45 protein-coding genes and 1 pseudogene are annotated in these 57671 nt (G+C 43.5%); 20 read left to right on the plus strand and 26 right to left on the minus strand.

Translation table 11 applies throughout. The annotated features are described in order from the left end of the window. Window positions 1-708: 708 nt before the first annotated feature. Together KIO97_RS05330 and KIO97_RS05335 are read right to left on the minus strand one after the other, a co-directional pair. Complete coding sequence (locus KIO97_RS05330; protein WP_285381378.1) at window positions 709-1179, minus strand: DUF2726 domain-containing protein; 471 nt, start codon at window positions 1177-1179, stop codon at window positions 709-711. A gap of 668 nt (window positions 1180-1847) precedes the next feature. Further along, window positions 1848-2144, minus strand: a complete 297-nt coding sequence (locus tag KIO97_RS05335; RefSeq protein WP_285381380.1) for a hypothetical protein — start codon at window positions 2142-2144, stop codon at window positions 1848-1850. A 179-nt stretch (window positions 2145-2323) separates the two neighbouring features. Here KIO97_RS05335 and KIO97_RS05340 point away from each other — a divergent pair, with 179 nt between their 5' ends. Together KIO97_RS05340 and KIO97_RS05345 are read left to right on the plus strand one after the other, a co-directional pair. Continuing rightward, the gene (locus KIO97_RS05340; RefSeq protein WP_285381382.1) at window positions 2324-3364 is read left to right on the plus strand and encodes a hypothetical protein; all 1041 of its coding nucleotides are present in this window, start codon (window positions 2324-2326) and stop codon (window positions 3362-3364) included. 118 nt (window positions 3365-3482) lie between these two features. Beyond that, a complete protein-coding gene (locus KIO97_RS05345; RefSeq protein WP_373417314.1) occupies window positions 3483-3860 on the plus strand; it encodes a hypothetical protein in 378 nt (125 codons plus the stop codon). A 27-nt stretch (window positions 3861-3887) separates the two neighbouring features. Here KIO97_RS05345 and KIO97_RS05350 read toward each other — a convergent pair whose 3' ends face one another. Then, window positions 3888-4253 (minus strand): regulator, encoded by a 366-nt coding sequence (locus KIO97_RS05350; RefSeq protein ID WP_285381386.1) that lies wholly within the window; start codon window positions 4251-4253, stop codon window positions 3888-3890. A gap of 192 nt (window positions 4254-4445) precedes the next feature. Between KIO97_RS05350 and KIO97_RS05355 the strand changes: the two are divergent. After that, window positions 4446-5486: pseudogene (locus tag KIO97_RS05355) on the plus strand (ISNCY family transposase); the annotation flags it as partial. 513 nt (window positions 5487-5999) lie between these two features. Here the strand turns inward: KIO97_RS05355 and KIO97_RS05365 are convergent. The 5 genes from KIO97_RS05365 to matP form a co-directional block, all read right to left on the minus strand. Further along, window positions 6000-7769, minus strand: a complete 1770-nt coding sequence (locus tag KIO97_RS05365) for a hypothetical protein (RefSeq protein WP_285381388.1) — start codon at window positions 7767-7769, stop codon at window positions 6000-6002. 111 nt (window positions 7770-7880) lie between these two features. Further along, window positions 7881-9095, minus strand: a complete 1215-nt coding sequence (locus KIO97_RS05370) for an HDOD domain-containing protein (protein WP_285381389.1) — start codon at window positions 9093-9095, stop codon at window positions 7881-7883. A 129-nt stretch (window positions 9096-9224) separates the two neighbouring features. After that, window positions 9225-9548: a hypothetical protein gene (locus KIO97_RS05375; protein ID WP_285381390.1), complete on the minus strand. Its 324-nt coding sequence runs from the start codon at window positions 9546-9548 to the stop codon at window positions 9225-9227. Between the two features lie 115 nt (window positions 9549-9663). Next, window positions 9664-9975, minus strand: coding sequence for a DUF3634 family protein (locus tag KIO97_RS05380; RefSeq protein ID WP_005429845.1), 312 nt, complete (start codon window positions 9973-9975; stop codon window positions 9664-9666). Between the two features lie 10 nt (window positions 9976-9985). After that, window positions 9986-10435: a macrodomain Ter protein MatP gene (gene matP / locus KIO97_RS05385; RefSeq protein WP_005429851.1), complete on the minus strand. Its 450-nt coding sequence runs from the start codon at window positions 10433-10435 to the stop codon at window positions 9986-9988. 210 nt (window positions 10436-10645) lie between these two features. Here matP and KIO97_RS05390 point away from each other — a divergent pair, with 210 nt between their 5' ends. Together KIO97_RS05390 and fabA are read left to right on the plus strand one after the other, a co-directional pair. After that, on the plus strand, window positions 10646-12286 hold the full coding sequence (locus KIO97_RS05390) for a Lon protease family protein (protein WP_047479524.1): 1641 nt from the start codon (window positions 10646-10648) through the stop codon (window positions 12284-12286). Window positions 12287-12356: 70 nt separating this feature from the next. Then, complete coding sequence (fabA, locus tag KIO97_RS05395) at window positions 12357-12872, plus strand: bifunctional 3-hydroxydecanoyl-ACP dehydratase/trans-2-decenoyl-ACP isomerase (protein WP_285381394.1); 516 nt, start codon at window positions 12357-12359, stop codon at window positions 12870-12872. A gap of 395 nt (window positions 12873-13267) precedes the next feature. Here the strand turns inward: fabA and rmf are convergent, their stop codons facing one another. The 14 genes from rmf to KIO97_RS05465 form a co-directional block, all read right to left on the minus strand. Next, window positions 13268-13441 (minus strand): ribosome modulation factor, encoded by a 174-nt coding sequence (gene rmf, locus KIO97_RS05400; RefSeq protein ID WP_005532367.1) that lies wholly within the window; start codon window positions 13439-13441, stop codon window positions 13268-13270. Window positions 13442-13612: 171 nt separating this feature from the next. Further along, window positions 13613-15346, minus strand: coding sequence for a DUF3466 family protein (locus KIO97_RS05405; protein WP_285381396.1), 1734 nt, complete (start codon window positions 15344-15346; stop codon window positions 13613-13615). A 7-nt stretch (window positions 15347-15353) separates the two neighbouring features. Continuing rightward, window positions 15354-17273 (minus strand): ABC transporter ATP-binding protein, encoded by a 1920-nt coding sequence (locus KIO97_RS05410; RefSeq protein WP_285381398.1) that lies wholly within the window; start codon window positions 17271-17273, stop codon window positions 15354-15356. After that, window positions 17251-17502: a glutaredoxin family protein gene (locus tag KIO97_RS05415; protein WP_012128011.1), complete on the minus strand. Its 252-nt coding sequence runs from the start codon at window positions 17500-17502 to the stop codon at window positions 17251-17253. Before KIO97_RS05415 ends, KIO97_RS05410 begins: the two co-directional genes overlap by 23 nt. Before the next feature lie 18 nt (window positions 17503-17520). Beyond that, on the minus strand, window positions 17521-19644 hold the full coding sequence (gene rlmKL / locus KIO97_RS05420; RefSeq protein ID WP_285381400.1) for a bifunctional 23S rRNA (guanine(2069)-N(7))-methyltransferase RlmK/23S rRNA (guanine(2445)-N(2))-methyltransferase RlmL: 2124 nt from the start codon (window positions 19642-19644) through the stop codon (window positions 17521-17523). 512 nt (window positions 19645-20156) lie between these two features. Continuing rightward, window positions 20157-20699 carry a cell division protein ZapC gene (locus tag KIO97_RS05425; protein ID WP_005426674.1) on the minus strand — a complete coding sequence of 181 codons (543 nt, stop codon included), beginning with the start codon at window positions 20697-20699 and terminating at the stop codon, window positions 20157-20159. A gap of 165 nt (window positions 20700-20864) precedes the next feature. After that, entirely contained in the window at window positions 20865-21875 is a 1011-nt protein-coding gene (gene pyrD, locus KIO97_RS05430) for a quinone-dependent dihydroorotate dehydrogenase (RefSeq protein ID WP_285381402.1), read from the minus strand. Window positions 21876-22179: 304 nt separating this feature from the next. Continuing rightward, window positions 22180-27021, minus strand: coding sequence for an NAD-glutamate dehydrogenase (locus KIO97_RS05435; RefSeq protein ID WP_285381404.1), 4842 nt, complete (start codon window positions 27019-27021; stop codon window positions 22180-22182). Between the two features lie 199 nt (window positions 27022-27220). After that, window positions 27221-27439: a DUF2835 domain-containing protein gene (locus KIO97_RS05440; protein ID WP_005532375.1), complete on the minus strand. Its 219-nt coding sequence runs from the start codon at window positions 27437-27439 to the stop codon at window positions 27221-27223. A 66-nt stretch (window positions 27440-27505) separates the two neighbouring features. Then, on the minus strand, window positions 27506-30112 hold the full coding sequence (pepN, locus tag KIO97_RS05445) for an aminopeptidase N (RefSeq protein ID WP_285381406.1): 2607 nt from the start codon (window positions 30110-30112) through the stop codon (window positions 27506-27508). Window positions 30113-30344: 232 nt separating this feature from the next. After that, window positions 30345-31010 (minus strand): hypothetical protein, encoded by a 666-nt coding sequence (locus KIO97_RS05450; RefSeq protein ID WP_005426672.1) that lies wholly within the window; start codon window positions 31008-31010, stop codon window positions 30345-30347. 209 nt (window positions 31011-31219) lie between these two features. Then, window positions 31220-33214 (minus strand): carboxy terminal-processing peptidase, encoded by a 1995-nt coding sequence (prc, locus tag KIO97_RS05455; protein ID WP_045380547.1) that lies wholly within the window; start codon window positions 33212-33214, stop codon window positions 31220-31222. Window positions 33215-33231: 17 nt separating this feature from the next. Next, window positions 33232-33858 carry an RNA chaperone ProQ gene (proQ, locus tag KIO97_RS05460; protein WP_005446802.1) on the minus strand — a complete coding sequence of 209 codons (627 nt, stop codon included), beginning with the start codon at window positions 33856-33858 and terminating at the stop codon, window positions 33232-33234. A gap of 98 nt (window positions 33859-33956) precedes the next feature. Next, on the minus strand, window positions 33957-34430 hold the full coding sequence (locus KIO97_RS05465) for a GAF domain-containing protein (RefSeq protein WP_047479542.1): 474 nt from the start codon (window positions 34428-34430) through the stop codon (window positions 33957-33959). A 92-nt stretch (window positions 34431-34522) separates the two neighbouring features. Here KIO97_RS05465 and KIO97_RS05470 point away from each other — a divergent pair, with 92 nt between their 5' ends. The 4 genes from KIO97_RS05470 (at window position 34523) to rsmF (ending at window position 41809) form a co-directional block, all read left to right on the plus strand. Then, window positions 34523-36319, plus strand: coding sequence for an ABC transporter ATP-binding protein (locus KIO97_RS05470; RefSeq protein ID WP_228173946.1), 1797 nt, complete (start codon window positions 34523-34525; stop codon window positions 36317-36319). Window positions 36320-36343: 24 nt separating this feature from the next. Continuing rightward, window positions 36344-37591: a PqiA/YebS family transporter subunit gene (locus tag KIO97_RS05475; protein WP_228173945.1), complete on the plus strand. Its 1248-nt coding sequence runs from the start codon at window positions 36344-36346 to the stop codon at window positions 37589-37591. Further along, on the plus strand, window positions 37584-40238 hold the full coding sequence (locus tag KIO97_RS05480; protein WP_285381412.1) for an MlaD family protein: 2655 nt from the start codon (window positions 37584-37586) through the stop codon (window positions 40236-40238). Before KIO97_RS05475 ends, KIO97_RS05480 begins: the two co-directional genes overlap by 8 nt. A gap of 134 nt (window positions 40239-40372) precedes the next feature. Beyond that, the gene (gene rsmF, locus KIO97_RS05485; RefSeq protein ID WP_041853343.1) at window positions 40373-41809 is read left to right on the plus strand and encodes a 16S rRNA (cytosine(1407)-C(5))-methyltransferase RsmF; all 1437 of its coding nucleotides are present in this window, start codon (window positions 40373-40375) and stop codon (window positions 41807-41809) included. A 346-nt stretch (window positions 41810-42155) separates the two neighbouring features. Here the strand turns inward: rsmF and KIO97_RS05490 are convergent, their stop codons facing one another. Beyond that, window positions 42156-42989 carry a S1 RNA-binding domain-containing protein gene (locus KIO97_RS05490; protein WP_285381415.1) on the minus strand — a complete coding sequence of 278 codons (834 nt, stop codon included), beginning with the start codon at window positions 42987-42989 and terminating at the stop codon, window positions 42156-42158. A gap of 183 nt (window positions 42990-43172) precedes the next feature. Between KIO97_RS05490 and KIO97_RS05495 the strand changes: the two genes are divergently transcribed. After that, window positions 43173-44525 (plus strand): hypothetical protein, encoded by a 1353-nt coding sequence (locus KIO97_RS05495; protein ID WP_285381417.1) that lies wholly within the window; start codon window positions 43173-43175, stop codon window positions 44523-44525. A gap of 22 nt (window positions 44526-44547) precedes the next feature. On the opposite strand, the gene KIO97_RS05500 is transcribed toward KIO97_RS05495, so the two are convergent. Next, the gene (locus tag KIO97_RS05500) at window positions 44548-45039 is read right to left on the minus strand and encodes a DUF4442 domain-containing protein (RefSeq protein WP_005430975.1); all 492 of its coding nucleotides are present in this window, start codon (window positions 45037-45039) and stop codon (window positions 44548-44550) included. 396 nt (window positions 45040-45435) lie between these two features. Between KIO97_RS05500 and KIO97_RS05505 the strand changes: the two genes are divergently transcribed. After that, on the plus strand, window positions 45436-46488 hold the full coding sequence (locus KIO97_RS05505; protein ID WP_005430973.1) for a 3-deoxy-7-phosphoheptulonate synthase: 1053 nt from the start codon (window positions 45436-45438) through the stop codon (window positions 46486-46488). Window positions 46489-46520: 32 nt separating this feature from the next. Then, window positions 46521-47003 (plus strand): YajQ family cyclic di-GMP-binding protein, encoded by a 483-nt coding sequence (locus tag KIO97_RS05510; RefSeq protein WP_005430971.1) that lies wholly within the window; start codon window positions 46521-46523, stop codon window positions 47001-47003. A gap of 110 nt (window positions 47004-47113) precedes the next feature. On the opposite strand, the gene KIO97_RS05515 is transcribed toward KIO97_RS05510, so the two are convergent. Further along, window positions 47114-48034 (minus strand): siroheme synthase, encoded by a 921-nt coding sequence (locus KIO97_RS05515; RefSeq protein ID WP_045380553.1) that lies wholly within the window; start codon window positions 48032-48034, stop codon window positions 47114-47116. Between the two features lie 460 nt (window positions 48035-48494). On the opposite strand from KIO97_RS05515, the gene KIO97_RS05520 reads away from it, so the two are divergent. The 6 genes from KIO97_RS05520 (at window position 48495) to KIO97_RS05545 (ending at window position 54393) form a co-directional block, all read left to right on the plus strand. Beyond that, window positions 48495-49523, plus strand: a complete 1029-nt coding sequence (locus tag KIO97_RS05520; RefSeq protein ID WP_005430967.1) for an amino acid ABC transporter substrate-binding protein — start codon at window positions 48495-48497, stop codon at window positions 49521-49523. Window positions 49524-49603: 80 nt separating this feature from the next. Continuing rightward, window positions 49604-50809, plus strand: coding sequence for an amino acid ABC transporter permease (locus KIO97_RS05525; RefSeq protein ID WP_005532389.1), 1206 nt, complete (start codon window positions 49604-49606; stop codon window positions 50807-50809). Window position 50810: 1 nt separating this feature from the next. Next, window positions 50811-51908: an amino acid ABC transporter permease gene (locus KIO97_RS05530; protein ID WP_134976972.1), complete on the plus strand. Its 1098-nt coding sequence runs from the start codon at window positions 50811-50813 to the stop codon at window positions 51906-51908. A gap of 23 nt (window positions 51909-51931) precedes the next feature. After that, the gene (locus KIO97_RS05535; RefSeq protein WP_005532391.1) at window positions 51932-52681 is read left to right on the plus strand and encodes an amino acid ABC transporter ATP-binding protein; all 750 of its coding nucleotides are present in this window, start codon (window positions 51932-51934) and stop codon (window positions 52679-52681) included. Window positions 52682-53047: 366 nt separating this feature from the next. Beyond that, the gene (locus KIO97_RS05540; protein ID WP_005532392.1) at window positions 53048-53710 is read left to right on the plus strand and encodes a Bax inhibitor-1/YccA family protein; all 663 of its coding nucleotides are present in this window, start codon (window positions 53048-53050) and stop codon (window positions 53708-53710) included. A 353-nt stretch (window positions 53711-54063) separates the two neighbouring features. Next, window positions 54064-54393: a TusE/DsrC/DsvC family sulfur relay protein gene (locus KIO97_RS05545; RefSeq protein ID WP_285381420.1), complete on the plus strand. Its 330-nt coding sequence runs from the start codon at window positions 54064-54066 to the stop codon at window positions 54391-54393. 47 nt (window positions 54394-54440) lie between these two features. Here the strand turns inward: KIO97_RS05545 and yccX are convergent, their stop codons facing one another. Next, entirely contained in the window at window positions 54441-54713 is a 273-nt protein-coding gene (gene yccX / locus KIO97_RS05550) for an acylphosphatase (RefSeq protein ID WP_010448072.1), read from the minus strand. A gap of 90 nt (window positions 54714-54803) precedes the next feature. Here yccX and KIO97_RS05555 point away from each other — a divergent pair, with 90 nt between their 5' ends. Then, window positions 54804-56207, plus strand: a complete 1404-nt coding sequence (locus tag KIO97_RS05555; protein ID WP_228173941.1) for a methyl-accepting chemotaxis protein — start codon at window positions 54804-54806, stop codon at window positions 56205-56207. Window positions 56208-56426: 219 nt separating this feature from the next. Continuing rightward, window positions 56427-57620 carry a class I SAM-dependent methyltransferase gene (locus KIO97_RS05560; RefSeq protein WP_045373320.1) on the plus strand — a complete coding sequence of 398 codons (1194 nt, stop codon included), beginning with the start codon at window positions 56427-56429 and terminating at the stop codon, window positions 57618-57620. Window positions 57621-57671 lie beyond the last annotated feature (51 nt).

Genomic DNA, 57671 nt, shown 5'->3' on the forward strand with positions numbered 1-57671 from the left:
GCGATCATCAGTATCATTGTTTACGATCTCTTTCGCAGCGGTGTTCGAATGCTGTCTGATTATCTGAATAAGGAAAAAGGACAATGAACATATCACCAGAAGGATTTAAGCGTGCGGTCTACAACTCACCGTTTGGGGCGTTCGTTCTAGTTGGACCGCCGACATTCGAGCAGCTTCAAGAACGTAGGCTATTTGTTTTGCGGTTCGAGATAGCAATGAGCAAAGTCATATATGGTTAGAATGGATTGGGCATCGCCCCGACCGAAGGGAGTCACCGAGATATAAGGAGTTGCGAAGCGACGACGAGGCACCAAGCCGCCCACACAATTCAAGATAGCGTAACAACCAAATCGGCGCGGTTAGCAATCCAATCCTACTTGGGAGCCGCCGCCCTACTTTCCTGCTAAGCCTGCCTTGCAGAGCCTCACCACAACAGAGGCGCGCAAACCCACTGGAACACATCTGAACTATCAACGCCAAAGCTTTGCGAGTGCCGAGCAAGGCTTTCCCCTATTTATATTGATTTGGTTTGACTGCCGACCAGAGCGCGGAGCAAGTGAGGACGGGCTAGGACGATTGCGCGACGTGCGGCGGGAGGTCAAAACCCCCGTATCTGTATTACGGGGGTAAATTCCCCCACAACACGTTCTTTGGCTTACTACTGCCACAAAAAACGAGCTATCAAAGCTCGCTTATTTTTCAGTTTTCTTATGCGGCGGATTCAATCGCCCTGCACTTTATGTCAGTCCCTTGCTCTAGCTTTCGAGCAATAGCGATTGGGTCGTAGTTGTTCAGCGCTTCGAATCTTAGCAGTGGATGTAAATTCTTAAATGCGTTGTTCACGTAAATGTCACGCTCTTGGCGCTTTTGTTGACGATGTGAAGAATCATCTAACTCGATAACGGCCATGATCTTCGTGTTTTTATCCGTGATCACAAAGTCCATTCGTTTAGCCCAAGTCTTAGAGTTATCCTTGAAGTTAACAGGTTGGACTAATGCCATCATCGAAACTTGGCTATGAACTATATACTCAGGTGGCAACACATCTAGTAGAACCTGATAGAAGTTATTCTCAGTCTTAGTGCACAGGTAGTTTCTCTTCTTGTGTGGCACCATTTTTTTCTTACTTTCTTGGTCACCTAATTGTGCTCCTGGGCTCGAACCAACAAACGGTTCCACGTTACTTTTGCTAGTCTTCTTTTTTGTTTTTGTGAATAGGTAAACAATACAACCTATTGATAATACGATAATAAGTTCAAACACTTTTTAGTCCATTCTTGACGTTGATGATGAAGTGCGCATAGTAGCATATGTCCAGTTTCTAGAAGTGAGAACGCTGTATCGAAAATGCTATATTTTCTTAATCAGGAGATTATTGCTAATATATGTATATATATACAGTATTGGTAATTTTATGCTGATTAGATACGTAAAGAGCCACGTTGGCCACCTACTAGACTCTGACGGTTTGGACATATACGGGAAGCGCATCGACGTCCCCGCTTTACTTCGTGATGGTGAACATAAGTACAGTAAATTTCGAGGTATGATTAACGCTTTTGAGTGTGGATCTTTTCAGCGTGTTAAGTTGGTTGGTTTCACCGAATACAGTTTTGATGAAGGGAAAAATTGGATAAAGATTCCAGAGAATAACTATCTGATTGGTATACGGAAATTTGGTGAGTTCTATATAGTTCTTTTCAATGGAAAGCCTCGAGCTTTGCCTTATAGCCCACTGGCGCCAATCCGTTACTACAACAATATTTATCAGATTAGGTAGACTAGGCTCTTTAGCGCTGTAATTTTAGATAAAACAAAAAACCCGTATTTCTACGGGTTGATAGATTCTAAGGATTACGCACTCCCCATGCGTAGCCATCACCCACTGAAACGAAAATCTTACCCGTTAAGCCTCTGCGAATGAACGCTGATTCTATTTTACGCGCAAAATGATCTCTTACATCAGCAACTGAACTGCCATTGTGCAAACCTGCCACCGTTGTATTGGGGAGTTTCACGTCATTACCTCTGCTGCCTTTAATAGTTGTCGATAGCCCGAATGCGTCTAGTTCCGCATACGCAGCTTCATAGTCTTCCGAACTTGCATTCTTTAGATCAAATGAACATAGAACAAAATAACTCATTTACATCTCCAAAATAATGAGGACCCATAGTCCATACACTTAATGGGGGTATTTGGCCTGTATTCAAGGTGTTGAACATAAAATAATGGAATATTATTAGTATAAAAACGTTTGCAGTTCACCATACTGCAGATGTATATTCGATGGACTTGTATAATTAAGGAAAGGCTGATGAGAGTATGCTTTCTTACTATGAACGAAATTTTGACTATCTTGAACTAAAACTTGGTTGCATCCCTGCAACTCACAAGATCAATTTCTCTCTAGAAGAGCACATCGTCGAAAAGTTAGAAAAAGGTGCTGCGGAAAAAACAGCAGTTTATAAACTAAGAAATGACACTGCTGCGTTGCACCTGCACAAAGTCAAAGTTGATAAGAAAAGGCGCCTTTTGACTTGTTTGCTGCATTACACAGACAAGAATATCTCAGACCCCGCTTTCAAACACCTCCGTTCTGGTGCTGTACGTACAGCTAAAAAGGAAACGGGAGAAGGAATTGCAGTTTCGGCCCATTTGATTATTTTGCTAGAACCAATATTGACATCTAAAGACAACGCCCATTTATGTGTACTTGAGACAGTACCAGGCATTCCAAAATCACTATTGGAAAAGGCATTCAATGCCTACTTTAATGGTCTAATAAAAGGTAATGGTTGGGTTAAAAAGGGAACAAATAAAGCTGTACGACCAAGTTTTTCTTTTTCACATTTAGCTTGTGATAGTTTAACGAGTGGTCTTAAAACACGACGCTTAACAGGCGTTACCCTATTATCTAAATCACTAGATCAGAATGACGATTTCGATGAGGACGGCCTTTCTATTAAGGAAAGCCAAGTGAGTTTTGCAGTGGGTGAAAGTCTTACTCAAGAGCTTACAAAAACCATGTTACATAGTATTTCTAAGAAAGCTCGCGCTCGCGGCTATACGACTCTCAAGGTGCGCTATTACGATACCTATCAAGGAACTAAAACAGGAACATTTCACTCCTTGGATGAAGATACTATTGAAAGAGCAGCAGGGGTTTTTTCTAAACGTGGGCGTGTTTATGTTGAAGATAAAATAGAACAATGCCAAGACTTAATACACCATGAACTTAGTGTTAAGATGCAAAGATATTTATTAAAAGAAGGAGGTTTAGGCGATGCTGAAAGCGATACTGAAGAAGCTGTTGAAGCCTCTAAACTACCTGCGTATCAAACAGACACAGAAAACTTGTATTGATATCCATCTACCCGCCTTTGTGGGAGCTTTATTGTTAGGGTGTATTTATTGGAGCCCTGTCCCGATTAAGATTTTGGGTAGTGATGGACTAGTAACCTTGATTAATGGTTTGCTCCAGATGTTAGTTGGTTTTTTTGTAGCTTCTCTGGCAGCAGTTGCAACATTTAATCGAGAAGGCATGGATGAAATCATGGTTGGGAAAGCTCCAACCCTTAAAGGAGTTTCCGTTACCAGACGTCAATTTGTGTGTTACATGTTTGGCTATTTGGCGTTCATGAGTATTCTTGCCTATTTTTCTGGGGGAATTGTAAATTTAAGCATTGATGCAATAAGAGCCATAGTAGGAACCCAATTTCCGACATTTAGAGTTATTGGCTTGTATCTCTATTTAGTTGTCATTTGTAATATTGTATTTACTACGTTGCTTTCACTTTATTTTTTAACAGATAGAGTCGTTAGGGAAGACAACGAAAAACCTGTCCCGAAAGAGTTTTAAGTTAAAAGGGTCATTTAGACCCTTTTTTTACATCATCTTTTTAAGTGCTCGCGCGTACCTAAGGACTTGTCCAGCTGCTTCTAAGTCCGTTAACGCACCGATTTCCAGTAAGGCTATACCAGTAATTACTTGTTGTGCTGTAACAAGTTGCCCTGTAGGTAACTCCAACCTGTCATGGTGCATCTTAAAGTGTTCCCACTGCTCAGATGAACTAAGCTCCCTGCCCTTAGTCATTCTCATTAAGCGTTTGCACTCAGGTGGAATGGTTTTCCCCTTATCCCACTCTTTGACCGTCCTCACAGTTTTTAAACAAAGTTCAGCCGCTTGCTCGACGGTTAAACCGCATTCAAATTCACGAAAAATATAGTTTTTGGTCATTTCGTGATACTTCATTGAATTGCACCTCAAAAGAGGTGCATTTTATAAATAGTTGATATGCAACTGCATTAAACATAAGCAGATATAATGCGCACCAAGGGTGTAAGCCCAAAGCGATAATGTCCTAATATTTCCAAGTGAATATGTCCTATGTTTGCTTGGAGGTATTTAGGATGCTAGTTACGATGAACGACCATGAATTACAACGTTTCTCCATGGATGATCGCTGATGGTCTTTGGGTTCCACACTCTAAAAGCAAGCCCCGAGTTTACCAACCTCGTTACCGACGTGATTGTTTAGGCGAACTCATTCAAATTGATGGCTCTCACCATGATTGGTTTGAAGGACGCGCTAACAAATGTTGTTTACTGGTCTTCATTGATGATGCGACTGGCCGCCTGATGAACTTAAGGTTCAGCGAAACCGAATCGGCCTTTGATTACATGCTAACAACGAGAGAATATCTTAATGAACACGGCAAACCCGTGGCGTTCTACAGCGATAAGCATTCAATTTTTCGGGTGAATCAGGAAAAGCAAAAACAAGTCGGTCAAACTCAGTATGCCCGAGTATTAAAAGAGTTAGGTATTGAACTGATATGTGCGAACAGCTCTCAAGCTAAAGGTCGTGTTGAGCGAGTAAACTTGACGCTTCAAGACCGACTCATCAAAGAGATGCGCTTACAAGGAATCAACACTATCGAAGAAGCGAATGCTTGGCTTCCCTACTTCATTGCCGATTTCAATCGACGCTTTGCTAAGCCGGCAATGTATCCGAAAAACATGCATCGAAAAGTGCGCGAAACCCAACAGGAACTCGATGATATTTTCAGTTGGCAGGAAATACGTAAACTCTCTAAATCGCTGACATTTCAATATGACAAAGTGGTTTATCTCATTGAACCAAATGAAGAAAATACTCGCTTAGTCCACGAGCATATCAAAGTCTTAGACTATCCCAACGGAGACATTGCGATTGTGTATGGCCACAGAAAGTTGGCATTCAAAATTTTCGATAAGCTTGAGCATGTTCAACAAACCCAAATTGTCGACAACAAGCGATTAGGCCAAGTCCTAAAGTTTGCTCAACAGCAGCAAGAAGAATTCGAGCGACGACAGAAACGCACCAGGAGCAAAAAAGCCCCGAAACGCAGAGCGCAACAAAGAGCGCTTGAGGAACAACTAAGGGCAATAAACCCGGTTCTCATCACACCAGAAACCTTCAAAGCTTCTAACAGTAAAACCTAACTCACCTACTCTATTTATCTCATAAAGGGACATTTCTACTTGGGAGAAAAGAGGACATTTTAAAATGGGATTGACAAAAGGTGTAGGCGAAAAGTTGTGATGTCACTATTTACCAAAGTTAAAATGTCTCTTTAGTTTGTAGTCACTAAGCTTACAACCAGCTAATGATGCGTTTAAGATGCTAGTGACTATGAATGATTTTGATATCAATCGTTTTAAAGTAATCTGAGATGTTTACGATCGTAGGATCCGACGAGTCGACGCGGCAGACATCCTTGATTTGAGTGCTCGCCAAGTTCATAGGCTTATGAATCGCCTGAGAGAATTCGGTGTTGTAGGATTGATTCACCAAGCTCGAGGTAAGCCAAGAAATAACCGCTATCCCAATGACTATCGAGGGACTTTCACTTGGTCTTTTCAGATCATTTTCTTCCGCTTTTGATGCGCGCTTCAGGGGTATGAATGTCATCAGCAATAAGCCAACAGATCGACTGTTGGCTCGAGTTCTTGTGATTATTGACGTTTGGCCATGCTCGTAAAATATACAAACTTAGACAGCTTTCTTAAATCAGTGCTTTCGAACATCTTATTTGGTACCAAAGTTTTGTACATAGGCTCATTTGGATAAATATTATATAATGAACTCTTAATTCTATTATTCAAATCATTCTTTTCTTTTCTGTTTTTTTTGAGATTCTTGAAATAATTAAACTTAATGTTGCGCAATCCTAATTTAGCCAGTGAGTCTCTGAGGTTTTTTTTGAAGCTTCTAGATTTAGGAGCCTGAATGGTAAGACTTTTACTACAGAGCCTAAAATTCTTTCCGTGCGAATAAACAGGAATGTTCAATAAAGCTGGTGCAAGGTTTTTAATAACTTTCAATAGTAGTTTTGAGTCTCTTTTTACTATGCTTGGAATGCACTTTACTCTGTTTTCTATTTCAGGAAGTGAGAGTAAGTTAATTGAATAGCAGTAATAGTTCATCAGGTTTACTAAAGCAGTATCGGCACTTTTTCTATATTCGTTGTGGATCTTACAAAAATCATCCTTACTCAAGCTTTCAGTATCTAAGCCAAATCTGATACAGATAATTTCTGCTTTTTTGTATAGCCGATTACGAAAATCAACGTAATCATTAGGAGGTAAATAACTCTTAACCTCTTCTTTTATATACATCTTATCTAAAAAATCAGACAGGGAGTAATTGTCTTTTTCAAATTCCATTAATACTTCAATATCTCTAAATGGTTCTCCAAAATAGCCAAAGTCTACTAATGTATTACCATCTATATTTTCAAGCTCATTATGCACATTCGGAATACCAGAGTAAATCCATCCTAGATACCCGATCTTTCGAGTTAGAGGTTCCCAGTGTTTTATGAACCACTCGTTAGTGGACCAATCCATTTTATCGAGCTTAAGGCCAAGTTTACTCTCAATAATCTCTACTATCTCTAAATCCTTCTTCTTCGTGTTTGTTAAACCACTGTTACCCTCTCCATAAAGTAGTGATGGGGAGCAACCTGAAGATAAATAAGAGGACAATACTACTCTAGAATCCAATCCACCGGTCATACAGAGTGAGATATTGCTAAACTTTGAACTGATAATTTTTGCACTTTCCTTGCATAACTCAGAAACAGAATCTGCATATTCATCTATATGATTTGTGTTTAATGCATATAGTTTTTCTTCATGTACTATTATCTGTGGTTTTTTCATTCCTTTTTTAAAGTATAGATATTCAAATCCCTTTAACCTTAGAACAGAATTAAAAATTGTTTCATTATCTAGAATTCCGAATTGAAACACTGTCTCAATTAGAGCAAATTTGTTTATTTCAAGATTGTTGGAATATAAATTATTGACATCATTAAGGTTGTTGGATATTGCCCACGCTTCATCCGAGATGTTATAATAAACATCAAAGATATCATTCTTATCACAGAAGCAATATAACTCATTATTAAAGTCTATTGTTATGGAGTAATTACCTAGCAAACTTTCTTTTATCTTATTTATGTCTCTGTTATTTTTAAAATCGTGAAAAATTTTCTCTAATGCATTATTTTCATATTTCTTATGCACATAGCTACCAACTAAAAATATCACACCATCATCACACTTATAATAGTCATTGGTTTTAATATTCAACTTGTCATAAGAAATATAGTTGTAACCGTCTCTATAATTTTCCACATTAGAGGTAAAACCTGCTTTCTTAGAACTTTTGATGTTTTCTTTGAAATTATCATAGATATTGCTTATTAAAAACTTTGACATTTGTATAACCTATGTAAATAATGGATTTTCATCAGGCGAATGAATAATACCCATCCGATATTGGCATTTTATCTTTTGCTACCGTTTATGTCTAAACATATTAGTAAGAGCTTACATCAAAAGAGTCATCTTTCCAGGGGCGCTCATTCTAATGGATGATAACGCTTCTCCAGATATTTGAACGTTAGCAAACCAAAATGGTTTGTGCTTTTCCGCAAACACTTCACTTCTTGATAAGTTATCGTAGATTGCATACGCCCTAGCCTGTGCCAATGCGGCTCCATAGATGCTGCGTTCTAAGATCGGTTTGTTTTCTATGTCTTCTAGAATGGCAACTTTAATATGCTCTGCACTTTTCGGCCAGTTAAAGCTTTCCATAAGTCGTTTAGTGACCGCTGCTTCCATATCAACAATAACTTTAGGTAAGAACGCTGAATTAGGTCGAACGTCGGCACAAGCATAATACTCATCTTTTCTGTTCGTCTTTCTATAGTTCAGCATGACTTCAATAAGGGCATCTTCGAAAGTGTCTGTGAAATGATTAATCAGCACTATGCTTCCTAGGCTACGAAGTGTTCCAATTAGAACACCACAATCAGCATCTTGAACACCTGCCGATTCCAATCGCATTTTGGTAACGTTGGCAGTCAAGACCAGTTGTTGCCAAAACTTGGGAGTCAGGATCTTAGTATTACTGTCTGACCACCTCATTATTGTTCGTGCCATTAAGACTGGGAATAGCTTGCGGCAATTTTCAATTCCAAGACGACTAATCGCAACTCTTACATCTGAGCTGGTTTTAGCTGCACTTCCTCGCTCACTCAGTCTAGAGTTTTCAATCAGATCAATAATCGTTGAGTTTAGTTGGTGACTATCGCCGGCCAAGCCTGTCAGTTTTGAAAAGCTGAGTGATGGAGAATATGCAAACGATGCGAACAGTTCAAATGGGGGTATATTGCTCGATAATTTTTCAATTGGAAGTGTTTCAAGCTTCTTCATTAACATTCGATCGGCGACTTTCGATACATCGCTGATGACTTTATGAAGTGTTTTCTGTTTGTCTTCCACGATTTGGCGTTTTTCTTTTACTCGCTCTTGTTCACATATGAGAAGTATTCTTTGGTTGCGCGTGATTCTGTCTTCTTCACTAAAGATCACGTCGTCACAGTAACGCCCCTGTAAACTGAGGAGTTTATCCACTTGCGACTGATCCACTTGGTGGTTCATACTAGCTAGCCATTTTGCATGTCTAAGTTCGACTTCTTTCGATACTTTGGCTGCGATGTCCATTGCTTCTTGTGTATATTTTTTTTGCGTGAGCAACAAACTAATATTCCTAACGTTATTTTACTTTTCCGTCAGCAGTGTATCTATAAACACCAAAGCAGTAAATGGAATGTGATATTAATTCCACTTATAAATATATTCAAATTATCGAAATATGATTAGTGAATACTAGTTGCCCGTTGTTATGTGTAGTCGTATGTACTTTTCAGAGAATTTATAGCGATAACGTTTGCCAATTTTCACATTTGATTTGGTGAACTGGCATACGCGTTTATCACCACTGCTTTTTACCCTCTTGATCTTTGCACTTTTACCTTTGTGTTCCATTTCAATCATCAGGTCACAATACCCATGGTAACCATCAAATTCTCTATCAGTTTTCTTCTGTAACTCCGCTTTAATTTTTTTCGCCACGAGATTCGTCTCAGAATCATCAGCTGTAGCAACAGAAATCCCAAATAATAAATACAAAAACGTGACAGTGTATCGCATGAAGTTCCCTTTCGATTTCGTAAAAGTGAAACTCTAAAACACTGACTTTATTGAAATAAAAACGGGACGCAATTAATGCGTCCCGTCTAACACGAATAAGTAATTGATAGTTTGCTTAAGCGCGTTTTTTGCCTTTGGTTGACTTAAAACCTTGATGAGGAAAAACGTTCCTAATGCGTTGTTGAACTTTTTTCGGCACTTCTTTGGAGAAAGCTAAACGCATCCCAGTACGTTGATTGTAGACTTTCATCTCACCATCGAAAGGAGCATGCTCGGCGATGTCTTGCAGGTTGTGTTTAAAAGAAGGTGGTATATGACCTTTCACTTTCGATATGTGCCCTTTTTCGAACTTAACTTTTAGGACCGGTCTATCTACAGCGATAAGCCAAAAAATGACAACAGCAGCAATCAATATTACGTAAAGCATATGATTCTCCTTAGCTGGACAACAATTTACTCAAGTCTTCTTTCAACGATGATACCTTCATGCTCGCCTTCTCGCTTCGAGACGCTTCTGACAGCAAATACTCAATGGCATCGGATAGTGTGCAACCTAGCTCGTTTGCTCTGTTAGAGAGCTTTTCCCACACTCGATAGTCAAGATCTATGGATTTTTTCTTTGTGTGGACTTGCTCCGCATTGAAGTGACGTTTACGTTTTGCACGGATCGCTTGTTTCAGCTTGTTATCAAGCTCTTCTGACATGTGATTCTCAATCCAAGCAAGAACTTGAGTAGGTTCATGCTCGAGTTTACGAAGTTCAGCAATCGCAGCATCGGCTTCACTTGTATCGATGTATCGAGTAACGGCTTCACCATCTTTCCACTTTTTAATGAGATACTTCCATTTCCAACCACATTCTAAATTTTCAAGCTGCTGATATTTCATCCTTCTACCCTCAATGCACGTATGGTGACAGCGTAACCCAACTGTGCAGGTTCGGCAATTAAAACTCCTAAAAGTATCGATGTTGATCACTCATTTGTCGAAGGTTTAATCAACTGAATTTGCAGAATTTTTGGATTGGTCAAATTGTCGCTAGGGAGTTGATCGCCGTTTCGCTATAATGCCCCTAAGACTAAATTAAGATGAATTTGAATGAACCAAGTTAACTGGCAAGATGTCACCCCTTCTTTTGAACAGTACGAAGAGATTTTACGCAACGCCACTTCTCTCCCAGCAAAGCCTTTCATTGACCTTCAACCGAGGCTTGAAGCAACCACTGAGCGATTTACGCGTGTACAAGGATTAACTCGCATTTTATTGGTGAATTGCACTGATAATGCGATTTACCGAGGTTTCATTAGCGAAGTGTTGGAGGCTAAAACCTCAGCACCTGTTGTTGCAACAGAGTCACTCGATGCGAAAGAGCTGTTTGATCGCTACAGTGTGAACCAAGATGGTCAAGCGACGTTTGAATCTGGCTTACTTTCCAAAGCACATGGCGGCTATCTTGTTATTCCTGCGAACTTGGTGCTTGCGAATGCTGCACGCTGGCCAAACATCAAAGCTGCGGTTCAAGGTGGAAGCTTTGCTCCAATTAATCTTACTCCAAATCGAATTGCTTCATCGCCTTTTGCGCCGCAAGAATACAATGTAAAACTGATTATTACCGGTGACCGAAACCAGTTGGCTGAAATCGAGTATGTCGATGAAGACTTCTCTGCAGGTCTGACGATGTATACAGAGGTTGAAGAAGATATCCACCTATCTCAAGAAAACCTGAGGAATTACATTAGTTTGGTAAACTGGATTTGCCAGGAGTACCAGCATCCTGCATTGAGCAATGAAGCGTTCAGAAGATTAATTCTTGCAGGGATGCGTTACACAGAAGATCAACACTATCTACCGCTCGGTGTCATGTGGCACAACCAGCTATTAGGCCTTGCTAGCCAATATTCAAACTCATCGGTTATCGAATTCGACGATATTGATCAGGCTATTGATGATAAATATTACCGCGAGTCGTACCTACCACAGCGTGCAGTTGATGACATTCTTGATGGACAAGTGATCATTGAAACGACCGGCGAACAAGTAGGCCAAATTAACGGTCTTACTGTTATTGACATGGCTGGACATCCAGTCTCTTATGGTGAACCTGCGCGTATTTCTTGTGTCATTCACTTCGGTGATGGTGATATCTCAGATGTTGAGCGTAAAGCGGAGCTTGGTGGCAACCTGCACGCTAAAGGTATGATGATCATGCAAGCGTTTGTAAGCTCTGCTCTGAACCTGGATGAGCCTCTACCTTACTCTGCGTCAATTGTTTTTGAGCAATCATACAGTGAAGTAGATGGAGATAGCGCCTCTTTAGCGGAGCTTTGCTGTTTGGTAAGTGCCCTGTCTGAATCTCCCGTTAATCAGCAGATCGCAGTGACAGGCGCTGTAGACCAATTTGGTCGTGTGCAAGCCGTCGGTGGCTTGAATGAAAAGATCGAAGGTTTTTACCAAGTGTGTAAGCATCAAGGTTTCACAGGTGAGCAAGGCGTGATTATGCCGAAAACTAACCTAAAGCACCTTGCATTACATAAAGATGTCATAGAAAGCATTAAGAATGGTGAGTTCCACATTTGGTCTGTTTCTACTGTTGATGAAGCGATTCCTCTTCTGATGTCCAAACCATTCCGAGGTGAAGACGACAGCATTATCGGTAAGATAGCCGAACGTATTGAAAACTTTGAAAGACACGAGCATCCAGAAGGAATTGTGGAGCGCATCAAAAACTGGTTTGTCTAGTACTGATCGGAGTTGTTTAGCGTACACGTGTTCACTAAGATGCAGCTATCAAAAATTGGAGTAATTGATAATGCAAAACAAACGTGATTCATACACCCGTGAAGATCTTCTAGCTTCTAGCCAAGGCGAACTATGGCCACAAGGCCCTCAGCTACCAGCACCAAACATGTTGATGATGGACCGCATCACAAAAATGTCTGAGACTGAAGGTGATTTCGGTAAAGGTTTGATCCTAGCAGAATTGGACATTACTCCAGATCTTTGGTTCTTTGATTGTCACTTCCCTGGTGACCCAGTAATGCCTGGCTGTCTTGGCCTTGATGCAATGTGGCAACTTGTTGGCTTCTTCCTAGGCTGGGTTGGCGGTAAAGGCAAAGGACGCGCTCTAGGTGTTGGCGAAGTGAAGTTTACGGGGCAAATCCTACCAACAGCTAAAAAAGTGACTTACGAGATCCACATGAAGCGTGTTGTTAACCGTAAATTGGTAATGGGTCTAGCTGATGGCCGTGTATTTGTAGACGGCAAAGAAATCTACGTAGCAAAAGATCTAAAAGTAGGCTTGTTCCAAGACACCTCAAGCTTCTAATCTCCTACTCTGAAGTATTCAAGAAGGCTCCTTTCAAAGGGGCCTTTTTTAGTTTTGTATATACCCAAGTAACCTCGAGATGCTAGGTTCAGCGAGAATGACTTGGTTTGTAGACGCGGCGGCGATTTAAAGATCTAGTGGGTCTAAATCAAGAATCGACAACAAAGTATACAAGCCAAGACAGCTCGCCCTTTGGGAGCGTGTCATTGACTCGACTTCTGCGTCAAACAACTTGGAAAGAGCTGGCTATTACGCTGCGTTGTTTTTCCTTGACCTCGAATCAATGACAACGCTCTGAATCCTGCATCTTGAAGTCACTTGGGTATAGCTACTTACAAATGCAGAAAAGGCTCTTAACGAGCCTTTTCAAATCCTTCTGTTTGTATGTGGAGAGTTTATTTGTAGAGACCAGATTGTTTTTCATCTCTGGCATCACGCCAACCACCTAACCAATACGACCGAGCGTCAATCTGTTGATACGGACAAGCCTCTTGAGACCTTCCATTCAACCCAGCTTTGTAGCCTTGAGATTGAGCTCGTTCTAGGCGATCACGCTTTTGTCTCTTCATAGTTAATTCCTCATACAGGTCCATTTACAAACGTACTACTGTTTTTGTGAAACTTTAGTGGAGTTTTTATGACTCCACTTACAAGAATCGATCAAATTACGCATTTTCTCAAGGCATAAAAAAAGCAGAGGCTCATTTCTGTGAGCCTCTGCTTGATTTAAAAATTACTGACTATTTTCTACGGAACCCGAAGAAGCCCAGCATGGTCAAAGCCAACCAACCAAGACCGGCACCTTGACGTTCGGCAGATTCCTCTTCAACGCTTCGCTTCTGAATATCTGCAGAAGTCGCACCAGCGATAGGCATAAGCTTAACTGCAACGATTTTTTCTGTCCCATCACACGACGCGTTATGTTGCGTACTCTTATAGCCGCCTTCACACTTCATCGCGGTTGCCGAGATAACGCCAGCATCATTGATGTCTGTAGCATTGATGATACGGAATGCGTTGTTGTCCGCTGAATAATCACCACCGTTCGTTAGGTTATCCAAGAACCATGGTTTACCTTCAAACAAGTCTGTCGCACGCTGGCTCACCTCTTCACCTGTTTTAGTATAAGGGTAAATAAAGCCGCGTTTGCGACGAGGCTTACCTTCTTCTTCACGGGTAGTCTCGGCATCTAGTTGACCAACAATCTCATTGTAAGAGTTAATAGCGCCCATATGACCGCCTGCACCACTAAAGAAGATGTCGGTTGTTGGGTAGAACGCACTAACAGAATCTGCAGTGACATCGTCTACGATAAACAAACGGTTTGGCGCAGAACCTGTTGGCATTAGGTAAGCGCCAGAGCGCTTCGCTTCACCGATTGCAACAAAGTTAGAGTTCACATCCGTTAAACGAGAGTTACTATGAACAGTGTCGCCATCGATGCGTTGTTGTGCACCATTAACTTGTTTATTTTCCCAAGTAACTCCTGCGACTGAACCTTCCGTCTTCAAGCTACCAACAAAAACTGTCGCATTCATGTAATTGTCATCTTTATAGGTGTTGTAACCAACACCATAGACGGTTGTCCCATCTTCAACGACACCACGCATGCTACCTTGGGCTAAACGCTCACCATCTTTTGCCGCGCCGCTCTGCCAATCAACCTGACTTACCGTGCCAGTTGCATCCCAAATCGCAGCTTTTGAAGTGTGGTGTGTGCCGTTATCGTTTGATGCTTTTTCAGAAATACTGCCTACCGTAAATGTCCCATCGGTGCGCCATGCTCTGCTCCCGACAACGACCGCCTCTTCATCGCTTGGAATAATCGTTGGAAGCACCGGAGCAACAACCGTATTTCTTGTTTCTAATTCAGCAGAATCTGTATCGCTTACGACACTTTGATTACCAACTGGTTGGCCGTCTTCAGTTAGGCTATTGATAATATTGTTGTACTTGTTTTCATAAGCACTTGGGTCATTCTCGACAAATGCGAGTGCGTTTGTTGTAAAGTCTTTACCTAGCTCTTTACCCCAAGGTTGCCAATGAATAGATGCCCAAGATTCACATGTTGAGTAACGACGCTCGTTGTAACAGTAGCGCTCAAAATCGTCGTACTCTTGCACATAATAAAAACCGGAGTCCATTGCAAAAGGCACTTCTTCACGGTAACTCACACCATCTACAGCTTCGCCTGCTGAAATTGGGGTTGTACGAGTTTCCAGTGCCAATTTGAATTGTTCGGTTGTACACCCTGCTGCTGAATCAAAACAACCATGGACAAATGGTGAACCAGTACCAACATTCTGGACATCACCTTGCTGGATAGCAACGCCGTAGGCAGTTTCGTAATTAACGATGTCACCATTTGATTCTGGCTCTACTTCAACCACTTGATACAATGCTGCATTGGCATTCATTGCTGTACCAACCATCATCGCGACGGCGGTTAGTTTGAATTTATTACTACAATTCATGGAATTCTTAACTGTCCTGTTGCATTGCTTCGAGTTCTTCCCATCTCTCGAACGCGATTTCCAACTCCTGCTCTACAGCAGCGAGCTGTTCCAATACCGGTTGAGTCTGTTCTACAGATTTAGTGAAAAACTCTGGGTCATTCACTTGTTCTTGCAGAGTCTCAATATCCGACTCTAATTGTTCTAGTTTAGCTGGAAGAGCCTCTAATTCTCTTTGCAGCTTATACGATAACTTCTTCGAATTGTTCTTAGGTTGCGTAGTTTTGGGAGTTTCCTCAACCACTTTCTCTTTCTTCGCTGCTTTTTCAACCTGACCACGCGAAGCAAGAACTTGATCACGCTGCTGTTTTGCATCGTGATAACCACCAACGAACTCTTCGATTACGCCGTTACCTTCAAAAATCCAACTGGTCGTTACTGTGTTATCTACAAACTCACGGTCGTGGCTCACTAACAGTAACGTACCCTGATAATTGGCAAGCATTTCTTCTAAAAGTTCCAACGTTTCGATGTCCAAATCGTTGGTTGGTTCGTCCAGAATAAGCAAGTTGTTAGGTTTCAATAAGATACGAGCCAACAACAAACGGTTTTTTTCACCGCCTGATAACGCTTTAACTGGCGTACGAGCACGTTTTGGTGCGAACAAGAAATCTTGCAGGTAGCTCAATGCATGACGCTGACGACCGCCAACCATCACTTCTTGCTTACCATCCGCTAAGTTATCGATAACCGTTTTTTCAGGATCGAGGATTTCACGGTACTGGTCGAAGTAAGCCACTTCAAGTTTTGTACCGCAATGTAGACGACCACCTTGTGTCTCTAACTGGCCTAGTAGCAACTTGAGAACCGTACTTTTACCACAGCCATTAGGGCCAATAAGTGCGATTCGATCACCGCGCATGATGTTGAAGCTGAAGTCATCCACGATCTTTTTGCCTTCAAAAGCAAAAGAGACGTTCTCTGCTTCAAAGACGATCTTGCCTGAACGGGATGCATCATCGATATTAAGTTTAACTTTACCTTGAACTTCACGGCGGTCACGACGTTCTTCACGCAGCTTTTTAAGAGCACGAACGCGACCTTCGTTACGTGTACGACGCGCTTTAATACCCTGACGAATCCATACTTCTTCCTGAGCTAGCTTTTTGTCGAACTCTGCATTTTGCATCTCTTCAACACGAAGCATCTCTTCTTTGTCATTCAAGTATTGGTCATAGTTGCCAGGGAAAGAAGCCAATTGACCGCGATCTAAGTCAACGATACGTGTTGCCATCGACTTGATGAACGCACGATCGTGAGAAATAAAGATGATGGAACCTTTGAAATCTTTTAGGAAGTTCTCTAGCCATTCGATGGTGGTCACATCAAGGTGGTTAGTCGGTTCATCGAGAAGCAATACATCGGGGTCACAAACAAGTGCACGAGCCAGAGCTGCCTTACGTTGCCAACCACCAGATAAGTCCGTCAGTTTGGTTTCTGGGTCTAGCTTTAACGCCCCAAGTACGTTCTTAACGCGGTCATCAAAGCGCCAAGCATTAAGGTGATCCAGCTGTTCTTGAATCTTAGCAAGTCGGTTGATGTTCTTTTCACTTGGGTCTTGAGCTACAAGATCGAGAAGATCATGATAGATCTTTAACTGTTCGCCGATTTCAGCCAAACCACCAGATACGTATTCGTAAACCGTACCCTCTTGATTGCGCGGTGGATCTTGTTCAAGTCGAGAAACAACTACGTCTTGAGTGATTTGAATCTTGCCATCGTCCAACAAAATGTCGCCGGCAAGCACTTTCATTAACGTGGACTTACCTGCACCGTTACGACCAACTAAACAAACGCGTTCGTTTTCTTGAAGAGCGAACTCCGCTTTATCTAGCAATGGGTGATCACCAAATGCAAGTTGCGCGTTATGAATGGTAAGTAATGCCATTATTATCCAACCAATGTGTGAGTTGTTCTAAGTCAAACGGCCAGTTCAACTCAGAGTCTTGATATTTTAATACGGGGATCGTGACGCCGTAACGAGAAAAGAGAACATCGTCGAACGCTATGTCGACGATGTGAGTTTGTTCGGCGAGACCAATCTGACCAACGAGGTCAAACGCCATCTCGCAGAGATGGCATCCTTCTGTGCTGTAAAGTGTTAGCACGTTCAACATCCTTTTACTGTTCCGTCTCTATTCTGCGTGCGTAACCAGCCAGCAGTTGTGAATCTGTTTGTTACGAGAGAAATCCAATGGCAGAGTTTGAGAAGAAATGTTCTGCGCTTTTAAGCCCAGTTCTGCAAGCCCTGCTTCGTCCATCTTGAAGTGACGTTTGTTGTTCGAGAAAACAATCGTACCGCCAGCACGCAACAGGCGCTTAAGGTTTGTCATTAGCTTAATGTGGTCGCGTTGCACGTCGAACGACGTTTCCATTCGCTTAGAGTTAGAGAATGTCGGTGGATCAATAAAGATAAGATCGTATTCACCTTTTGCGTTCTCAAGCCACTGTAGACAGTCAGCTTGCTCAAAACGATGCTGGCGACCCACGCAGCCATTTAGCTGCATGTTGTCTTTCGCCCAGTTCAGGTAAGTGTTAGACATGTCTACCGTGGTTGTAGAACGCGCACCACCAACTGCAGCGTGCACTGTCGCACTACCAGTGTAAGCAAACAAGTTAAGGAAATCTTTACCCTGAGCCATTTCACCAAGGCGACGACGAGTGATCTTATGATCCAAGAACAAGCCCGTGTCTAGGTAGTCATGCAGGTTTACGATCAGTTTCACGCCATACTCGTTCACTTCAAGCGTCTCTGAAACTTGACCTAGTTTTTGGTACTGACTACGGCCTTTCTGCTTCTCACGAACTTTAAGTACAACTTTGTTCGCTTCTACGCCCGTTACCTGAATCGTTGCACGGATAATGTCCGTCAAACGACGCTTAGCTTTTTCTTCAGGAATATTCTTAGGTGCCGCGTATTCCTGAATCACGATTTGATCGCCATAAACGTCGATAGCCACGTTGTATTCTGGAAGGTCCGCATCGTAGATACGGTAACAGTCTAGCTTCTCTTTACGCGCCCACTTGCCAATCTTGCCGATATTTTTCTTCAAACGGTTTGAGAAGTCAGGTGCGATCTGAACATTAGTGTCCGCGCCTTTCACTTCATCAGCGCTGCGCTCTGCAATGCTGTAGTTCTTTTGGTGACACGGTAACGCACCGTTATTCAATTTAAACTGTTTGTCTGCACGCATACGAAGACAGCTTAGTAGCTCGTCTGAACTAGAGAAGATAGACGCTTTACAACCGCCAAACTCAGCTTTTAGCTGGCCACCAAATGCTGTGTATAGCGCAATCAAACCAGGCTCAGTACCAAGACGCTCACCATAAGGAGGGTTAGAAACGATAACGCCTGCTTCGAAGCCAGCCGGACGAGTGATGGTTGCCGCGTCACCTTGTGCAAAAGTAATCAACTCTTCAACACCAGCTCTACGAGCATTGTCTTGAGCAACCTTCAGTACTTTCGGGTCGTTGTCGAAGCCGAAAAACTTAGCGTCAACTTTTTTGACGCCGCGTCGAGCCTGTACATTTGCTTCTGATTTAATCTCAGCCCAAAGCTCAGGTTCAAAATCTTCTAGCGCTTCAAAGCCCCACTGTTTGCGCTTAACGCCAGGTGCCATGTTCGCTGCCATCATTACTGCTTCAATCAGCAACGTACCAGAACCACACATTGGGTCTAGAAGTGGTTGAGAGCCATCCCAGCCACAACGCATGATAATAGCGGCTGCGAGTGTTTCACGTAGTGGAGCTCGACCAGATTCTGGGCGGTAGCCACGTTGATGAAGACCACTACCCACCATGTCCACACCAAGAATTGCTTTATCTTTGTGTAGACGGACGTGAACACGGATATCGGGACGCTCTTTGCTGATATTTGGACGAGGAAGTCCCTTCTTCTCAAAGCAGTCTACGATGCCATCTTTTACTTTCATTGCACCATATTGGCTGTTGCGGATTTCGCGGTTAGTACCGTTAAAGTCAACAACAAAGCGCTTTGAGCTATGGAATTGGTTTACCCAGTTGATTGCAGACGTTGACAGGTAAAGGTCCATGTCGTCGTTACAGGTAAACTCCGATAAAACACGTACAAATCGAGACGCCAAACGGCTCCACAAACAGCAACGGTAAATTTGTTCATTCGTCGCCTTAAATTTAACGCCTGCCTGTACTGGCTTGGCGTTTTCAATGCCTAGTTTAGTCAGCTCTTCTGCAAGCAAGTTTTCCATGCCGTTTGAAGTTACCGCGAGATATTGATTCATAGTGTTCTTTCGTCGATAAAAAATGGCTTTGATTATACCTGACTTTACGATCAATGCCTCGTTTTTAAAGGCTTTTTCGCTTTATTAGCGCAAACAGTCACCAATCTCACCAACTGAAAGTCAGATCACATCACCTTCATAAACAGAATACGTCTCCTTATCACCTTCTCGTAAAAATGCGGCCTGTGGTGAAAGTAAATACTTATTCACCGTTAAATTGGTATATACCAAGCGTGCTTTTGGTGTGTAATTTACTTACAAAAACTACATATAGGGGAATAAAAGATGAAATATCAAGCGTCTCGTTGCCTAATTTAAGGAAAAGCTAAATTGAAAAAATTGGAATAAAAGTGAGCTGCTTCATATATGAGATACGAAATCCCCTCACCTAGGGGTGAGTTTTGGGTGCGTACTAGGAGAGATTTGGAACAATTTTAGGCAAAAAAAATCGACCTAATGCGGTCGATTAATGCAAACAAAGGAACGAAAATAAAGAAAAAATCAAAATGAAACTAACCCACCATCGCCATCGGTGCCATCATGAATAAGTGATTAGCACACACCATGCGATCATGCATTACTTTAATCGGTTGTCCAAACTGGAGCGTTTTGTTGCCGTCTAGCAGGAATTCTTCCTGTCCAACATAAGCACACAGGCTTGATGTTTCACCAGGCTCTAGGACGACGAACACACCCTCTGAATATCGGTTTGTTAGGAAGACCATGTCCCCTTCTTCTGGCTCGTGCCCATCACATTGGGCATCGAAGAACCAGCTCTTAGGCTGGACGGGCTTATGAAAGCGTTTCGCGGCTACGCAATAAAGCGTAAGTTCGGCTTGACGGTATTCGTTGATGTCGAGACAACGGATTCGTTCGTTGTACGTTTGGAACGCGCTTGCGTCATCAACGGTGAATTCATTGTCTGAGAAGGCACAATTGACCAACAGCTTACGGCATAGATTGGTTTGGAAAATCATCTCCTCCCCTAAATCCAGCATTAGGCAAGCTTTCTGCTCGTCAAAATACCAATTCCATTTGTCGCTGGGTTTAAGCATTATTCCGTTCTCTTGTGACTAGTTAAACAGTAATAAGAGGTAAGACGCTTAATTACCTACTCATGATTTTTAAATTTTACAAACGAACGGACAAAAAAAAAGAGGAAACGAATTCCTCTTTTTTTAGTAACAAGCGTCGATTTCTCAACGATTTAGCGATTGTTCTTATAGATTTTTAACAATATCGCGTACGAGACCTGGGCCGTGGTAGATGAAACCTGTATAAACTTGAACAAGTTGAGCGCCAGCCATCATTTTCTCTTTCGCAGCAACGTAAGAGTCAACACCACCGACACCAATGATCGGAAGCTTATCGCCAAGTTCATGGTGAAGTTTACGAACAACCTCTGTTGAACGAGATTGAACCGGACGTCCACTTAGACCACCCGCTTCATTTGCATGTTTCATACCTTCAACGACTGTACGATCCAACGTTGTGTTTGTCGCAATTACGCCGTCGATATTGTTCTTAATTAGAGACTCACAAATCTGGCTGATTTCGTCATCGCTCAAATCCGGTGCAATTTTTAGCGCAAGTGGTACGTACTTACCGTGTTTCTCTGCAAGTTCAGCTTGTTTCGCTTTGAGTTCAGATAGCAGTTCATCTAGCGCTTCACCGTACTGAAGCGAACGAAGTCCTGGTGTATTTGGTGACGAAATGTTCACGGCGATGTAACCGGCGTACTCGTACACCTTTTCCATACAAATCAGGTAGTCCTCTGCCCCGTTCTCAATTGGTGTGTCTTTATTCTTACCAATATTGATACCAAGAACGCAGTTGTATTTTGCCTTTTTCACATTCTCAACCAGATGATCCACACCTAGGTTGTTAAAGCCCATACGGTTGATGATACCTTCCGCTTCAACTAGGCGAAACAAGCGAGGCTTGTCGTTACCAGCCTGTGGACGAGGTGTAACAGTACCAACTTCGACAAAACCAAAGCCCATAGCGTCAAACGCTTCGATACATTCGCCGTTTTTGTCCAAACCTGCAGCAAGACCCACTGGGTTACGGAATGTAAGTCCCATGCATTCTACTGGACGATTTGGCAATTGTTGACGATAGAAAAGATCGAGAGGAGTGCCGTTAAAGCGTTGGAAGTTTTTGATTGCAAGATCATGTGCCTTTTCGGCATCAAGTTGGAAAAAGCCAGTTCTGGCTAGACGGTAAAGCATTGTGCCTCCGAAAGAAAAAAGCCCCGTGTAAACGGGTCAATATTATTTACTGTTTTTCAATGCAATTCAATGAAAATGAGTGAATTCAGCAAAATAGTACGTCTCATTTTAGTTTTGCTCATAAAAACAGTCGATTAGCGAACTATTCTCTGTACAAAATTGCTAGCTTTTTCTTTAAAAGCAAACGATTTCATGCCATAAAAACTTAAATGCTGAGTTACAGCGTCACTATTTGTGGGTAGTTATAATGATTTGAACATAAAAAAGCCCCGCGATTGCGAGGCTTTTGCTAAAGTGATTTACCCTATTCGTTTGAAGAACAGTTTAAGTTGAGTAGAACCAACTCTCGAAGCGCTACAGAGAACTTAGCGAACTCATGAACTGAGCCGACTTTGAACTCGTTCAAGATGCTTTCCCAACGATGGAGTGACAGCTCATTCGTTGTCATCCAATCTTCTAGCGCTTGCATCACATCTAGATCTTCTGTTGAGCAACCACAAGTTAGAACTTGAGCTGTCAATTGACGTTGTTGCCAATCAAGATCTTCACGGAACGCCGCACGAGCAAGAGCTTGCCAGTTGTTGTCTACCGCTTGACCATTGATTTGTTTCAAGAACCAGTGAAGTGATAGACGGTCACCTAAGTTGAAGTAAAGCTTCGAAGCTTGCTCAACGGTTTTACCTGTTTCACTTGCCACTGCTGAGATATCCAGTGCTGACTGCAGGCTAGAAAGACGAGCCACATGATGAGCCAGCTTTTCTTCTACTCCACGCTCAATCCATTTCTGAGCAAGTTCGTTATGCTCTTCGACTTCTGATGCAACTAGCATGGTGTCCAGCGTTTCAGTAATAGTGTGAACATCGTCTTTATATAGTGCAACGAGCTCAGTTACTGTGCTCTTACCGCTACGGTTACGTAATAACCAGCGAGAAATACGGCGTAATGCGCGACGTACGTAGAACATAATCTCATATTGAGATTCTGCGGTTGCAACATTATCTAGTGCACGAGTTTGCTTGAGAATACCCTCCAGTTCAAAGATTTCACGGGTTGCACTATAAGCATTTGCGATATCAACCACGCTCGCGCCCGTTTCTTCTTGAAGACGAGTCACGAAGTTACAGCCCATTTCATTAACCATTTGGTTTGCCAGCGCTGTTGCGATGATTTCAGCACGCAGTGGATGGTTTACCATTTGATCTTTGTAGTTACGGCGTAACTCACTTGGGAAGTAAGCAACTAATTGTTTTCCATGGAATTCGTCATTTGCAATTTCGTCAGCGACCAATTGCTCTTTCAGAACCATCTTACCGTACGCTACCAGAACCGAAAGCTCAGGACGTGTAAGGCCAAGACCTTGTTTTTCGCGCTCAATGAGCGTTTCGTCATCTGGAATGTACTCAAGAGCACGATCCAAGTACCCTGCCTTCTCCATTGTATGGATAAAGCGGATTTGCTCTTTAACGATGCCAACGCCTTGTTGTTCAGTCACAGAAATCGACTCAGACTGGCGATATGCATCGTCCAATACGATCTCACCCACTTCGTCTTCCATCGATTCAAGAATTTGGTTGCGTTGTTTAACCGTTAGATCGCCATTCGATACAAGACCGTTCAAGAAGATCTTGATGTTTACTTCATTGTCCGAGCAATCTACGCCACCAACATTATCTACAAAGTCCGTATTTACACGACCGCCTGTGGTTGCGTATTCGATACGACCCAACTGAGTCATACCCAAGTTACCGCCTTCACCAACGACTTTCGCTTTTAAGTCACGTCCATCGATACGGAGTACGTCGTTTGCACGGTCGCCAACGTCAGTGTGTGTCTCGCTAGAAGCTTTAACATACGTACCGATACCACCATTCCAAAGTAGATCCACTTCCATTTGCAGGATCATCTTAATCAGATCATTTGGTGCTAAAGACGCTTTCTTCGTGCCCAACATTTTTTGGATTTCTGGCGTAAGTTGGATCGATTTAGAGCGACGAGAGAAGATACCACCACCCTGTGAGATCAACTCCGCATTGTAATCTTCCCAGCTTGATCGTGGCAGATTGAATAAGCGATTACGCTCTACCCAGCTGGTGGCTGAATCTGGATTTGGATCAATGAAGATGTGCATGTGGTTAAACGCAGCTTGCAGACGAATATGCTTAGATAGCAGCATACCGTTACCAAATACGTCGCCTGCCATATCACCAACACCAATTGCCGTGAAGTCAGTGGTTTGACAGTTGATGCCCATTTCACGGAAGTGGCGCTTCACCGATTCCCAACCACCTTTCGCTGTGATACCCATTGCTTTGTGGTCGTAACCGTTAGAACCGCCTGACGCAAACGCATCACCTAGCCAGAAGTTGTACTCGTCCGATACAGAGTTCGCCAAATCAGAGAACGTCGCTGTACCTTTATCGGCTGCAACAACCAAGTATGGGTCGTCTTCATCGTGACGTACGACACTCTTCGGTGGAATAACTTCACCTTCGATGATGTTATCGGAAACATCAAGAAGCGCGCGAATGAAGCGTTTGTAACAACGCTGACCTTCAGCAAAGATGTCATCACGGTTAGTTAGAGTGTGCTGACGTTTACATACGAAGCCACCTTTTGCACCCACAGGGACAATAACCGTGTTCTTAACTTGCTGTGCTTTAACCAGTCCAAGAATCTCCGTACGGAAGTCTTCTTGACGGTCTGACCAACGCAAACCACCACGTGCGACTTTACCGCCTCGTAGATGCACACCTTCGATATCCGGTGCGTACACGAAGATTTCAAATGCAGGTACAGGTTGAGGAATATCTGGGATTTCGCTTGGCTTCATCTTCAATGATAACCAAGGTTTTGGCTGCTTATCTTCGTCCAACTGGTAGTAGTTAGTACGAAGCGTTGCTGTGATCATTTCCATGTAGCGACGGATAATACGATCATCATCCAAGCTTTCCACACGATCCAATTCTTCAGTAATCTTCTTAATGAGATCGTTCTGACCTTTCTCACTGCCCTTATGTTTTGGATCGAATCGCTTAGCAAACAGGTTAACGAGACCCGTAGCTAAATCCGGGTAATGGCTCAGGGTATCTTCGATATATTGTTGACTGAATGGGAAGCCAACTTGGCGCATGTAACGCGCGTATGCACGAAGGATTGAGATTTCACGACCAGATAGTGAAGCGCCTAGTACCAAACGGTTGAAGCCATCACTTTCTAAGTTACCTGCCCAAATCGCTGCAAATGCTTGTTGGAAACGATCTCGAGCTTCACGAAGATCAACGGTCTTGTCGCTCTTATGCAGCATTGAGAAGTCCAAGATCCAAAACGTTTGGCCGTTGTTCGTTTCGATCTCATATGGTGATTCGCCGATCACGCGTAAGCCTAGGTTTTCCAACATTGGCATCACGTCAGATAGGTGAATTGGCTCGTCGCGGTGGTATAGTTTTAAACGGACCGCTTTCGATTCTGCCGCTTCTTCTTGTGGACGGTAGAACAACATTCCAAGCTTGTTATCATCGCTTAACGCTTCTAAGCGTTCGATGTCTGCAACCGCAGAACCTGGCATCATGTCTTCTTTATATGAACGTGGGAATGCGCTCATGTACTCTTTAGAAAGTGGAAGACCTTTACTCTCACCAAAGTTTGCAATGATGGATTCTTTTAGGCGGTCATCCCATGAAGTCGATACTTCCATTAAGTTCTGCTCAATCTTTTTCACGTCTACATCAATGTTGTTATTTTCTACACGAACAATGTAATGGGTTCTCGCCAGCGGGCTTTCTGAGAAGAAGGTTGTGAATTCAACTTCTTGCTCGCAGCCGAAGTACTGCTTAAGAATGCGTTGCGTTTGACGACGAAGCTCGGTGTTGTAACGATCTTTTGTCACGTAAACCATGCAGCTGAAGAATCGACCAAATGGGTCTTTACGAACAAATAGACGCAACAAGTCACGATCTTGCATTTGCACGACGCCCATCCCCACTTCTAATAGCTCTTCTTCACGAGCTTGAAGGAGCTCATCACGTGGGTAGTTTTCTAGAATGTTGTGCAGGGCTTTGTAAGAGTACGAGCCGTTACGGTAGCCACTCGCTTCTAGAATACGATCCACTTTTTCGCGGATCAGAGGAATACTTTGTACGGCTTGGTTATATACAGCAGAAGTGTAAAGACCTGTGAAACGATGCTCACCAATCACTTTGCCGTTCTTATCGAATTTCTTAACGCCAATATAGTCAGTGTAAGCTGGGCGGTGAATACGAGAGGCCTGATTGCCCTTAGTGATGATCAGCGCGTAAGGTTTTTTCGCTTCAAGGCGCGCAGAGTCTGACAGTTCAGAAAGCTTGATGCTTCGAACACGACTGTCATCAGCAAACATGCCAAGGCCTTTCTCTTTCACCGGCTGGAGTTCAGTGTCACCATTGACACTAACAAGATCATATTCCTTATACCCCATGAAGGTGAAGTTATGATCCCCTAACCAGCGTAGGTATTCGATCGTTTCATCTAAACGATCTGTTTTCATTGAAACACGATCTTTATTCTTCTCAAGATCGTTGGTAACGATCTTAAGTTTTTCAACCATTTGCTTCCAGTCATCAACGACTAAGCGCGTGTCTGATAAGATAGTTAGCAGTTCATTTTTCAACGCTTGCATTTCATCTTTACTGGTTAAACGGTCTACTTCGATGTGGAATAGAGATTGAAGAACGCCGCCCTCGCCATTTACGTCCGTCACTTGCCCTTTCTTATCGCGTTCCAACTGCGTTGGGTTGTTGAGCATCAAGTGAGAAACAAGATCGAGTCGCGTTAGCGCCATCTTGATGGAATCCACCAAAAACGGGCTATCCGGTACAACAATTTCAACAATAGTGTGAGTTGATTGCCAACCTTGGCGGCTGACAGTCGGGTTGAATACCCTGACAGAAATATCTTCTGGTTTCTTTTCATTGACGTGGTGCCACAGGCTAACAACAGCACCATAAAGGTCGGATTCGTTTCGCTGAATTAAGTCATCATCAGCAATGTTACTAAATAAGTGTTGAGCAAGTTTAGTTACAAGCGGTTGGTGAGAAAGCTCGAGTTTGTCTTGAATTAGTTGGTATACCTTTTCAAGCAGAACCGGCACTACATTTTCACGCGCGGTCATATTCACACTCCACATTAGAATTGTTGTTTTGTAGGGGGACTTAACTTCGGGTTTTAGCCTCGAAATTAAGCATAGGTAATGCATGCGCTTATTGTAAAAGCATAATTACAAATGTTTAACAAAAAATAGCAGTGGTAGGAGGTGAAATGTTTGATTATGTGACTAAGATTCCTGTTTAACTCACTAGGAATATCGGGCATCACAGAGTTTCTAACTTTAGAAACTTATTATTTTGGTCAGTTGTGAGTCTAAAACGACCTCTAACGCCTAATTGCGTAAGAAAAGGTCGAAATTTTGATGCATCTAGTTGCACTCTTAAGCCGTTGTCAGTAATGACCTGTACAGAGCTTGCTATGCCAGAATAGTGTGAAAGAAATGTTTGATATGGGATGTTGAGAGAGAAGTAATACTGGTTCATGAGAATGGTTTGTTATCAGAGCAAAAAACTAGGGTGATCGTACTGACCACCCTATTCTTTTGTTGTTTATTCGTCTAGTGCTTTAGTCACTTTTTCGAATAGGTCTTTCGCTAGGTTGTCCATCGCTTTAAGCTTTTCAAGCTCAGCGCGAATAAGCGCTTGGCGACCTTCATCGTATTTACGGAACTTCAATAGAGGATCGATCAGACGAGATGCCACTTGTGGGTTGGTATCGTTCAACTGACGAAGGATCTCACCAGCAAACTGGTAACCAGAACCAGACTTATCATGGAATTGCACTGGGTTTGCGTTTAAGAAAGAACCAATCAAGCTACGTGTACGGTTCGGGTTCTTCAAGCTAAACGCTTCGTGGCTCATGGTTTCTTTCACTTTCTCAAGTGCGTTTTCTACTGGGTTGCTGCCCTGAAGAACAAACCATTTGTCCATAACCAGACCATCATGCTTCCACTTGTCGCTGTAATCCGCCATTAGCGCTTCACGACATTCAAGCTGTGCACTGTTTGCTGCACTCATGGCCGCGATCGTGTCCGTCATATTGTTTGATGACTCGTATTGCGCTTTCGCTAGCTCGTTACCCTTTTCAGTGTGAGCTAGGAACTGCAGACATTGGTTACGCAAAGCTCGTTTACCAATTGCATCGTGAGCAATGCTGTACTCTGCTTGGTTCAATGCATGATAAGTAGCACTCAGCTCATCTTCTAGCTCTTTAGAAAGTGACACTGTAATGCTATTCAGTACCGTATCTACCGCATCAATATCAATCTGCTTGTACCAACCAGTGATTTCGTTGATGGAAGGCAGAGAAAGCACTTGAGCAATAAACGCAGGTTCAAGATTTGCATCAAGCAGGACACCGCGGAATGCATCAATCAAGTCTTCAGACAGCTTAACCTCTCCACCCGCTTGAACATTAGTGACGTTTTGACGAATGTATTTCGCTAATAGCATTTGGCTAGCGTCCCAACGAGCAAAATCGTTCGTTGCGTGCTTCATCAAGAAAATCAGTTCATCATCACTGTAATCGTATTCCAATTTAACTGGTGCAGAGAACTCACGAAGCAATGATGGCACTGGTTGTTCTGCGACGTTTTCGAATACAAAAGTCTGCTTGTCTTGTTTCACGTCTAGGACGTTGTGTACCGATTCACCGTTTATAACCAGGGGAATCACGTCACCGTTTTGTGCGTATAGCTCAATATCAAATGGAATATGTAGCGCTTGTTTTTCTGCTTGGTCGTGCGTTGCTTCAGTAAATTGCTCAACCGTTAGTGCGTAAGTTTTTGTTTCCGCATTGTATTCACTGTTTACACGAAGTGTTGGCGTACCAGACTGGCTGTACCATAAGCGGAACTGCTTAAGGTCAACGCCCGTTGCGTCTTCCATCGCAGAAACGAAATCTTCACACGTTGCCGCGGTGCCATCATGACGCTCGAAGTAAAGCTTCATGCCTTTTTGGAAGCCTTCTTCGCCAAGTAGCGTGTGGTACATACGGATAATTTCGCTGCCCTTTTCGTACACAGTTAGCGTGTAGAAGTTATTCATCTCAATAACTTTATCCGGACGAATTGGATGCGACATAGGGCTTGCGTCTTCCGCGAACTGAGGACCACGAATAGTACGAACGTTGTCGATGCGGTTTACTGCACGCGAACCCAAATCAGATGAGAATTCTTGATCGCGGAATACCGTTAGGCCTTCTTTTAAACTCAGTTGGAACCAGTCACGACAAGTCACACGGTTACCCGTCCAGTTGTGGAAGTACTCGTGACCGATTACCGCTTCAATACCAAGGTATTCGCGGTCAGTCGCAGTTTTTTCATTCGCAAGGACAAACTTCGAGTTGAAGATGTTTAGACCTTTGTTCTCCATCGCGCCCATGTTGAAGAAATCTACAGCCACGATCATGTAAACATCTAGGTCGTATTCAAGACCAAAGCGGTCTTCGTCCCACTTCATAGAGTTGATAAGTGAGGTCATTGCATGACCCGCACGATCGAGGTTACCTTTGTCGACAAAGATTTCTAGGTCAACTTCACGGCCAGATGTTGTTGTGTATTTATCGCTTAGAACATCAAAATCACCGGCTACCAACGCAAACAGGTAAGCTGGTTTTGGGTGCGGATCTTGCCATTGCACCCAATGACGTCCATTTTCTGCTTCGCCTTCAGCGATACGGTTACCATTACTTAGTAGGTATGGGTAAACGGCTTTGTCTGCAATTACTTTTGTTGTGTATTTTGCAAGAACGTCTGGGCGGTCTAAGTAATAAGTGATGCGGCGGAAGCCTTCTGCTTCACATTGTGTACAGAATGCACCACCTGATTTGTATAAACCTTCAAGGGCAGTATTTGCTTCTGGGTCAATCTTAGTAACGATTTCTAATGCAAATTCAGCAGGGAGATCCGTAAGAACTAAAGAAGTTTCTTTGACTTCATGATGAGACCAATCTTCACCATTTACTTTTACGGAGCGTAGCTCTAGCCCTTCACCGTCGAGTTCCAATGTGGTTGATTCACCCTTTTGAACTACTTTTGATACTGCTGTAACGATCGTGTCGTTGTCATAAAGATCAAACGTCAAATCAATATCAGTAATGTGATGAGATGGCGCCTTATAATCTTTGCGATATTTCGCTTGGGGAGCTTGAGACATGTCCATAAATCCTTGTATATAGAACCACAAAAATACCAGGACTAGAGGCTCAAACACCTCTTACTGGTATCACGATATAAGCTATTTGTAGGGGTTGTGGTATCAGAATACAAGTCTTTCTATAAAAAAACGGAGCTTTTAGTGGCTTAGCTCCGCTTTCTGTTTAACATTTAATCAACATCAGAATATTTCACTATTAATAAACCTGCGTGAAATAATGGTGATGAATCATTTATGGCGTCACTCGATTGAGTACCGCGTACATATCACCATTAGAATCTTCAATAGTGAGTTCATTTTGGTTTAATGTATAGCGTGTTCCGTGTTCACCATTCTCATACAAAAGAACCAAATGCTCGCCTTCGGTATAGAAAACACCTTGCTTAACTGACTCCTCACCTTTTTCATTCGATACTCTGAACATGAACACAAAGTCTGGCTGGAGGATTAAGTCCATCTGATTGATGTTGTTAGCAAGCATGCCATCGCCGCCAACCTGAGAACTGGACCAAATACCAGCAAGTGCATCCGAAAGTCCTTTGGTAAAGGTCACGCCGTTAAGGTCGAGAGTGTTGTGGTTGTTGCGATATGCATAAATTTGCGGTTCGTCCGTGTTTAACCCTAGGACAATCGTGTCTTCATTTGCATTGTACAACCCTTCCCAATGGTCAATTGAGTAGTCCTTTTTCTGGATATCGATAGAGAACGTATAGTCTGAGCCCAAAGTCAGCTTAATCGCTCGAAAATTCTCAGAAGAATCGTCGGGATTGGGATTCATGAGGTACCAATCCCCGATCAAAAACGGGGTGTCAAAGTGGCTAAGTTCGTCTTCCTTGTTAGTTTCCGCACTAGAAACGCTGAAGCAGCAAACGCTAAGCAAAATAATGAACCATTTCATAACGGTATCCTTATCGTTTTCTTTTAGCTTAGGCTCTAGATCTCGTTTTCGCGAAATATTTGATCTACATCACGTAAATTGTTGGTGCAAATTAAGCGTATGAACGACCGAGTTCACTATTCAACACACGTTTTAAACACATAAAAAAAGAGCGAGTCATTATGACTCGCTCATGATTCACAGAATTGTTAGTCGTTCTGACTGAATTTTTAGTTCTTCAGCATATCAACCATAACCGCTACTGATTCATCCAGATAAACATCCGGCGCTTCGTAGTCTTTCGGCACATCGTCTAGTGTCTTGAATGGTTCTTTATCCATTGAAGATTGACGTTCATTAATGCGTTCTAGACGTAGAGCTTCCGCTTTATCTGATTCATCTTCGCGAACTTTCTCGTTAAGAGACAACAAGTTATCGTCTTTCTCTTTACGGTACTTCTCGATATCTTCATTGATGAAGCGGAATTCCATTTCATCAGCGATACGTTTGTTATGAAGTTCGGTTAGCTTAGTAACAAGTGCGTCATTGCTTGGGAACGTCTGATATTTTGCTTTATCAATACTATCCCAAGGCAGTGCGTTGTCTTCAACACTCTCGCCCGTTTCGCTTGGTTCAACCGGAGTCGGGTAAGCGATGTCTGGTGCTACACCACGGTTTTGCGTACTACCACCATCAATGCGGTAGAACTTTTGAATCGTGTATTGAACATAGCCAAGCTCTTTATCAAAAAGATCGTAGATATGGTTCAATGAACGGTGCTGCTGAACGGTACCCTTACCGAAAGAGTTTTCACCAAGGATAATCGCACGGTTGTAATCCTGCATTGCCGCCGCAAAAATCTCAGACGCTGAAGCACTGTAGCGATTGATTAATACCGTCAGTGGGCCATCGTAGCTTACTTGACCATCAGTATCCGCATTCACTTTGATACGACCGTAACTATCACGAACTTGAACAACCGGACCTTCTTTAATGAAGAGACCCGTTAGAGCGGTTGCCTCTGTTAGTGCACCACCACCGTTGTTACGTAGATCAACGATGACACCATCAACGTTCTTGGTTTTCAGTTCAGACAGCAGTTTATCTGTATCTTTTGAAAGACCGACATAGAAGCTCGGCACTTCAAGTACACCAATCTTCTTACCGTCTTTTTCGATGATTTCAGATTTAACCGCGCGGTCTTCTAAGCGAACTTTGTCACGGACAATTGTGACAACGTAACTCTTCGCATCTTTGCCCTCAGGCAAGACTTGCAGGTTCACTTTCGTTCCCTTAGGGCCTTTAATTAGCTGAACCACATCATCAAGACGCCAACCGATGACATCAACAACTTCTTCGCCATCTTGTCCAACACCAATAATGCGGTCACCCTCTCCTAGCTGCTTGCTCTTAGATGCAGGGCCACCCGCGACCAAAGAACGGATCACTGTGTAGTCATCAGTCATTTGAAGCACGGCACCAATACCTTCAAGAGAAAGGTTCATCTCTGATTGGAATTGTTCGGCATTTCGAGGAGATAAGTAGCTAGTGTGCGGATCAACTTCACGAGCGAAAGCATTCATGTAAAGTTGGAAAGCGTCTTCGTTGCGAGTTTGCGTGATACGTTTCATCGCGTTGTTGTAACGCTTCTCTAAAACCTCTTTAATTTCTGGCCACTCTTTGCCAGTCATTTTAAGGTTAAGAGCATCGTACTTAACGCGTTTACGCCATAATTCGTTTAACTCTGCTTCGTCTTTTGGCCATGCAGCCTCAGAACGATCTAATTCAATAAATTCATCAGTATCAAACTTGATTTCTTTATCGAGTAGAGTCAACGCGTAAGCAAAACGGTCAAAACGCTTCTGCATCGAAAGGTTATAAACATCAAAAGCAATCTTGTTGTTACCAGCTTTAAGCTGATCATCAAGGCTGATTGACCAATCTTTGAAAGAGTCGATATCGGCTTGAGTAAAAATATTTCTATTGTAATCAAGCATTTCTACGTAGCGTTCAAAGATCGCTTTGGAGAAATCATCGTTAAGATTGAAGTGCTTATAATGAGAGCGGGTAAATCGAGAAGTTACTCGTTTGCTGGCTGTTTCATGCTGAACTTCAGGTGCAAGAACCGGCAAATCATCTTTGTTTAGTTTGGCTTCTAGAGCCTGAGCTGATGCTGCTAGCCAGAAGCTAGCAGCAATCAGTGTCACTTTTGAACGGCAATTCATGCGTAGGAGTATCTCCCTTATGCGCGCAAGTGCTCCGCTTTCACAACCATTTGTAGGCCGTTAGCAAGTTGAACACGTACATCATCCTTATTGACTTCAACAATGGTCGCTGCCATGTTTCCTTTGCCCATGTTCACGTTAACTGCGTTGCCGATTGTGATTTCGTCAGCGTTTAGTGCGCGTGTTTCTACAGGCTTACTTTCTTTTTGTACTTTTGGTTTGTTAGCACGACGAGGCTGTTGTGGCTTCTTAGCCGCAGGTTTTGCTTTCGCCTTACCCTCTTCGCGAGCTTTTTGAGCTTGCTCTTTACGACGAGCTTGAACCTTCGCTTTGCTTTCAGCAAGTGTCGCTTTAGCGTGTTCTACGTGTTCTTCTTCTAGCTCACCACATGGGTTGCCATCTAGGTCAACACGTACTGCACCTGGTTTTACACCGTGTAGGTAACGCCATGATGAAGTGTACTGTCTTAACGCTGCACGAAGCTGAGTTTTGCTTACTTTTTCGTCTTCATTTAGACGTTCCGCAAGATCTTGAAAAATACCAATTTTCAGAGGCTTTGCTTCACCTTCTAAAGTAAAGCACTTAGGGAAACATTCAGCAATGTATGCGATAACTTCTTTGCTGTTTTTTAACTTTTCAGTCATGAGGGTTCCTGGTTTGAGCGGATTTCCGCGAAGCATTAAGAAAAAATATTCTCGTATTATAGTGACATGCCAAGGAAAAACCACACTCGAAGGCGAATTTATGCGTCGTTAGCGTGCGAATTAAGCAGCTTTTCTACTTCAGCCATAAAATAAGTGAGACCTTCTTCATCAATTTCATTGAATCGACCGATATTTGGACTGTCGATATCCAATACTCCAGCCACTTCCCCATTGATAGTAAAAGGAATAACAATTTCTGAGTTACTTGCTGCATCACAAGCAATATGACCTTCAAACTCGTGCACGTCGTATACTCTTTGTACGCTGTTAGTTTGTGCAGCAGTGCCACAGACACCTTTTCCCATTGGAATTCGAACGCAAGCAGGCTTACCTTGGAAAGGACCAAGCACCAACTCATCCCCTTTTGTTAGGTAAAAACCGGCCCAGTTTAGGTTTTCTAGTTCCATAAATAGAAGAGCGCTGATGTTAGAAAGGTTTGCGATGTAGTCTTTTTCTGATTCGATAAGCGCAACTGCTTGCTTGGTAAGTCTTTGGTATTGTTCTATGTTCATATTAACTTCCTACTTTTTATTTAGGCTTCCATTCTTATGGTATGGCGTTACAATGCAGCCCTACTTTTTAATAGGACTTATTCTCAATTACAATGAATCCGAAAAACGACACTATTAGCCGTTCTTGGTTGATAACACAAGTGAAAAAGCACAAGTCCAAGCTGATTCTAGCGAACTTGATAGCTGTACTTGCGACCTTGATTAGTGTTCCAATCCCTCTTCTTATGCCTCTAATGGTAGATGAAGTCTTATTGGACAAACCGGCATCCGGCCTTGCGGCGATGAACTCGGTTTTACCAGAAGCGTGGCATACACCCACGGGTTATATCTTTTTTACTCTGTTCTTGGTTGTGCTGATGAGAGCCGCTAGCCAAGGCCTGAATATTCTTCAAAGTCGTCAATTCACCCTCGTTTCAAAGACCATCACCTTTGAAATGCGCAGTAAGATGATCGACAAGCTTGGACGTATTAGCATTCGACAATACGAAACCAAAGGCAGCGGTGGCATTAACGCACACCTTATCACTGACATCGAGACCATTGATAAATTTATTGGTTCTACATTAGCAAAATTCGTTATCAGCTTTCTAACCGTTATTGGTACGGCAATCGTGCTACTTTGGCTCGATTGGAGGCTCGGTCTTTTTATCCTCTTGGTTAACCCTATTGTCATCTACTTCTCGCGAAAGTTGGGAAGTATGGTTAAGCACCTCAAACGTAAAGAAAACCACTCGTTCGAGATTTTCCAAAACCGCCTAGTCGAAACACTTGACGGCATCTATCAACTGCGTGCAGCTAATAAAGAAAGAGAATTCCTTCAACAACTGAAAGGCAGCGCGGATCAAGTTCGTATCGATGCTGACAAATACGCATGGCAATCAGAAGCCGCTGGACGTGTTTCTTTTCTCCTTTTCTTAATCGGCTTCGAATTGTTTCGCGCTGTCGCAATGTTAATGGTGATGTTCAGCGATCTCACCATTGGTCAAATCTTTGCGGTGTTTGGTTACCTTTGGTTTATGTTGTCTCCTGTTCAAGAGCTTTTGGGCATCCAGTTCTCTTGGTACAGCGCAAAAGCGGCGCTTAAACGCATCAATGACCTACTCGAGTTAGAGGAAGAACATAGACCTGTCTCGAAAGTAAATCCTTTCAAAGAAAATCGAGAAGTTGATGTAAAAATTGAACATATTGATTTTTCATACAACAATGAAAATAAAGTACTGGACGATCTTTCTCTACACATCCCTGCGGGCAAGAAAGTAGCGCTTGTGGGTGCAAGTGGCGGCGGTAAATCGACGCTTATCCAGCTCTTGATCGGGGTTTACCGTCAGAATGCAGGTTCTATCCGTTTTAATGATGAACTGACGGAAGACATCAGTTTCGAAGTGATACGCGACAAGATTGCCGTTGTTTTACAACAACCTATACTATTTAATGACACCTTGAGGCATAATCTCACCCTTGGTGGTGACTTTGATGAAATGTCACTGTGGCGAGCACTAGAAGTTGCACAGCTGCAAGATGTCATTTCTCAACTTAACCATGGTTTGGATACTCAAATTGGTCGCAATGGTATTCGTCTATCTGGCGGTCAGCGTCAGCGCTTAGCGATTGCGCGTATGGTGCTGAGCAACCCACAATTTGTTATCCTCGATGAGGCAACGTCGGCATTAGATACCGCAACCGAAGCGGCATTGCACAAGGCGTTAACTGAATTCTTACGTGGAAGAACCACGCTCATCGTCGCCCACCGTTTATCTGCGGTGAAGCAAGCGGATTTGATTTATGTGCTTGAAGACGGAAGAGTGACGCAAACAGGAACACATGGTGAGCTCGTTGAGCAAGAAGGCTTATATCAAACCTTGTACGGGGGCATTCAGTCCCACGCTTAACCCATTCTTTGTAGAGAGGTCGTTGTGACCTCTCTGTCTAAACACGCCATTCAACCGAGCAGCGTCCGCTTATGCCAAGGTTGCGAACTGCCTGTCGATATCGTCGATTTGCGTAACGGTAAAAATGCATACTGCCCACGTTGTGGCACTCAACTATACCGCGGCGGCAGCCCTAGCCTGTCAGGTAATCTTGCTATTGCAGTAACCTGTATTCTGCTCTTTATTCCTTCGCACTTTTTTAACTTCATCAGTATTCGTCTGTTTGGTGTGATGATTCCGGCAACATTGCCTTCAGGAATGATCACGCTTTTTCAAGAAGGCTTTGTTCTTCTTTCTATTCTTATCCTATTTTGTAGCTCACTCGCCCCACTCATCGTTTGCAGTTCTGTTGTCACGGCCCATTGGTCGCTACACAAACGGTGGTTTAAAGGTTTGCGCGTATCACTTTGGTTGATTCAACATCTTAAGCATTGGGTGATGCTGGATGTCTTTCTTGTGAGCATCGCGATCTCTTGCTTCAAACTCCAAGATTACTCCGATATTTTTGTTGGGCCTGGGTTGATTGGCCTTGTGCTACTGCAAGTTTTTACTGTTTTACTAATATCTCGTATTAGCGTTCGTCGTTATTGGGAAGCTTGGCAACCTGAAACCAGTTATGACTTTGAACACAAAGATGTGCACTGCCATGAATGCCATCTATCGCAGCCTGAGGCTGGAAATTGCCATCGCTGCCACCATGAGCTGTATCATCGCAAACCGAATTCAATCCAAAAGACATGGGCGTACTTAATCGCCGCGACCATTGCAATCTTCCCTGCTAACTTGATTCCGATTTCGATTTTGCTCACCAATGGCAAACGTTTAGAGGACACCATTTTCTCGGGCGTTGCGGGTTTGGTTAAAAATGGCATGTACGGTATCGCGATCATCATTTTTGTTGCCAGTATCGTGGTGCCTGTCGCTAAGATTCTCGGCCTTACTTACATCTTGCTATGTATCAAGTTCAAACGTTCGGTGTATAGAAGACAGCGAATGATGGTTTATTTTGCAGTAAAGTGGATCGGTAAATGGTCCGTGATGGATTTGTTTGTTATTTCTATCATGATGACATTAGTCGATCGTGGACAGATTCTCGACTTTACACCTGGGTATGGCGCAGTAGCGTTCGGTGTCGTAGTCGTACTTACAATGCTCGCGGCGGAGAGCATTGATCCAAGGCTTATTTGGGACCAAGCCCAAACACAATCAGAAAAAGAGTCAATTAATGAGTGATCAGAACAGTTCTCAAACGTCATACGTGCCAGATGTAAAGAGGAGTAAAGGTATATCTCCCCTTTGGCTATTACCGATTTTGACCATGGTATTAGCCGGATGGCTCGTAATGAAATCGATTCATGACGCGGGACAACGTGTGCAAATCTATTTCTCCGATGCAGCAGGTTTAGTCGCAGGACGAACGACCATTCGCTATCAGGGTTTAGAAGTGGGTATGGTGCGAGATATCAACCTATCCGAAGATTTGGGCAGCATTTATGTGGATGCAGACATCTACCCAGAGGCGGCTAAATTGCTTAACGACAAAACGCGCTTTTGGTTGGTTAAGCCCACAGCAAGCTTAACTGGCGTGTCTGGTCTTGATGCACTTGTATCTGGTAACTACATTTCTATTCAGCCAGGCGACGGTAAAAAGTTTGAAACGACCTTCACCGCACTTGAATCAGCGCCTACTGACCTACGTGTGACACAAGGCCTGAACATTAAATTGAAGAGCCGAGACTTGGGTGGCGTTTCGATTGGTTCGCAAATCGTCTACAAAAAGATCCCAATTGGTGAGGTATTCAGCTACCAGCTCAACGAAGATGCGAAATCCATCACCATCCAAGCCAACATCCAAGAGCAATACCAGCACCTGATCAACAGTCACAGTCGTTTTTGGAATGTCAGTGGCATTGGTGCCAACATCGGCTTTGACGGTGTTGATGTTCGTCTTGAAAGCATGAGTGCCCTACTGGGCGGTGCTATTGCGGTAGACTCGCCTGACGATGGCGAGCCAGTAAAAGAGAACACGGAGTTCCGCCTTTATAAAGACCTTAAAACCGCTGGTCGAGGGATCCCAATCAAAATCGCGCTTCCTGATGACAACAAAATTAGCGGCGAAGGCGCGCCCATAATGTATCGCGGCATCGAAGTCGGACAAATCACAGACTTAAATCTTTCTGAAGGTCGTGAAGTCATTTTGGCATCCGCTGCTATTCAACCAGCCTTTAGCGATATGCTGACTTCAGGAACGCGTTTTGTTCTTGAAGAGGCAAAAGTTTCTCTATCTGGCGTCGAAAATATCGCAAACCTTGTTCGCGGCAATTTCTTAACCATTGTTCCGGGTAAAGGTGAACGCGCTCGTCGATTTACTGCTATTCGTCAGAACGTCTTTGACCAGCAACAACAGAAGTCGATTGCAATTCGTCTTGTGTCTGATAACTCCTTCGGTTTGGATAGCGGTGCAAACGTGCTTTATAAAGGCATCGTGGTAGGTTCAATCATTAAAGTCGGCCTGCTTGATGAAGCAAAAGCGCAGGCAGCAAAACATGAAGTGTTTATGGATGTTTTGATTGATAACGAATACAAACACCTGATCAAATCGAATAACCGTTTTTATGTTACTGGTAGCGCTTCTGCAGAACTAACAGAATCAGGTTTGAGTGTTACGGTTCCTCCTGCGAAGCAGCTTCTTACTGGCTCAATTAGCTTTGTTAGCGAAGGGCAAGAGAGTATCCAGAAAGAGTACCAACTGTTCCAAAGCGCTTCGTTGGCAGAATTGGCCCAATATAACCAAACTGGTTCGAAGACATTGAGCCTGTTCGCCACCGAGCTTCCTCCTATTTCCAAAGGTAGCCCTCTGCTCTATCGTAACTTGCCAGTTGGCAGCATCTCTGACTTCAACTTGGTGGACGGCGGTGTTGTTGTCAAAGCAACCATTGAAAATCGTTATGCTCATCTGCTAACCACACAAACGGTATTTTGGAACCGCTCTGGCGTAGAAATAGATGCATCTTTATCTGGCATCAGTGTTAAAGCGCATCCTCTCAAGACGTTAATTAAGGGCGGCATTGCTTTCGATTCTATCCCTGGCATCGAAAATAAAGTTGGCCAACGTTGGAAGCTTTACAACGATCAAAATCAAGCTCGTAAGTTTGGCCGTGTAATAGCGCTGGAAACCGATGGTAGCCAAGAAGTGACCAAAGGTATGCCGATTAAATATCAAGGCGTTAAAGTCGGTGAAGTCACAATGGTGGTGCCGAACTTTCAGCGTGAAATGGTTGAAGTCACCGCCCGCATTCTTCCTGAATATGTCAATAGCATCGCCGTTACCGGGTCACACTTTTGGCTAACAGAGCCTGAGATTGGCCTAGGCGGAGTTAAGAACTTGGGTGCGCTGGTATCAAAATCCATCAGCGTAGAGCCAGGTAAAGGTTCAGCGAAATTTAAGTTTGATTTAGCTAAGAACGAGCAAGCGGAACCAGGCGTATCCTTCACACTACAAAGTGAACAACGTGGCTCCGTCCAAGTTGGTACCCCTATCTTATACCGACAGATGGAGGTAGGCAGCGTAACTAAAGTCAGCTTGGGTGAATTTGCTGATCGCGTCGTTACGAGGATCGAGGTCAAATCTGAGTATGCTTACCTTGTTCGTCAAAACAGTGTGTTCTGGAACGTCTCAGGTGTGGATGTTTCTATTGGCCTAGGTGGCGCGAACATCAAAGCAGGCACATTTGACAGCTTAGTCCGTGGCGGCATTGCTTTCTCGACACCAGAACAATCGCAAATTCCACCAGCGGCAAAAAAAGGTCAATCTTTCTACTTGTACCCTCAAGCTGAAGAAAGTTGGACTCAATGGCGCACTGCAATTCCCAAACCATAGCGCGTTAAGACAACACTAACGTCGTAAAGAGCAGCAAACGCTGCTCTTTTTTATTACTCACTCTTATGTGGCTATTCGTTTCTGACCCGCTTTCGTATATTATTTGCAGCAAATTCTGCAATCGAGATTTCACTTTGCATCCTAATGTTTACATCCCAGAAGCTTTTCTGGAAAAAATCCAAACTATCCTCCCTGCTCACCTCAACATGGAAGACTTTATCGCGTCATGCCAAAAGCCGCTGCGCAAAAGTATTCGTGTTAATACGCTTAAGATTAGCGTAGAGGCGTTTCTCGAACGTGCTGAAGCAAAAGGTTGGAAGCTTTCACCAGTACCTTGGTGTAATACGGGTTTTTGGATCGAAGCGGATGAGTCGGTTGTGCCACTTGGTAATACTGCTGAACACATGTCAGGGCTATTCTACATTCAAGAAGCCAGCTCAATGATGCCAGTATCGGCTTTGTTTATGAATGACGAGTCGTACGATGCCGTTCTTGATACCGCAGCTGCGCCCGGTTCAAAAACGACTCAAATCGCTGCGCTTATGAATAATGAAGGCGTGTTGGTGGCGAACGAATACGCAGCAAGTCGTGTAAAAGTGCTACACGCTAACATTGAACGATGTGGTGTACGTAATGCAGCATTAAGCAACTTCGATGGTCGCGTATTTGGCGGTTGGTTACCGGAACAGTTTGATGCTGTTTTACTCGACGCACCATGTTCAGGGGAAGGCACCGTTCGTAAAGACGAAGATGCAATGAAGAACTGGACTCAATCGTCGGTTGTCGAGATTGCAGATACGCAGAAAGATCTGATTGAAAGTGCTTTCCATGCTCTAAAACCTGGCGGCGTTATGGTTTATTCAACCTGTACGTTGAGTACCGAAGAGAACCAACAGGTTTGCCATCACCTTAAAGAGACATTTGGTGACGCGGTTGAATTCGAAAGCTTAAAAGATCTGTTTGAAAATGCAGAAGCGGCGCTAACTGAAGAAGGCTTCTTGCACATCTTCCCTCAAGTTTATGACTGTGAGGGCTTCTTCGTCGCTCGCATTCGTAAACTTACCGCAGTCGAAGCGCCAAAAGTGAAAAAGCGCATGGGTAAATTCCCATTTTCGAAAGCATCAAACAAAGAGTCAGCGGAGATTGCTAAACAGCTACAAAATACGATGGATATTAAAGTGCCTGAAGACAGCACAGTTTGGATTCGCGAGAAAGATGTTTGGCTTTTCCCTGACGCGCTAGAGCCAATGATTGGTGAACTGCGTTTCTCTCGTATGGGTATCAAAATTGCTGAAGCACACAAGAACGGTTACCGCTGGCAACATCAAGTCGCAACGGCTCTAGCTACCGGCGATGAGAAAAATGCTATTGAGTTAACGATTGAAGAAGCACGCGAGTGGTACATGGGTCGCGATGTTCGCCCACAAAACATTCCAGCAGATATGAAGACAGGTAAAGGCGAAGTGTTCGTTAAGTATGAAGGTGCGATTATTGGTCTTGGGAAATGGGTAAGCAACCGCATTAAAAACGGTCTGCCACGTGAACTTGTGCGTGATAAGAACTTATTTTAGTAGCAAAGTGACACGCTATAAATAAATGAAAAGCCATCGTATTTACGATGGCTTTTTGGTTCTAAAGCATGATTGGAGCTGGGTTCACTAGCGATCCGAGTGCCCTGTACTAAACTGAATGTATCAAAGCATCGCTTTGAAACGGCATTTCTCTCTATGTTTAGCCAGCAATATGTGTTGGTCACAAAGTTTAGCGCAGGCTCTTAAAAGAGCCGTTTCCCCTAGGCCCAAAATAAGGACGAGTTTGGGCCATTTTTTTGGCAGACACTTTCTAAAAGGAAAGTCAAAATGTCATTCACTTAACTCGAACCACCAGCCAAGACTGCCTTTAAGCTTTAATAAGCGATTAAGCCAGACGAATGCCGTCTTTCTCGATAACGATCTTACCCGCTTTGTATAGACCGCCGATGGTCTTTTTGTAAGTACCTTTACTTGTGCGGAACATTTCAAAGATCGCTTCTGGTGAAGATTTATCGTTAAGAGGCAAGAAACCGCCCTTCTTCTCTAGGAGTTCAATCACTTTACTCGAAAGATCATCCATCTTCGCAACGCCGACTTTTTGTAGCGCTAAGTCAATCTTACCGTCTTCACGAACTTGCTTGATGTAACCTTTCAGTTTCTTACCGATAAACAATTTACCGAATACGTCTGATGGGAAGATCATGCCCCAATGTTCACCGTTCACGATAGCCTTGTAACCAAGTTGGCTGCGCTCAGCGATAATTAGATCAACCTGTTCGTTCACTTCGTAGTTAGCTGGCGTTTTATCAAGCCATTTGTTGAACTTCGTTGTACCTACGATACGGCCAGAGGCTTTATCTGTGTAAACGTAAACCAGAATGTTTTGGCCAGCAGTAAAGCGTGCACGTTGCTCACTAAAGGGGATCAGAAGATCTTTTTCTTTAATACCCCAGTTTACGAACGCACCCGTTTTGTTGATGCCTTCGATTTTCATTAGACCCCATTCGCCGACTTGAGCGATAGGTTTATCAATGGTCGCAGCTAGCTGGCTTTCTGAATCGAAGTAAAGAAATACGTCAAGATGAGCACCTAGCTCAGTGCCTTCTGGAACATATTTGTTAGGCAGCAGTACAGAACCGTAATCTTCACCATCCAGAAATACGCCAAAATCAGCCGTTTTAATGACTTCTAAGCTGTTAATTTGACCAATTTTAATCATTGAATTTGTCTCTTTTTAAATTTACAGGGAATTATACCCAAACTAACAAGAAAATCAGAGAGAAAAGCGAACCTCTCTGTTATGCTTTGATCGTTCAACAATTTATCCTAGTCCGAACTTAAGTTAATGCAATTAACGGACGCTTATGGGTATAGGATGCTTTAGCAAAATCAGGAGCCTTCCTTGGTCACTGTCGACAAACAAGACTCGGTAACTTTAAAAATCAGCCACGCATTGGCAAAGAGTAAAACGCTCGACCTTGATATCTATATTTTTGTCCCTGGTGAGTTGGGGTTAAATTCCGACATCATTAGTGAGTCTGAGTACTACTACACTTCGATTACACAAAAACGCTCTTACTACAGTACGGAAGTACTGCTGCCTTTGGTACACAGCCGTCTCGCCAAACGTGGTCGCCTGTCCAATCGCCAATATCGTGTAAGTTTGAGTTTGTTTGCTTATCAATACGTTATAGCACTTGATAAAGCCGTCGCGGCGCTAAATAAACACGAGAATGACAGTGTCACGGCTGAAGAAGTAGATGAGGTGATTGAGCTGACGCTTGATATCCTAAAACGTCTGCGTCGTTCGATCCCTTATGAAGAGAACCTCAAGCGTTACTACGTCAACATCGATAACTATCTGTCTTGGTACACCGAGCAGAGGTTCCTATCTCTCGTGGCTCACCTTCCTCGCGAAGGCGATTACAGCACAATTAAAGATCGCTTGATTACGTTATGTGAGAAAGAGCAAGCGCACCGTAAGCTAAATAACTACAACTCGACAAACGTTGTGGATGACGTGACGCGTCTGTCAAACAAGATGCGTTTATTAAGGCGCTTGATTGAGCACCCTATTGTCCTGCGCGAAAAAACCATGTCGATGGGTAACAACATTAAGCGTGCAATCAAAGGCATCGCGACAGGTTTAGTGATGGTCGTGGTGACGAGTACCGTGATTCTTGCGCGAGACTACTTAGGCGAGATTTCTGCGTCTTTCATTATCGCGATGTCCTTTATTTATGCCCTTCGTGAAATCTTTAAAGATGACTTGCGTGACGCAATGTGGCGTTGGATTCGTAAAGGTAAGCCAAAGTGGCGTAAGAAATACATGGATCCAACGACGAAGAAAGTCGTTGGCCGTAAGTTGGAATGGCTAGATTACCGTTCGCTTTCAAGCTTACCTGACCGCATTCAAAACATTCGTAAGAAACGAGTCGTTCAGCGTGAAGAGCAAATTCTTCATTACCATGCTAAGACCGAGATGGCGACGTCTTTGTTCTTAAGTGGTTACGAGCAAACTCGTGAGACATTGAATATGAGTCTACGTCCGATTATTCGCTTAATGGACAAGAGCTCAAACCGTGTTTATCGCTTAAATGAAGGGCAAGTGAGTAAAGAGTCCGTTGAGAAACGCCACTTGCTCAATGTGATTGTCAAAGAAGACAACCACACCGATGAGCCCGTTTACTATCGCTGGAAGGTGGTATTAAACCGCTCTAAAATTGTTTCGATTGAGAAAATCGACTTGGTATAAACCCATCAAATGGGAAACGACATTAAGCAGCTTGTTTTTGAGCTGCTTTTTTTATCGAAAGCGTTAGAGAAAATTCAGCCATTGGCTCTTCACCATTCACGCTTGGACACAGCGCCGTAATCTTAACATCTCGATTAATACGCTCGCCTGTTTCTAGTGTCATTCGCAGCATTTCATCAATCAGTGGACCGTCATGACAAACAAAGTGTACATCCCCTTCCGGACGTTTTAAAAATTCAGCCGACACGCCTTTAAAAGCCAAAGAAATGCGTTCTCCCTGCTCTTGAGCTTTACTCATGGCAAGAAAGCCACCCGCGACATCCGCACCAACAGCAAGCGCACCAAAATACATACTATTAAGATGGTTCTTCGTTCTACGTCTCAGTGGAATTTTGACTTCTACATGTTGGTCGTCAATCGCCAAGATCTTTGGGCGACATAACCAAATGAGCGGGACTTTCGAAAAACCAAAAAGGTTTAAGTAAAGATTTGCACGTCGAACAGCAGATAACATCTTGGTCTCCTTACCAGACTAGTCAGACCAGTTAATCAACGAAGCATAAAAATGTCAAAGAAATGTTAATGATAAATCGATCTCCGTATAGAAAATCGCAAACGGTTTCTTTTGACAAGCAATGAAAGCTGGATATGAAACTTCCGCCGTAGCCCGCTTTACAAGGTATTTTGCAAGATTTGCGTGTTAGCAAATAGAAAAACTAGTTATAAATTCAAACGACTATGTATTGATCTCCAAGGACATTTTTGTCATTTATACATAACTATCACTGATGATAAGACACAGCATTACATACATTTCGGTATTTACTAGATAAGAATCCCGTGAAACGGTTTATTCCTAACTATAATTCCGTTATCTTTACCGCTTCGCAATAGAGAATAAAGCTATAACATGCCTATTAAAACAGATGAATTGAGAACCCAACCTTTGGGTCCGATGCCGACACCCGCAGAGCTAGGTAGCGTACATCCAATTACCGATGACGTCGCTGACCGTATCGCTCAATCTCGTCGTCAAATTGAGAAGATTTTAACTGGTGAGGATGACCGCATCCTTGCTATCGTTGGCCCATGTTCGGTGCACGACACTGAAGCGGCAATTGACTACGCAACTCGCCTTGCGAACATTCAAGATAAGTACAAAGATGAACTGTTCATCGTAATGCGTACTTACTTTGAAAAACCTCGTACCGTTGTTGGTTGGAAAGGCCTAATCACGGACCCTAACCTAGATGGTTCATACGCGCTTGAAGCTGGCCTTCACAAAGCACGCAAACTGCTACTGGATATCAACAAGCTTGGCCTTGCGACCGCTACTGAGTTTCTTGATATGATCACAGGCCAGTACATTGCTGATCTGATCACGTGGGGCGCAATTGGTGCTCGTACAACAGAATCGCAAATCCACCGTGAGATGGCTTCTGCGCTATCTTGCCCTGTTGGCTTCAAGAACGGTACAAATGGTAATGTGAAAATCGCGATCGACGCGATTCGTGCGTCAAAAGCATCACACTACTTCTACTCTCCAGACAAGAATGGTCGCATGACGGTTTACCGCACAAGTGGTAACCCATACGGTCATATCATTCTTCGTGGTGGTGAGAAAGGTCCTAACTTTGATGAAGCGTCTGTTAAACAAGCGTGCGAAGCTCTGGCAGAGTTCGACTTGCCACAACGTCTGATTGTAGACTTCAGCCATGCGAACTGTCAGAAACAGCACCGCAAGCAAATTGAAGTTGCACAAGATATTTGTGACCAAATTAAATCAGGCAGCACTCGCATTGCGGGTATCATGGCGGAAAGCTTCATCATTGAAGGCAATCAGCCAATGACTGATATTCACAACTTAACTTACGGTCAATCTATCACTGACCCATGTCTGAGTTGGGATGATACTGTAACTATGCTAGATATGCTGGCAGAAGCAGTAAAATCCAGTAAGTAATTTCCCTATAACAAGATAATCAAGGAATCTTCATGCCATCGTTTGATATTGTTTCAGAAATCGATACCGTTGAACTACGTAACGCGGTTGATAACGCTAACCGTGAACTATCGACTCGTTTCGATTTCCGCAATGTGAATGCGAGCTTTGAGCTAGTAGAAGAAAATGTAAAAGTGTCCGCAGAAGGCGAGTTCCAGCTTAAGCAAATGCGTGACATCCTACGTAGCCACTTGGCAAAGCGTAACATTGATGCGAACGCTATGGATGCAAAAAATCCAGAAGCGACGGGTAAAAACTGGCACCAAAACATCGCTTTCCGCCAAGGCATCGATACGCCTACTGCGAAAAAGCTAGTTAAGCTAATCAAAGATGCGAAGCTTAAAGTTCAAGCGTCTATCCAAGGCGACAAAGTGCGCGTAACGGGTAAGAAGCGTGACGACTTACAAGCGACGATTGCAGCGATCCGTGAAGCAGAGATGGGTATCCCATTTCAGTACAACAACTTCCGTGATTAATTGCGCTCTCCTATTCGCCTTGTAGGTGGATAAGAAAAGTGGAATAAAAAACGCCGGCGATAATCTCGTCGGCGTTTTTGTAGAAGCTTAATGTCTAGTGGCCTTGAGGATTAGATCACTAAATCTTGCCCTTGCAGCAGCGAGAACTCGCTTGTTCCGTGAGGAATGAACACACATACACGAAGCTTCTCCTCTTTGGCTTTTCTCAGCATGTCGGAGAGCTCAGTTGCACTGGAGAATGCCTCACGTTCTGCATCTCTTCTCACCAGCTCCATTACATCCGCTTCGCATTTCGTTGAGTGAAGTGCCAGCTCTGCTTGCTGCATATAACGCACAGCTTTGATAGGTAACATTTCCACATCTTTACCTACCTGAATCCATGTACAACTGCCTGCCTCATCCAACGGCTTGGTCATGGTTTCTTGATAGATGGTTTCAAGCTCTCGATTGTCGCGCGCATTTTCTACTTCAGGATGAGAGAAATAGTTCTCCCAAAACTTACGACGTAAATCGACGCTTGGTAGCGCTTCTTTAATCGAGTTACGTTTTGAGTTAGCAAACTCCGCCATCAATCCCATGTTTTGCGGCAGAATCGCTTCTAACTTTTCTCGAATGTTGCGGATCAGTACAGGAGACGCGCCACCACTCGAGATAGCGATTTGAATGCGTCCGCGATTAATCATTGAAGGCGTAATGAAATCACAGTAAGGCTTGTCGTCTACAACGTTGACTAAGATGCCTAACTCTTTCGCGTCTTTATAGACCTGATGATTCAGTTCTGGGTTATCTGTGGTTGCCCACACTTGAATGAAAGACTTTGTGACAAGGTCACTTGAGTAAAAGCGTTGAATCCAATGTACTTGCTGCTCTTGAGCAAGCTTATCGAGGAAATCAACAAGGCTTGGGGAGACAATGGTAACATCCGCACCAGCTTTAAGCAGTGCCTCCACTTTACGGCTTGCTACTTCACCACCACCAACAACCAGTACTGGTTTATTCACTAAATCTAAGAACAGAGGAAAATATCGCATTTCAATCCATGATCACTTCAAATAACTGTCGAAATTCATGCTACCAAAAATGGGGCAATCACTTCACCTTGTTTCGACTTCACAAATAATATTTGTTCAAATTTTCGGCTGACATAGCCGCCCTACACTAATGACACTTTTAATAACAAACTTTTATCCTTCTGTTTTATTCCTTCTTTTACCGATTGTTCTGATGCACCAATTCAACAATTAGTTGCACTATTTACAAACAATTAACATTTCGTCATTCTAAATCGCAAGGCGCTTTGTGACTTCTCTCCAAAACTCTTTTTAAATTATATGTTTGAGAATTAGCAAATCCTTTCCTACGCTTTAACTGATTGATTTGACGATGGCCGTTTCTTCTAAAATCAATCATGTAGGACGAAAACACAAACGAATTGGACACGTTGTATCAGGTCGCTCCTGATTAAACATGGATCATACAGGAAGGATACAAATGGCGAATAAACTCACAGTTCTTGCTTCCGTCGTAGCGGCTTCTACTGCAATGATGGCGACTTCAGCTCAAGCAGCAGACACTACTCTGGACAAAGTCACAAAACAAGGTTTTATTACTTGTGGCGTAAGTACCGGTCTACCTGGTTTCTCAAACCCTAACTCAAAAGGTGAATGGGAAGGTATCGACGTAGAATATTGCCAAGCACTGGCTGCAGCCGTTCTTGGGGATAAAACGAAAGTTAAATATGTACCCCTTACCGCGAAAGAACGTTTCACTGCACTTCAATCGGGTGAAATCGATGTGCTTTCACGTAACACCACCTGGACACTACACCGTGATACGGCTCTTGGCTTGAACTTTGTCGGCGTTAACTATTACGACGGTCAGGGATTCATGGTTAAGAAAGATCTTGGTGTATCAAGTGCGAAGGAGCTTGATGGCGCATCAGTGTGTGTACAGTCAGGTACGACAACGGAGCTTAACTTGGCGGACTACTTCCGCAACCAAGGTATGGCATACAAACCCGTCGTATTTGATACAGCTGCACAAACTTCTAAAGGTTTTGATGCTGGTCGCTGTGACGTACTGACGACGGACCAATCTGGTCTGTATGCTCTGCGTTTAAACCTTAAAGACCCTTCTTCTGCAACCGTTCTTCCTGAAATCATCTCTAAAGAGCCTCTAGGCCCAGTGGTACGTCAAGGTGATGACCAATGGTTCAATATTGCCAAGTGGACTCTATTTGCGATGGTAAATGCGGAAGAGTATGGCATTAGCTCTAAGAATGCTGATGAGATGTTGAAATCGAAAGATCCAAACATCAAACGTATTCTTGGTGTGGACGGCCCGAAAGGTAAAGGTCTAGGCATTCGTGACGATTGGGGCTACCAAGTTATCAAGCAAGTAGGTAACTATGGTGAAAGCTTCGAGCGTACGGTTGGTACTGGTTCACCGCTGAAAATTTCTCGTGGTGTGAACGCACTATGGAATGCAGGCGGCTTCATGTACGCGCCACCAATCCGCTAATACAACGATTATCACAGGGCGGTTTATGCCGCCCTTTTTCGTGAGTAACTGTATAAATAAGGGTTTGAGGTTATCGCTGTATGAAACCGACGAATGATACATCGCCAAGTACGATGTCCAAACCAAGCGGAAGTAAGAGCCTGATTTACAATCCTGCTTTTCGCTCCGCTCTTTTCCAGATCATTGCCGTAGCTGCACTGGTATTTTTCTTCTACACAATCATCAACAATGCGCTGACCAATCTTGAAGCACGTGGTATTGCAACAGGCTTTGGTTTCCTTAATCAAGAAGCAGGCTTTGGGATCGGCCTGACTCTTATCGAATACGATGAAACGTTTTCTTATGGGCGTACTTTCGTCGTTGGTCTTCTTAATACCGCACTGGTTTCTGTGCTCGGTATTATTCTCGCAACCGTAATTGGTTTTGTTATGGGTATCGCACGTCTCTCCTCCAACTGGTTGGTGAGTCGATTAGCCGCGGTTTATATTGAAACATTCCGAAATATTCCACTACTTCTGCAAATCTTCTTTTGGTATTTCGCCGTTCTTCAAGCCCTACCATCACCACGTCAAAGCATGAGCCTTGGTGAAGCTATCTTTTTGAACGTACGTGGTTTGTATTTCCCTGCACCGGTTATGGAAGCAGGAAGCAGTTTTGTTATTGCTGCACTCATTATCGGTATCATCGCAAGTATTCTGATCAACGTTTGGGCGAACAATAAGCAACGCTTAACGGGTCAACAAACGCCGATGGGCCGCATTGTGTTTGGCTTAGTCATTGTGCTTCCTTTGGTCGTTTACTTCTTAGCGGGAATGCCTATTTCATTGCAATACCCAGAGTTAAAAGGCTTTAACTTCCGTGGTGGCATCAGCATCATTCCAGAACTTGCAGCACTCCTACTTGCGTTGAGTGTCTATACCGCGTCGTTCATTGCTGAGATTGTTCGCTCTGGTATTAACGCTGTGAGTCATGGTCAAACAGAAGCGGCAATGTCGCTTGGTTTACCTCGAACGAAGACACTAAAGTTGGTCGTCATTCCACAAGCGCTGCGTATTATCATCCCTCCTCTTACTAGCCAATATTTGAACCTAACCAAGAACTCTTCGCTAGCAATGGCGATTGGTTACCCAGATCTGGTATCTGTGTTCGCTGGTACCACCTTGAACCAAACTGGGCAAGCGATTGAGATCATCGCGATGACCATGGGGGTTTACTTGACGTTGAGTTTGATTACTTCGGCGTTGATGAACGTGTACAACCGTAAAGTTGCACTGGTGGAGAGATAATATGAGCACACATCAATTTCAACCTGATCTTCCACCACCGGCGAACACTGTCGGAGTAATAGGTTGGCTACGCAAAAACTTATTCAATGGGCCGGTGAACTCCATTGTCACGCTTATCCTTGCTTACATCGTGTTCTCAGCCCTTTGGAACATTATTGATTGGGCATTTGTTAATGCGGATTGGATTGGCGCAACCAGAGACGACTGTACACGCGAAGGCGCATGTTGGGTTTTTATCAGCGTCCGTTGGGAACAGTTCATGTATGGATTCTATCCAGAAGCTGAACTCTGGCGCCCTCGCCTGTTCTACATCACATTGGCGATCTTTACAGTGCTACTCGCTTACGAGAAAACGCCGAAACGCATTTGGATTTGGTTGTTCTTCGTAAACATTTACCCATTCATTATTGCCGCATTGCTATATGGTGGCGTATTTGGTCTTGAAGTCGTTGAGACACACAAATGGGGTGGTCTATTAGTTACGTTGATCATTGCGCTTGTTGGTATCGTTGTTTCTTTACCAATTGGTGTTGCGTTAGCACTCGGTCGACGTTCAGATATGCCAATTATTCGCAGTATCTGTACGGTGTACATTGAAGTGTGGCGCGGTGTCCCACTCATTACTGTTCTGTTCATGGCATCGGTCATGCTACCGCTGTTTTTAGCGGAAGGCTCCGAAACTGACAAGCTGATCCGTGCGCTAATAGGTGTGGTTATGTTCAGTGCCGCCTACATGGCGGAGGTAGTGCGTGGTGGCTTGCAAGCGATTCCGAAAGGACAATATGAAGCGGCGGATGCTCTTGGTCTTAGCTACTGGAAGAAAATGGGACTGATCATTTTGCCTCAGGCGCTGAAGATCACTATCCCTTCAATCGTGAACACGTTCATCGGCCTGTTTAAAGATACCAGTCTTGTGCTTATTATCGGTATGTTTGACGTACTGGGCATCGGACAAGCCGCGAATACCGACCCAGAGTGGTTAGGTTTCGCAACCGAAAGTTATGTATTTGTCGCGTTAGTGTTTTGGGTATTTTGTTTTGGCATGTCACGTTACTCGATATGGCTTGAAAACAAACTGCATACCGGTCACAAACGATAACTCATCAAGATCAAGGACGTATTATGACGCAACAACAAGATTATATGATCCAGTTGAAGGACATGAATAAATGGTATGGTGAGTTTCACGTACTAAAGAACATCAATCTAGAGGTAAAAAAAGGCGAGAAAATCGTTATCTGCGGCCCTTCAGGTTCAGGTAAGTCAACCATGATTCGTTGTATCAACCGTTTGGAAGAGCATCAGGCTGGCAGTATCTATGTGTCGGGTACTGAACTTACCGAAGACCTGAAAAACATTGAGGCGGTTCGTCGTGAAGTAGGTATGTGTTTTCAGCACTTCAACCTCTTCCCTCATCTAACGGTTTTGGAGAATTGTACGCTTGCCCCTATCTGGGTGAAGAAAATGCCGAAAGAAGAAGCTGAAGCCGTCGCAATGCAGTACCTAGAGCGCGTTAAGATCCCAGACCAAGCCGACAAGTATCCGGGGCAGCTCTCCGGTGGTCAGCAACAACGTGTGGCGATCGCCCGCTCTCTTTGTATGAGCCCTAAAGTAATGCTGTTTGATGAACCCACTTCGGCACTCGACCCAGAAATGGTGCGTGAAGTGCTTGACGTAATGGTTGAGCTCGCAGAAGAAGGCATGACCATGCTGTGTGTGACGCACGAGATGGGCTTTGCAAAAGAAGTTGCCGACCGAGTTATCTTTATGGATGCGGGGGAAATTATCGAAGAAAACAACCCTGTCGACTTCTTCGAGAACCCACAATCGGATCGAACTCAGAACTTCTTAGCCCAGATCCTTCATCACTAATTGTGATTTAAACATTCAGACGAAAAATGAAATAAGAGTGTAAAGCGCTGACCTCAAATCAGCGCTTTTTCTTTACTCCAACAAGTGCATATCACCCTTGTTACGAAAATCCAGTTGATTCAAGATGTTGTAAATTCGCGCAATCTTGCAACCTACTTCGTGAGCTGCGCTTCAATGCTTTGAATAGTAAGCCTTTCTTCGCTATGCAAGGCGGTAATATTGTGTTACAAGTTGCCACATACATAACACATTATTTCTATTATTATTTTGTTCTAGATATACATGTGGCGGGCTTGATTTTTTGAACTATCGGGCCCATATATGTCTATATATTAAAGATAAGACAGTCCCTTATAGAGGAAGATTATGAACAGTCCTATGTTTTCTCGCACTACTACTCAAGAGAGTGCTCTACAAACCAACAAAGTACTGCGTAATACATATGCACTACTTTCTATGACTCTACTATGGTCAGCACTGGTTGCTGGCGTATCAATGGCATTTAACCTTCCACGTCCGGGTATTATCCTAATGTTGGTCGGTTTCTACGGTCTACTATTCCTAACAGAAAAGAACCGTAACAACAGCCTAGGTCTTGTGTTTACGTTCCTATTCACAGGCTTCTTGGGTTACACCATTGGTCCAATCCTAAACATGTACATCGGCGCTGGTATGGGCGACGTTGTTCTAACAGCTCTTGGCGGTACAGCTCTATCGTTCATGGCTGCATCGGCTTACGCTCTAACGACAAAACGCGACCTATCTATGATGGGTGGCTTAATGCTGTCACTATTTGTAGTTCTAGTAGTGGGTATGATTGCGAGCATCTTCATCCAATCAACGATCCTACACCTAGCACTTAGCAGCTTGTTCATTGTTTTCTCTACTATGGCAATCCTGATGACCACTCAAGGCATCATCCGCGGTGGTGAAACAAACTACATCTCTGCAACGATTACACTGTACGTTTCAATCTACAACATCTTCATCAGCCTACTAAGCATCCTAGGCATCATGAACGACGACTAAACCGTCAGATTGAATTGAAACTCCAAAAAGCCCGAAGTTGTACTTCGGGCTTTTTCTTTGCGCCTAGCCTTGTGGATGCTACCTCCTTTTTTACACCAACTCCTTAAAACAGAAATTTGAATATTCATGCAAAAACCAAAATACTCACCCCGAGAATTTTCTAACCAAATGAATAAATCAACAATTTAGTGAATAGCCGTTGATTTATCCAAACTGCTTGCCCATGTTCGAAGTCTACTTTTGACTGCACACATTTACATCGCTTGGAAAGCCCAAAGGATTCTTTTGTTGAGAATACGTCAGCCTCTACGCTACCCTATACGTATCAAAGGTTACTTAGCGGAAGCAAAGCTATGTTCGTTTACAACGGCAAAGAAATTGAAACCGATGCTCAAGGTTATCTACTTGACCACACTCAGTGGGAAGAAGGCATGATTGAGCTTCTAGCAAAAGAAGAAGAAATTGAACTAACAGAAGCGCACTTAGAAGTGGTTCACTTTGTACGTAATTTTTATGAAGAGTTCAACACATCACCAGCAGTAAGAATGCTAGTAAAAGCAATGGAAAAGGCACACGGCCCGGAAAAAGGTAACAGCAAGTACCTATTCAAACTGTTTAAGAAAGGCCCTGCAAAACAAGCAACCAAATTGGCTGGTCTACCAAAACCAGCGAAATGTTTGTAAGGCACTTGTTTCCAGCCACATCGCTTACAAAATAATTGACTGTAAAGCTATAAGATCTTAAATCCGCGGAAAGGCTTATAAGACACACTTTCCTGAGTGACACTGTCTACTGTCGCCGTCCGCGGCCCTTCCTCTAACCACGCCGAAAACGCTGCAATTTGTTCTTCTGTGCCACAGGCAATCACTTCAACATCTCCGTTGTTTAAGTTCTTCGCATACCCTGTTAGACCGAGCTTCAATCCTTGATGTGATGTGTGGTATCGAAATCCTACCCCTTGTACATGACCTACTATCAGAAACTTCTCACACTTTAGTACCATCCGTATACCGCTCCCTATATTTGAGTGATATATTATTTGCGTCTATTTACCCCACTAAGGATAGTGGGTTTTTATATGGTTATAATAATTATGAAAGAAATTCCTTTCCGTTGGATTGATAAATACCTTATCCACTTAAAGATTCAAGAAAAGTTCTATTTACTCTTCTTCCTTCCTCTCCTCGCATTAGTCATTCTTACTCTTGTTTTGAACAGTGCCGCTAACTCACTCATCTCTGACTTGTACCAAGAAGAGCTGATCTTGATGAAAGGCTTAATTGAAGCAGGAAATCTCTCGCAATCTCAAGTTGCTAGTCTAATCGCGAGTTCGGATACAATTACTCTTGGCACGGGACCTGACTCTGTGTCGGTAATGAATGGCGCGTTTAGTCTGGTTGCAAGTCATGAGCAATCACTTTGGACGGCGCTTTCTACGACGCAAGTAAGCATTATCCTTGTTACGCTATTTATCATCGCGCTGGGTGTTTACTACATCATGACCTTCATCGGTGGCGCTATGTTTACGATGAACAAAGCACTGAACACATTAGCTGATGGTGATTTGACTGCACGTATGAACTTCTTCCGCGTTCGTGATGAATTCAGTGAAATCGCAATTACGATAGACAAAGTTGCCGACCGCGAACAAAAAATGGTTCAGTCGATTCAAGAGTCTGTCGCACTGATGCAGCAAATCAGTTCTGATCTGAACCTATCGATTCAAAACAGCTCTGAGATTTCTAACACCCAACAAGAGCATCTAAACTCTCTGGCAAGTGCAACGGAGCAAATGGCCTCTACGATTCGTGAGGTGGCAACACTGGCACACGATTCAAGCGCACAAACAGACGATGCACGCAGCGTAGCGCAATCTGGCCAAGTGAAAGTAGAAAATACCCTTCACTCTATCTCGAACCTTTCTACTGAGATCCAATCCGCGTCTCAAGCGGTTGAAGAGCTGGATGCAAACGCGGCGCAGATTGATGAAGTGGTAACGACCATCAACGGTATCTCTGAGCAAACTAACCTACTCGCCTTGAACGCTGCGATTGAAGCAGCTCGTGCAGGCGAACAAGGTCGTGGCTTTGCCGTTGTTGCTGATGAAGTTCGTGCTCTTGCGGGCCGCACTCAACAAGCGACGGTAGAGATTCAAGCAATGATTGAAGCGCTACAACGTAACAGCCAATCGCTCACTAAGCTGATGGAAGTAACGGTGCATAACGCCAACGAAGGCCAAACTCTGATGGCAGAAGTAAATCACGAGATCGGCTCACTAGCAGATAAGAACCAAACTATCTCTGACAGCAGCATCCAAATTGCAACCGCTGCAGAAGAGCAAGGCGTCGTGGCTGACAATATTGCGTCAAGCGTTGAAGAAGTCCGCATTCAAGCAAACAATGTGTGTACGATGATCAGCACAACGTCGCAAAACGTTGAGCAGCTTCGAGCTCAAAGTGACACCATGGAGTCGCTACTGACAGGCCTTAAAGCTTAGTTATATAAAGCTTGGTTATAAGTTGAAAAATCAGGGTCACTTCGGTGGCCCTTTTTTGTACCTACCGCTAGTTTCTTACCACCTTAAAGTGGCCCTTTGTTCCGGTTCTCGGCATATAATTAAAGCCTCTACAAATGATTGGATTGTCGATGGATATTGCTTTTGCGGACAACATCCCGGACAATACGCCCCTTTCAAAATTCAACAAGAGCTAAAGAAATGACAGCTGCTATCTATTTGGTTAAAGGTCGTGAGAAATCGGTTAAGCGCAAGCACCCTTGGATCTTCTCTCGAGGCATCAGTAAAGTTGAGGGCGAACCTGCTCTTGGCGAAACCGTTGATGTATTCACTCACGACGGAAAATGGCTAGCTAAAGCAGCATATTCACCAGCTTCTCAAATTCGTGCTCGTATTTGGAGTTTTGAAAAAGAAGAGATCAACAAAGCGTTTTTTGTTAAGCGTTTCAACAACGCTCAGCTTCTTCGTGAAGACGTTATTGAGCGTGACGGTCTTACTGGTTACCGCCTTATCGCGGCAGAGTCAGACGGTATGCCAGGTGTGACGATCGACCGCTACCAAAACTTCTTTGTGTGCCAGCTTCTAAGTGCGGGCGCGGAGTACAACAAGCAAGCGATTGTTGATGCTTTGGTTGAGTGCTTCCCTGACTGCAACGTTTACGAGCGTTCTGATGTCGCGGTACGTAAGAAAGAAGGTTTGAAAGAAACCACTGGCGTTCTGCACGGTGAAGAGCCACCAAAATCTGTGGTAATTGAAGAGAACGGCGTGAAAATCAGTGTCGATATCGTCGGTGGCCATAAAACGGGTTTCTATCTAGACCAACGTGATAGCCGCCAACAAGCGATGAAATACGTGAAAGACAAAGAAGTTCTGAACTGTTTCTCGTACACCGGCGGTTTTGGTCTGTACGCACTAAAAGGTGGCGCGAAACGTGTTATCAACGCGGACGTATCTCAACCAGCTCTAGATACTGCAAAATTCAATGCAGAGCTGAACGAGTTTGATATCTCGAAAAAGCGTGCTGTGTTCCTAAACGCAGACGTGTTCAAATTGCTACGCGAATACCGCGACCAAGGTACGAAGTTCGATGTTGTGATCATGGACCCACCGAAGTTTGCAGAAAGTAAAGCACAGCTAAACGGTGCATGTCGTGGCTACAAAGACATCAACATGTTGGCGATGCAAATTCTAAACCCAGGTGGCACGCTATTGACCTACTCATGCTCAGGCTTAATGGACCAAGTTCTGTTCCAAAAAATCATTGCTGACGCCGCAGTAGATGCAAACCGCCAAGTTAAGTTTGTAGAGCGTTTTGAACAAGCAGCCGACCACCCAACGGATACGGCCTACCCAGAAGGTTTCTACCTAAAAGGCTTTGCGTGTAAGGTTCTATAATCGGGCTTAGTCATAGCCAACGATAAAGAATTGAAGCAAAGAAAAAGGGCC

The organism is Vibrio sp. B181a, from assembly GCF_030248375.1.
GTDB lineage: Bacteria > Pseudomonadota > Gammaproteobacteria > Enterobacterales > Vibrionaceae > Vibrio > Vibrio campbellii.

Bases quoted from the DNA above. Each gene is read 5' to 3' on its own strand.
- KIO97_RS05335 (WP_285381380.1), bottom strand. From the start codon at position 2,144: ATGAGTTATTTTGTTCTATGTTCATTTGATCTAAAGAATGCAAGTTCG.
- KIO97_RS05340 (WP_285381382.1), top strand. From the start codon at position 2,324: ATGCTTTCTTACTATGAACGAAATTTTGACTATCTTGAACTAAAACTT.
- KIO97_RS05345 (WP_373417314.1), top strand. From the start codon at position 3,483: ATGTTAGTTGGTTTTTTTGTAGCTTCTCTGGCAGCAGTTGCAACATTT.
- KIO97_RS05350 (WP_285381386.1), bottom strand. From the start codon at position 4,253: ATGAAGTATCACGAAATGACCAAAAACTATATTTTTCGTGAATTTGAA.
- KIO97_RS05365 (WP_285381388.1), bottom strand. From the start codon at position 7,769: ATGTCAAAGTTTTTAATAAGCAATATCTATGATAATTTCAAAGAAAAC.
- KIO97_RS05375 (WP_285381390.1), bottom strand. From the start codon at position 9,548: ATGCGATACACTGTCACGTTTTTGTATTTATTATTTGGGATTTCTGTT.
- KIO97_RS05380 (WP_005429845.1), bottom strand. From the start codon at position 9,975: ATGCTTTACGTAATATTGATTGCTGCTGTTGTCATTTTTTGGCTTATC.
- matP (WP_005429851.1), bottom strand. From the start codon at position 10,435: ATGAAATATCAGCAGCTTGAAAATTTAGAATGTGGTTGGAAATGGAAG.
- KIO97_RS05390 (WP_047479524.1), top strand. From the start codon at position 10,646: ATGAACCAAGTTAACTGGCAAGATGTCACCCCTTCTTTTGAACAGTAC.
- fabA (WP_285381394.1), top strand. From the start codon at position 12,357: ATGCAAAACAAACGTGATTCATACACCCGTGAAGATCTTCTAGCTTCT.
- rmf (WP_005532367.1), bottom strand. From the start codon at position 13,441: ATGAAGAGACAAAAGCGTGATCGCCTAGAACGAGCTCAATCTCAAGGC.
- KIO97_RS05405 (WP_285381396.1), bottom strand. From the start codon at position 15,346: ATGAATTGTAGTAATAAATTCAAACTAACCGCCGTCGCGATGATGGTT.
- KIO97_RS05410 (WP_285381398.1), bottom strand. From the start codon at position 17,273: ATGGCATTACTTACCATTCATAACGCGCAACTTGCATTTGGTGATCAC.
- KIO97_RS05415 (WP_012128011.1), bottom strand. From the start codon at position 17,502: ATGTTGAACGTGCTAACACTTTACAGCACAGAAGGATGCCATCTCTGC.
- rlmKL (WP_285381400.1), bottom strand. From the start codon at position 19,644: ATGAATCAATATCTCGCGGTAACTTCAAACGGCATGGAAAACTTGCTT.
- KIO97_RS05425 (WP_005426674.1), bottom strand. From the start codon at position 20,699: ATGCTTAAACCCAGCGACAAATGGAATTGGTATTTTGACGAGCAGAAA.
- pyrD (WP_285381402.1), bottom strand. From the start codon at position 21,875: ATGCTTTACCGTCTAGCCAGAACTGGCTTTTTCCAACTTGATGCCGAA.
- KIO97_RS05435 (WP_285381404.1), bottom strand. From the start codon at position 27,021: ATGACCGCGCGTGAAAATGTAGTGCCGGTTCTGCTTGAAAAGGTATAC.
- KIO97_RS05440 (WP_005532375.1), bottom strand. From the start codon at position 27,439: ATGAACCAGTATTACTTCTCTCTCAACATCCCATATCAAACATTTCTT.
- pepN (WP_285381406.1), bottom strand. From the start codon at position 30,112: ATGTCTCAAGCTCCCCAAGCGAAATATCGCAAAGATTATAAGGCGCCA.
- KIO97_RS05450 (WP_005426672.1), bottom strand. From the start codon at position 31,010: ATGAAATGGTTCATTATTTTGCTTAGCGTTTGCTGCTTCAGCGTTTCT.
- prc (WP_045380547.1), bottom strand. From the start codon at position 33,214: ATGAATTGCCGTTCAAAAGTGACACTGATTGCTGCTAGCTTCTGGCTA.
- proQ (WP_005446802.1), bottom strand. From the start codon at position 33,858: ATGACTGAAAAGTTAAAAAACAGCAAAGAAGTTATCGCATACATTGCT.
- KIO97_RS05465 (WP_047479542.1), bottom strand. From the start codon at position 34,430: ATGAACATAGAACAATACCAAAGACTTACCAAGCAAGCAGTTGCGCTT.
- KIO97_RS05470 (WP_228173946.1), top strand. From the start codon at position 34,523: ATGAATCCGAAAAACGACACTATTAGCCGTTCTTGGTTGATAACACAA.
- KIO97_RS05480 (WP_285381412.1), top strand. From the start codon at position 37,584: ATGAGTGATCAGAACAGTTCTCAAACGTCATACGTGCCAGATGTAAAG.
- KIO97_RS05490 (WP_285381415.1), bottom strand. From the start codon at position 42,989: ATGATTAAAATTGGTCAAATTAACAGCTTAGAAGTCATTAAAACGGCT.
- KIO97_RS05500 (WP_005430975.1), bottom strand. From the start codon at position 45,039: ATGTTATCTGCTGTTCGACGTGCAAATCTTTACTTAAACCTTTTTGGT.
- KIO97_RS05505 (WP_005430973.1), top strand. From the start codon at position 45,436: ATGCCTATTAAAACAGATGAATTGAGAACCCAACCTTTGGGTCCGATG.
- KIO97_RS05510 (WP_005430971.1), top strand. From the start codon at position 46,521: ATGCCATCGTTTGATATTGTTTCAGAAATCGATACCGTTGAACTACGT.
- KIO97_RS05515 (WP_045380553.1), bottom strand. From the start codon at position 48,034: ATGCGATATTTTCCTCTGTTCTTAGATTTAGTGAATAAACCAGTACTG.
- KIO97_RS05520 (WP_005430967.1), top strand. From the start codon at position 48,495: ATGGCGAATAAACTCACAGTTCTTGCTTCCGTCGTAGCGGCTTCTACT.
- KIO97_RS05525 (WP_005532389.1), top strand. From the start codon at position 49,604: ATGAAACCGACGAATGATACATCGCCAAGTACGATGTCCAAACCAAGC.
- KIO97_RS05530 (WP_134976972.1), top strand. From the start codon at position 50,811: ATGAGCACACATCAATTTCAACCTGATCTTCCACCACCGGCGAACACT.
- KIO97_RS05535 (WP_005532391.1), top strand. From the start codon at position 51,932: ATGACGCAACAACAAGATTATATGATCCAGTTGAAGGACATGAATAAA.
- KIO97_RS05540 (WP_005532392.1), top strand. From the start codon at position 53,048: ATGAACAGTCCTATGTTTTCTCGCACTACTACTCAAGAGAGTGCTCTA.
- KIO97_RS05545 (WP_285381420.1), top strand. From the start codon at position 54,064: ATGTTCGTTTACAACGGCAAAGAAATTGAAACCGATGCTCAAGGTTAT.
- yccX (WP_010448072.1), bottom strand. From the start codon at position 54,713: ATGGTACTAAAGTGTGAGAAGTTTCTGATAGTAGGTCATGTACAAGGG.
- KIO97_RS05555 (WP_228173941.1), top strand. From the start codon at position 54,804: ATGAAAGAAATTCCTTTCCGTTGGATTGATAAATACCTTATCCACTTA.
- KIO97_RS05560 (WP_045373320.1), top strand. From the start codon at position 56,427: ATGACAGCTGCTATCTATTTGGTTAAAGGTCGTGAGAAATCGGTTAAG.